This is a genomic window from Polynucleobacter kasalickyi, assembly GCF_900176405.1.
Taxonomy (GTDB): Bacteria; Pseudomonadota; Gammaproteobacteria; order Burkholderiales; family Burkholderiaceae; genus Polynucleobacter; species Polynucleobacter kasalickyi.
Genome location: NZ_FWXJ01000012.1, coordinates 1 through 57,671, shown reverse-complemented (window position 1 = coordinate 57,671; position 57,671 = coordinate 1). Strand labels below are relative to the sequence as shown.

The 57,671-nt window shown below is 40.4% G+C and carries 54 protein-coding genes and 1 pseudogene (1 of these 55 running past the window's edge); 39 read left to right on the top strand and 16 right to left on the bottom strand.

All coding sequences use genetic code 11. The annotated features are described in order from the left end of the window. The 3 genes from alc to uraH all read right to left on the bottom strand — a co-directional run. Positions 1-988: the 5' portion of an allantoicase gene (alc, locus tag B8983_RS11010; RefSeq protein WP_084284815.1), read on the bottom strand. The gene continues 17 nt to the left of window position 1, outside the view; 988 of the gene's 1,005 nt are visible here — the first part of the coding sequence; its start codon is at positions 986-988; its stop codon lies beyond the left edge, outside the window. An 18-nt stretch (positions 989-1,006) separates the two neighbouring features. Next, the gene (locus tag B8983_RS11005; protein WP_084284812.1) at positions 1,007-2,191 is read right to left on the bottom strand and encodes a urate hydroxylase PuuD; all 1,185 of its coding nucleotides are present in this window, start codon (positions 2,189-2,191) and stop codon (positions 1,007-1,009) included. A 116-nt stretch (positions 2,192-2,307) separates the two neighbouring features. After that, a complete protein-coding gene (gene uraH, locus B8983_RS11000; RefSeq protein WP_084284809.1) occupies positions 2,308-2,661 on the bottom strand; it encodes a hydroxyisourate hydrolase in 354 nt (117 codons plus the stop codon). 173 nt (positions 2,662-2,834) lie between these two features. Between uraH and puuE the strand changes: the two genes are divergently transcribed. From puuE to B8983_RS10970, 6 genes are all read left to right on the top strand, one after another. Next, positions 2,835-3,767, top strand: coding sequence for an allantoinase PuuE (gene puuE / locus B8983_RS10995; protein ID WP_084284806.1), 933 nt, complete (start codon positions 2,835-2,837; stop codon positions 3,765-3,767). Between the two features lie 34 nt (positions 3,768-3,801). Continuing rightward, positions 3,802-4,308, top strand: a complete 507-nt coding sequence (gene uraD / locus B8983_RS10990; RefSeq protein WP_084284803.1) for a 2-oxo-4-hydroxy-4-carboxy-5-ureidoimidazoline decarboxylase — start codon at positions 3,802-3,804, stop codon at positions 4,306-4,308. Between the two features lie 156 nt (positions 4,309-4,464). Then, positions 4,465-5,490, top strand: coding sequence for an ABC transporter substrate-binding protein (locus B8983_RS10985; RefSeq protein WP_084284799.1), 1,026 nt, complete (start codon positions 4,465-4,467; stop codon positions 5,488-5,490). Further along, positions 5,490-6,287 (top strand): ABC transporter ATP-binding protein, encoded by a 798-nt coding sequence (locus B8983_RS10980; protein ID WP_084284794.1) that lies wholly within the window; start codon positions 5,490-5,492, stop codon positions 6,285-6,287. Before B8983_RS10985 ends, B8983_RS10980 begins: the two co-directional genes overlap by 1 nt. After that, positions 6,284-7,042 carry an ABC transporter permease gene (locus B8983_RS10975; protein WP_084284788.1) on the top strand — a complete coding sequence of 253 codons (759 nt, stop codon included), beginning with the start codon at positions 6,284-6,286 and terminating at the stop codon, positions 7,040-7,042. Before B8983_RS10980 ends, B8983_RS10975 begins: the two co-directional genes overlap by 4 nt. A 62-nt stretch (positions 7,043-7,104) precedes the next feature. After that, positions 7,105-8,469, top strand: a complete 1,365-nt coding sequence (locus B8983_RS10970) for an 8-oxoguanine deaminase (protein WP_084284785.1) — start codon at positions 7,105-7,107, stop codon at positions 8,467-8,469. 5 nt (positions 8,470-8,474) lie between these two features. On the opposite strand, the gene gpt is transcribed toward B8983_RS10970, so the two are convergent. Beyond that, entirely contained in the window at positions 8,475-8,990 is a 516-nt protein-coding gene (gene gpt / locus B8983_RS10965) for a xanthine phosphoribosyltransferase (protein ID WP_084284783.1), read from the bottom strand. 27 nt (positions 8,991-9,017) lie between these two features. Beyond that, positions 9,018-10,064 (bottom strand): Rieske 2Fe-2S domain-containing protein, encoded by a 1,047-nt coding sequence (locus B8983_RS10960; protein ID WP_084284780.1) that lies wholly within the window; start codon positions 10,062-10,064, stop codon positions 9,018-9,020. Between the two features lie 235 nt (positions 10,065-10,299). Between B8983_RS10960 and B8983_RS10955 the strand changes: the two genes are divergently transcribed. The 5 genes from B8983_RS10955 (at position 10,300) to guaD (ending at position 17,631) form a co-directional block, all read left to right on the top strand. After that, positions 10,300-11,415, top strand: a complete 1,116-nt coding sequence (locus B8983_RS10955; RefSeq protein WP_084284777.1) for a porin — start codon at positions 10,300-10,302, stop codon at positions 11,413-11,415. A 96-nt stretch (positions 11,416-11,511) separates the two neighbouring features. Continuing rightward, entirely contained in the window at positions 11,512-13,002 is a 1,491-nt protein-coding gene (gene xdhA / locus B8983_RS10950) for a xanthine dehydrogenase small subunit (protein ID WP_084284774.1), read from the top strand. Next, positions 12,995-15,301, top strand: a complete 2,307-nt coding sequence (gene xdhB / locus B8983_RS10945; protein WP_084284915.1) for a xanthine dehydrogenase molybdopterin binding subunit — start codon at positions 12,995-12,997, stop codon at positions 15,299-15,301. The genes xdhA and xdhB overlap by 8 nt, the downstream gene beginning before the upstream one ends. Continuing rightward, positions 15,298-16,332, top strand: a complete 1,035-nt coding sequence (gene xdhC, locus B8983_RS10940; protein WP_084284767.1) for a xanthine dehydrogenase accessory protein XdhC — start codon at positions 15,298-15,300, stop codon at positions 16,330-16,332. The genes xdhB and xdhC overlap by 4 nt, the downstream gene beginning before the upstream one ends. A gap of 3 nt (positions 16,333-16,335) precedes the next feature. After that, positions 16,336-17,631 carry a guanine deaminase gene (gene guaD, locus B8983_RS10935; protein ID WP_084284761.1) on the top strand — a complete coding sequence of 432 codons (1,296 nt, stop codon included), beginning with the start codon at positions 16,336-16,338 and terminating at the stop codon, positions 17,629-17,631. Between the two features lie 120 nt (positions 17,632-17,751). Here guaD and B8983_RS10930 read toward each other — a convergent pair whose 3' ends face one another. From B8983_RS10930 to B8983_RS10920, 3 genes are read right to left on the bottom strand one after another with little or no spacing between them, the layout of a single operon-like run. Beyond that, the gene (locus tag B8983_RS10930; protein WP_200806900.1) at positions 17,752-18,831 is read right to left on the bottom strand and encodes a BMP family ABC transporter substrate-binding protein; all 1,080 of its coding nucleotides are present in this window, start codon (positions 18,829-18,831) and stop codon (positions 17,752-17,754) included. A 25-nt stretch (positions 18,832-18,856) separates the two neighbouring features. Next, positions 18,857-19,786 (bottom strand): ABC transporter permease, encoded by a 930-nt coding sequence (locus tag B8983_RS10925; protein ID WP_084284755.1) that lies wholly within the window; start codon positions 19,784-19,786, stop codon positions 18,857-18,859. Beyond that, on the bottom strand, positions 19,776-20,882 hold the full coding sequence (locus B8983_RS10920) for an ABC transporter permease (RefSeq protein WP_084284750.1): 1,107 nt from the start codon (positions 20,880-20,882) through the stop codon (positions 19,776-19,778). The genes B8983_RS10925 and B8983_RS10920 overlap by 11 nt, the downstream gene beginning before the upstream one ends. Positions 20,883-21,134: 252 nt before the next feature. On the opposite strand from B8983_RS10920, the gene B8983_RS10915 reads away from it, so the two are divergent. The 24 genes from B8983_RS10915 to B8983_RS10800 all read left to right on the top strand — a co-directional run bounded on the left by B8983_RS10915 (position 21,135) and on the right by B8983_RS10800 (position 47,090). Next, on the top strand, positions 21,135-22,667 hold the full coding sequence (locus B8983_RS10915) for an ABC transporter ATP-binding protein (protein WP_084284744.1): 1,533 nt from the start codon (positions 21,135-21,137) through the stop codon (positions 22,665-22,667). Between the two features lie 270 nt (positions 22,668-22,937). Continuing rightward, a complete protein-coding gene (gene urtA / locus B8983_RS10910; protein ID WP_084284739.1) occupies positions 22,938-24,197 on the top strand; it encodes an urea ABC transporter substrate-binding protein in 1,260 nt (419 codons plus the stop codon). Between the two features lie 48 nt (positions 24,198-24,245). Continuing rightward, positions 24,246-25,871: an urea ABC transporter permease subunit UrtB gene (urtB, locus tag B8983_RS10905; protein ID WP_084284736.1), complete on the top strand. Its 1,626-nt coding sequence runs from the start codon at positions 24,246-24,248 to the stop codon at positions 25,869-25,871. A 3-nt stretch (positions 25,872-25,874) separates the two neighbouring features. Further along, the gene (gene urtC, locus B8983_RS10900) at positions 25,875-26,984 is read left to right on the top strand and encodes an urea ABC transporter permease subunit UrtC (protein WP_084284734.1); all 1,110 of its coding nucleotides are present in this window, start codon (positions 25,875-25,877) and stop codon (positions 26,982-26,984) included. A gap of 1 nt (position 26,985) precedes the next feature. Further along, positions 26,986-27,855: an urea ABC transporter ATP-binding protein UrtD gene (urtD, locus tag B8983_RS10895; protein WP_084284731.1), complete on the top strand. Its 870-nt coding sequence runs from the start codon at positions 26,986-26,988 to the stop codon at positions 27,853-27,855. Positions 27,856-27,858: 3 nt separating this feature from the next. Then, entirely contained in the window at positions 27,859-28,551 is a 693-nt protein-coding gene (gene urtE, locus B8983_RS10890; protein WP_084284728.1) for an urea ABC transporter ATP-binding subunit UrtE, read from the top strand. A gap of 27 nt (positions 28,552-28,578) precedes the next feature. Continuing rightward, entirely contained in the window at positions 28,579-29,469 is an 891-nt protein-coding gene (locus B8983_RS10885; protein WP_084284725.1) for an urease accessory protein UreD, read from the top strand. Between the two features lie 14 nt (positions 29,470-29,483). After that, complete coding sequence (gene ureA / locus B8983_RS10880; protein WP_084284722.1) at positions 29,484-29,786, top strand: urease subunit gamma; 303 nt, start codon at positions 29,484-29,486, stop codon at positions 29,784-29,786. Positions 29,787-29,794: 8 nt separating this feature from the next. Next, complete coding sequence (locus tag B8983_RS10875) at positions 29,795-30,367, top strand: HupE/UreJ family protein (protein ID WP_084284720.1); 573 nt, start codon at positions 29,795-29,797, stop codon at positions 30,365-30,367. Positions 30,368-30,375: 8 nt separating this feature from the next. Beyond that, positions 30,376-30,681, top strand: a complete 306-nt coding sequence (locus tag B8983_RS10870) for an urease subunit beta (protein WP_084284717.1) — start codon at positions 30,376-30,378, stop codon at positions 30,679-30,681. Beyond that, the gene (gene ureC, locus B8983_RS10865; protein ID WP_200806899.1) at positions 30,681-32,378 is read left to right on the top strand and encodes an urease subunit alpha; all 1,698 of its coding nucleotides are present in this window, start codon (positions 30,681-30,683) and stop codon (positions 32,376-32,378) included. The genes B8983_RS10870 and ureC overlap by 1 nt, the downstream gene beginning before the upstream one ends. 13 nt (positions 32,379-32,391) lie before the next feature. After that, on the top strand, positions 32,392-32,964 hold the full coding sequence (gene ureE / locus B8983_RS10860; RefSeq protein ID WP_084284713.1) for an urease accessory protein UreE: 573 nt from the start codon (positions 32,392-32,394) through the stop codon (positions 32,962-32,964). An 18-nt stretch (positions 32,965-32,982) separates the two neighbouring features. Further along, positions 32,983-33,675 carry an urease accessory protein UreF gene (locus B8983_RS10855; protein ID WP_084284707.1) on the top strand — a complete coding sequence of 231 codons (693 nt, stop codon included), beginning with the start codon at positions 32,983-32,985 and terminating at the stop codon, positions 33,673-33,675. Between the two features lie 3 nt (positions 33,676-33,678). Next, entirely contained in the window at positions 33,679-34,308 is a 630-nt protein-coding gene (ureG, locus tag B8983_RS10850) for an urease accessory protein UreG (protein WP_143736167.1), read from the top strand. Between the two features lie 102 nt (positions 34,309-34,410). After that, on the top strand, positions 34,411-35,199 hold the full coding sequence (locus tag B8983_RS10845) for a substrate-binding domain-containing protein (protein WP_234987022.1): 789 nt from the start codon (positions 34,411-34,413) through the stop codon (positions 35,197-35,199). Positions 35,200-35,229: 30 nt separating this feature from the next. After that, positions 35,230-36,018 (top strand): HpcH/HpaI aldolase family protein, encoded by a 789-nt coding sequence (locus tag B8983_RS10840; RefSeq protein ID WP_084284699.1) that lies wholly within the window; start codon positions 35,230-35,232, stop codon positions 36,016-36,018. A 118-nt stretch (positions 36,019-36,136) separates the two neighbouring features. Continuing rightward, positions 36,137-36,748, top strand: a complete 612-nt coding sequence (locus B8983_RS10835) for a TetR/AcrR family transcriptional regulator (protein ID WP_084284691.1) — start codon at positions 36,137-36,139, stop codon at positions 36,746-36,748. A gap of 14 nt (positions 36,749-36,762) precedes the next feature. Then, positions 36,763-38,550 (top strand): acyl-CoA dehydrogenase C-terminal domain-containing protein, encoded by a 1,788-nt coding sequence (locus B8983_RS10830; protein WP_084284688.1) that lies wholly within the window; start codon positions 36,763-36,765, stop codon positions 38,548-38,550. Positions 38,551-38,568: 18 nt separating this feature from the next. Next, on the top strand, positions 38,569-41,004 hold the full coding sequence (locus B8983_RS10825) for a 3-hydroxyacyl-CoA dehydrogenase/enoyl-CoA hydratase family protein (protein ID WP_084284907.1): 2,436 nt from the start codon (positions 38,569-38,571) through the stop codon (positions 41,002-41,004). 26 nt (positions 41,005-41,030) lie between these two features. Next, positions 41,031-42,227: an acetyl-CoA C-acyltransferase gene (locus B8983_RS10820; protein ID WP_084284685.1), complete on the top strand. Its 1,197-nt coding sequence runs from the start codon at positions 41,031-41,033 to the stop codon at positions 42,225-42,227. Positions 42,228-42,357: 130 nt separating this feature from the next. After that, a complete protein-coding gene (locus tag B8983_RS10815; RefSeq protein ID WP_084284682.1) occupies positions 42,358-43,098 on the top strand; it encodes an OmpW/AlkL family protein in 741 nt (246 codons plus the stop codon). A 161-nt stretch (positions 43,099-43,259) separates the two neighbouring features. Beyond that, positions 43,260-44,936, top strand: a complete 1,677-nt coding sequence (locus B8983_RS10810) for a long-chain-fatty-acid--CoA ligase (RefSeq protein ID WP_084284679.1) — start codon at positions 43,260-43,262, stop codon at positions 44,934-44,936. 10 nt (positions 44,937-44,946) lie between these two features. Continuing rightward, complete coding sequence (locus B8983_RS10805; protein ID WP_084284676.1) at positions 44,947-45,921, top strand: NAD(P)H-dependent flavin oxidoreductase; 975 nt, start codon at positions 44,947-44,949, stop codon at positions 45,919-45,921. A gap of 26 nt (positions 45,922-45,947) precedes the next feature. Next, positions 45,948-47,090: a 50S ribosomal protein L11 methyltransferase gene (locus B8983_RS10800; protein WP_084284673.1), complete on the top strand. Its 1,143-nt coding sequence runs from the start codon at positions 45,948-45,950 to the stop codon at positions 47,088-47,090. Positions 47,091-47,101: 11 nt separating this feature from the next. Here the strand turns inward: B8983_RS10800 and B8983_RS10795 are convergent, their stop codons facing one another. From B8983_RS10795 to B8983_RS10780, 4 genes are all read right to left on the bottom strand, one after another. Further along, positions 47,102-49,162 carry a TonB-dependent receptor gene (locus B8983_RS10795; RefSeq protein ID WP_084284669.1) on the bottom strand — a complete coding sequence of 687 codons (2,061 nt, stop codon included), beginning with the start codon at positions 49,160-49,162 and terminating at the stop codon, positions 47,102-47,104. 107 nt (positions 49,163-49,269) lie between these two features. Then, on the bottom strand, positions 49,270-50,187 hold the full coding sequence (locus B8983_RS10790; protein ID WP_084284666.1) for a DMT family transporter: 918 nt from the start codon (positions 50,185-50,187) through the stop codon (positions 49,270-49,272). A gap of 2 nt (positions 50,188-50,189) precedes the next feature. After that, a complete protein-coding gene (locus tag B8983_RS10785) occupies positions 50,190-50,948 on the bottom strand; it encodes an SDR family NAD(P)-dependent oxidoreductase (protein ID WP_084284663.1) in 759 nt (252 codons plus the stop codon). 16 nt (positions 50,949-50,964) lie between these two features. Beyond that, positions 50,965-51,684 carry an alpha/beta hydrolase gene (locus B8983_RS10780; protein ID WP_084284657.1) on the bottom strand — a complete coding sequence of 240 codons (720 nt, stop codon included), beginning with the start codon at positions 51,682-51,684 and terminating at the stop codon, positions 50,965-50,967. A gap of 180 nt (positions 51,685-51,864) precedes the next feature. Between B8983_RS10780 and B8983_RS10775 the strand changes: the two genes are divergently transcribed. Genes B8983_RS10775 through B8983_RS10765 form a run of 3 tightly spaced genes read left to right on the top strand, consistent with a single transcriptional unit; the run spans position 51,865 to position 54,291 of the window. Beyond that, positions 51,865-52,356, top strand: coding sequence for a cupin domain-containing protein (locus B8983_RS10775; protein ID WP_084284654.1), 492 nt, complete (start codon positions 51,865-51,867; stop codon positions 52,354-52,356). A gap of 51 nt (positions 52,357-52,407) precedes the next feature. Next, positions 52,408-53,400, top strand: coding sequence for a Bug family tripartite tricarboxylate transporter substrate binding protein (locus B8983_RS10770; RefSeq protein ID WP_159460892.1), 993 nt, complete (start codon positions 52,408-52,410; stop codon positions 53,398-53,400). 54 nt (positions 53,401-53,454) lie between these two features. Continuing rightward, complete coding sequence (locus B8983_RS10765; RefSeq protein WP_084284641.1) at positions 53,455-54,291, top strand: metal-dependent hydrolase; 837 nt, start codon at positions 53,455-53,457, stop codon at positions 54,289-54,291. Positions 54,292-54,408: 117 nt separating this feature from the next. Here B8983_RS10765 and B8983_RS10760 read toward each other — a convergent pair whose 3' ends face one another. The 4 genes from B8983_RS10760 to B8983_RS10745 form a co-directional block, all read right to left on the bottom strand. Beyond that, positions 54,409-54,756 carry an FKBP-type peptidyl-prolyl cis-trans isomerase gene (locus B8983_RS10760; RefSeq protein WP_084284632.1) on the bottom strand — a complete coding sequence of 116 codons (348 nt, stop codon included), beginning with the start codon at positions 54,754-54,756 and terminating at the stop codon, positions 54,409-54,411. Between the two features lie 57 nt (positions 54,757-54,813). Next, positions 54,814-55,194, bottom strand: a complete 381-nt coding sequence (locus B8983_RS10755) for a hypothetical protein (protein ID WP_159460891.1) — start codon at positions 55,192-55,194, stop codon at positions 54,814-54,816. A gap of 4 nt (positions 55,195-55,198) precedes the next feature. Next, complete coding sequence (locus B8983_RS10750; protein WP_084284619.1) at positions 55,199-56,473, bottom strand: serine hydrolase domain-containing protein; 1,275 nt, start codon at positions 56,471-56,473, stop codon at positions 55,199-55,201. A 91-nt stretch (positions 56,474-56,564) separates the two neighbouring features. Continuing rightward, positions 56,565-56,867 carry a M23 family metallopeptidase gene (locus B8983_RS10745; protein WP_084284616.1) on the bottom strand — a complete coding sequence of 101 codons (303 nt, stop codon included), beginning with the start codon at positions 56,865-56,867 and terminating at the stop codon, positions 56,565-56,567. A gap of 183 nt (positions 56,868-57,050) precedes the next feature. Here B8983_RS10745 and B8983_RS14435 point away from each other — a divergent pair. Then, positions 57,051-57,671, top strand: a pseudogene (locus B8983_RS14435) (IS30 family transposase); the annotation flags it as partial.

Genomic DNA, 57,671 nt, shown 5'->3' with positions numbered 1-57,671 from the left:
ATAATCTGAGCCTAGAGACTCCGCCATCAGGGAAGATATTGAGTCTGACATGGCTAACTTTACCTAAGGGTAAAATCTCCGTTGCATAATAATGTTGTTTGTGCATTTCTAGTTTTTGCTCTTCAACAAGGGTTGGCCAAAACATACATTGAGTGATTAAGGATGTATCTGTTCCAACTTGGACAAAATTTGCCTGTAATGAAAAACGATCTGGATAGTTGCCCTTAAAATGGCAGGTATCTACTTCAATGCGATCGATGATTGCCGACTGGGCTAGTTGGATGACACACCAGTCATTCCCCGGTTCTCTCCTTCTTCTGGTTTCCCAACCATCACCCATATTTTGGCCTCTGCCGGGCATCAGTAGATTGCTGGCTAAGCCAAAGTGTTGATTGTTGACTGCGACAATCCTAGCACCATTTTCTGCCGCAGCGAAATCAATTTCTTCGCCGGGACTTACTTTTGACCAGTCAATTTCTGCCGTTCCGTACACCCTTAATCTTGCAATACCGCCATCTGGGAAGATCGTTACTTTCAGATGATTGACTTTAACAGTGGAAGAAATTTCAAAATAATGATGATTATTCGGGGACAAATTTTGTGGGGACAATAACTCTACCCATTCATTTTCAGCACTCATTGGATCATTGGTGTAACAAGCTTTGATCGAAACTGCTGGCGCATAGTTACCAGTAAAGTGGCTAGTATCCACATCAAAACCGACGATGGTGCAAGGTCTGGCGAGTTGAATAATTGACCAATCTTCGCCAACAGATCTCTTGCGCCTAGTTTCCCACCCATCCATCCATTTCCCATTATCGTCATACTTACCTGGTATGAAAACAGCCGGTTCGGGGTTGAGCATTCTTTCTAAGGGACCAAAAAATTGATCTGAACAAAAAATAGGTTTAGCGCCCAATCTTGCATCGGCAAGATTTAAATATTTTCGAGTGAACTCTGGTGCGTTTACGTCTTGTTGAATTGCCATAAATGTTCTTTCAATAAGTTATTTGGATTTTGACTGAAACCACAAATCAATCAAGTTTCTTTCTTCATCAGTAATATTGGTCGCATTGCCCATGGGCATAATCTTGGTTACTACTACTTGTTGATGAATCAACCCTGCCTGATCTTCTATTAATTGCCGCTCATTTAAGCGAATATTTTTATTAGCGATTTGATTATTATGACAAACCACGCAACGCTCTTGAATGATTGATTCGACTTTTTCGATGGTAGGAGGTTTTAATGCAACTGTTTCTACAGGTTTTGGAGGGGCAATTTTCCAAAAACAAAGAATTAGCAACAGGAGACCAATGCTCAGACTGACATAGCTTGGTTTGTTTTTATGTCTAGAAACGAAGAAATATCGAATTAAGGCACCACTCGTCATGATGAGCACTAGGACAAGCCAGTTATCTTTTGCCTGGTACGTCAAGCTGTAGTGATTAGAAATCATACAAAATAAGACCGGTAGGGTGAAGAAGGTATTGTGCACGCTACGTTGTTTACCAATCATGCCATGAATTGGATCTGGAGATTCCCCTGCTTTAATCGAGGCAATGACAGTTTTTTGTCCTGGAATAATCCAGAAAAAAACATTGGCTGCCATGATGGTGGCGATCATGGCTCCAGTCATTAAGAAAGCTGCCCGGCCAGAGAAAATGTGGCATGCAATCCAAGTAGCAATGATGATGTAAATGAAAATGGAGATGGCGACCTTTTTATCGGCTTTAGCTCCTACACCATAAAATTTACATAATTGGTTATAGATGAGCCATCCTACCGTTAAGTAAGCGAGTGCGGCGAGTATTGCTACATTGCCTGAAATATCCGCCACTCTAGCATCCACCAACATGACTTTGGCATTGGCTAGATAACTAACGGTAAAGAGCGCGATGCCACTTAACCAAGTTGAGTAGGCTTCCCAATAAAACCAATGAAGATTATTAGGAATCACTTTGGGTGCGACTGCGTATTTTTGTGGGTTATAGAAGCCCCCACCGTGAACAGCCCATAATTCACCGCTAACACCTAATTCCTTCAGATGGGAATCTTTTGGCGCATGCAGACTATTATCCAGCCAGACGAAGTAAAACGATGCTCCAATCCAAGCAATACCAACGATTAAATGAGTCCACCTCAGTAAGAGGTTTAAACAATCAATAAAAAAAGGAAATAAATATTCCATACGACATCCCTACCAAATCAAGTAATAACATCTGCCACGGCGGGACTGCAGATGCAAAAGGTCGTGCCAAAAATTGGGCTTTACCGCGACGACCGATAACTTAATTGATCAAATAATCATGAACCTCTATAGGTTGAGTAACTCCAAGGTGTTACAAGTAGGGGGACATGATAATGTGATTCCGAATTGGCTGCGTAAAACTGAATAAGGACATTATTGAGAAAATGTGGCTCGGTTAAATTCAGAGATGAGTTTTTGAAATAATTCCCAATTTCAAATTCTAGAAGATATTCTCCTGCAATAAACTTGTCGCCTTCTAGAAGCGGTGTGTCACACCGACCATCGTCATTGGTCACTTTGGAAGCAAGCAATACTTGTGAGGAATCACTCTTAAAGTATAAATTGACCTTAATGCCTTTGCCTGGTATTCCTTGCGCAGTGTCAAGTACGTGCGTGGTTAACCTGCCCATGATTGATACCCAATATATAAAAGATTAATCATATTATTACTCAAATTGAATAATGTTTATTTGAAACTTTAGCACCAAAATGGTGGAAAATTTTTGGACTTGCTTTGAAATACCTCAATTAATGGGTATTATTTTCCCATGACAACGTAAATGAGGTTTGAGTGTAAAAAAATATGAATAGTTCTTACCCCAGAGATTTAATTGGTTATGGCAACCAACCTATCCACCCTAAATGGCCCAACGGCGCCAGAATAGCGGTCCAATTTGTTTTAAATTATGAAGAAGGTGGAGAAAACTCTGTCTTACACGGCGATAAAGCATCTGAGCAATTCTTATCGGAAATTATCGGTGCAGCAGCATTTGAAGCCCGTCATTTGTCAATGGAATCGATTTATGAATACGGCTCTCGGGCAGGGGTTTGGCGGATCTTAAATGAGTTCAAGAAAAGAAATCTGAACTTCACTGTCTTTGGCATTGGTATGGCACTGGAGCGTCATCCAGAACTCGCAAAAACTTTTGTCGAGTTAGGTCATGAAATTGTGAGTCATGGTTGGCGTTGGATTCATTATCAAGATGTGGACATTGATACTGAGCGCGAGCATATGCGACTCGCAACCGAGAAAATAAAAGAGATTACGGGTGTAGCCCCTTTGGGTTGGTATACCGGCAGAGACTCTCCCAATACCAGAACCTTATTGCTTGAGCAAGGTGGATATTTGTATGATTCTGATTACTATGGTGATGATTTACCATTTTGGATAAAGCACCCGATGACCGATGGTTCTGAAAAGAATCATTTAATTATTCCTTATACCCTAGATTCGAATGACATGCGGTTTGCTTCACCACAAGGATTTAATACCTCTGAACATTTCTATCAATATTTAAAAGATAGTTTTGACGTGCTTTACGCTGAGGGCGATCCAAACGGCCAAAACCAACCTAAAATGTTATCCATTGGTATGCATTGTCGAATTCTTGGACGGCCAGGACGCTTTATTGCTCTGCAGAAATTTTTGGATTACATCGCCCAAAAAGAGGATGTTTGGGTTTGTCGTCGAGTGGATATAGCCAACCATTGGTATGAAAATCACCCAGCGGCATGAATGTAAGCCTTTTTAAAGATAACGACAAAATCTAATGAAAATAGACCAAATTAACCAGTTCAGTCAAAGTGAATTTATCGATACCTTTAGCGGTATTTTTGAGCACAGCCCTTGGGTAGCTGAGCAAGCATATGTGCACAAGCCATTTCATTCAATCGAAGATCTTCACCAAAAAATGGTGGAGGTAGTTCGCGGCTCCGGTCATGCACCTCAATTAAAGCTCATTTGTGCTCACCCAGAACTAGCGGGCAAAGCTGCTGTGAGGAAGGACTTGACGCACCATTCACTGAATGAACAGAGTGGCGCTGGATTAGACCAATGCTCTCCTGAAGAATTTGAGCTGTTACAGTCCTTGAACGCTCAATATCTCACCAAGTTCGGTTTTCCGTTTATTTTGGCGGTGAAAGGTCACAATCGGCAAAGTATCATTCAAAATTTTGCAAATCGCCTCAATCATGAAAAGACGGTGGAATTTCAAGAGTGTCTTGAGCAAATATATCGGATCGCCCAATTTCGACTAGAAACTTACGCAAATGCGTGAACTTTTTTATCGTTGAAGTTCGTGTTTTTTCCCGCACTAAATTGGTGACAATTCTTTTAAATTGACATTAATTATTGAAAATGAATGTGATTTTCATTTAAAGTGAAGAATAAATAAGTTCATTTTTTTATCAAAGTAAAACATTACAGGAAAACTATGTCGATTAACCTTCAAGTTTTAAAACGCTTATTTCTGATTATTGCAGTTGTTTCTTCAGGTAACTCCTTTGCACAAACCGCTATTAAATTCCAATTAGACTGGCGTTTTGAGGGGCCATCAGCTTTTTTCTTGGAGCCTGCAGCCAAAGGGTACTTTAAACAAGTTGGTTTAGATGTCAGTATTGATGCTGGAAATGGTTCAGGAAATGCGGTCAACCGGGTTGCTTCCGGTTCTTATGACATTGGTTTTGCCGACATGGCTGCATTAATGGAGTTTCATGGCAATAACCCAGATGCACCTAATAAGCCTGTTGCGGTCATGATGGTCTATAACAATACTCCCGCATCGGTGATTACGATTAAGGGCTCGAATGTAAAGAAAATTTCTGATTTAACTGGTAAAAAATTAGGTGCGCCAGTTTTTGATGCCGGCAGACGTTCCTTTCAGCTCTTTCAAGACGCTAATAAATTAGGTCCTGTTAATTGGATCAGTATGGATCCTGCTTTGAGAGAAACGATGTTGGTAAAGGGTGATCTCGATGCGATTACTGGTTTTGGGTTTACCTCTATTCTTAATTTAGAGGCTAGAGGAATTAAAGCTGAGGATATTATTGCATTTCCCTTTGCGCAAAATGGTGTGAAGCTTTACGGCAACGCCATTATTGTTTCTCCGAAGTTAATTAAGGAAAATCCTGCTGCAATTAAAGCATTCTTAGAGGCATTTACAAAAGGTGCAAAAGAAGTAATTGCCAATCCGGATGACTCCATTCAATATGTCAAACAAAAAGACGGAATTATCAATGTTGATTTAGAAAAACGCAGACTCAGACTAGCAATTAAGGATGCAGTAGTTACTCCAGACGCAAAAGCAGAAGGATTTGGAACATTGAGCTTGCCAAGACTTGCTTTGATGGCTTCCCAAGTCTCCGATATTTATAAAACAAAAACAAGAGTAAATCCTGATTTCGTTTGGGATGGATCCTTCCTTCCATTAGCAAGTCTTAAGACGGTTTTACCTAAATAATGTCTGATTCATTTATAAAATTTGATGATGTTTCTCATGGGTATGGTGATTTGCCTGCCCAAGGGAAGTTCGCAGTAGAGAATATTTCACTCGAAGTTCATACGGGGGGATTTATTGCAATCGTAGGCCCCTCAGGGTGCGGTAAGTCCACCTTTATGAAGTTGACCACGGGTTTACAGAAACCGAGTCGAGGTCGTATTACGGTTGGTGGCAATGAGGTCAATGGTCCTTTAAGTTTTAGTGGCATGGCTTTTCAAGCACCGACCTTGTTGCCATGGCGGACAACCCTGGAAAATATTCTATTACCTTTGGAAATCGTTGAGCCCTTTCGCTTTGATTTCCGTAAAAAGAAGGATGAGTATATTCAAAGAGCACTGAAACTTCTGGAGAGTGTTGGTTTGAAGGGCTACGCCGATAAATTTCCTTGGGAATTATCAGGTGGTATGCAGCAACGAGCAAGTATTTGTCGGGCGCTCATTCATCAACCGAAAATGTTATTGCTAGATGAACCATTTGGTGCTTTAGATGCCTTTACCCGCGAAGAACTTTGGAATATTCTGAAAGATTTATGGACTGAGCAACAATTTAACGTGATCTTAGTTACGCATGATTTGAGAGAAGCTGTTTATCTAGCCGACACGGTCTATGTGATGAGTAAAAGTCCAGGAAAAATTGTCTTTAAAAGAGAAATCGATTTACCACGCCCTAGGGATTTGGAAATTACTTATACAGAGGCATTTACGAATATTGTTCATGAACTCAGAGGACATATTGGTTCGATTAGGTCCGGCAAATGAAAAAGAAAAATTTTTTAGAAAAAAATGCGGCGATAGTGTTGTTCATTGCACTATTAGTGATTTGGCAACTCATCTGTACTGTATTTAAAGTTAGTGAATTTATTTTCCCTAGCCCCATTCAAATTGGTCAAAACCTCTTTGAGTTTAGAACAGAAATCCTTCGCCACTCTTGGGTGACTTTTTGGACCACGATGGTTGGTTTTGGAATATCAATCATGGTAGGCGTGATGTTAGGCTTCTTGATTGGCTCTTCTAAGATCGCATATGATGCGCTATATCCCATTATGACGGCCTTTAATGCGCTGCCTAAAGCAGCCTTTGTGCCCATTCTAGTGGTCTGGTTTGGAATTGGCGCAGGCCCAGCAATTTTGACAGCCTTTCTGATTAGTTTTTTCCCGATTATGGTTAATATTGCCACAGCGCTTGCCACAATAGAACCAGAGCTTGAGGATGTGTTGAGGGTTTTAGGTGCAAGTAAAAAGGATATTATCGTCAAAATTGGTATGCCAAGATGTCTGCCATTTTTCTTTGCCAGTTTAAAAGTTGCAATTACTCTCGCGTTTGTCGGAACTACGGTTTCTGAAATGAGCGCATCAAACGAAGGTATTGGTTATTTGTTGATTTCTGCAGGATCATCCATGAGATTACCACTGGCTTTTGCTGGACTCGTATCGATCGGTGTGATGGCCATGAGCATGTATGAGTTGTTTGCAGTGATTGAGCGTAAAAAGACTGCTTGGGCTCACCGTAGTTAATAATTTGAATAAAAGACTGCTTTGCCAACTAGCAGTCTTGTTTCTTGGGTATCCATCCTAATATGTCAAACATTAGTAATAAATTACTATTCAATATTGCGCACTTAGTGACGATGGATTCTCAGCACTCTGAATTACAAAATGCTGCGATTTATATTGAAAGCAATCAGATTCGTTGGATTGGTAAATCCTCAGAAATTCCCAAGCACTATCTTGAAAATACCCAGCAGATAGATATGCAAGGCCATATTGTTTTACCTGGCTTTATCAATACGCATCATCATATGTTCCAGACGCTCACGAAGACGGTGGCGCAGGATGCAGAATTGTTCGGCTGGCTCAAAACCTTATATCCCATTTGGTCAAAGATCACTCCTGAGATGATTCGGGTCTCAGCACTCACGGCGATGGCCGAATTAATGTTATCTGGCTGCACGACGACTAGCGACCATTTATATTTATTCCCCAATGGTGCAAGTCTAGAGGATGAAATTCAGGCGGCTCAGACCATTGGTATTCGTTTTCATGCCGCAAGGGGGGCGATGAGCGTCGGTGAAAGTTTAGGAGGACTTCCGCCAGATGCACTCGTGGAGGATGAAGTCCTCATCTTAAAAGATACTCAAGAAATGATCGAGAAATGGCATGACAATACAAAATATGCCATGTTGCATATCGTGGTTGCGCCTTGTTCCCCCTTTTCTGTTTCAGAAAATTTAATGCGCGAATCGGCTAAATTGGCAAGACAGTATGGAGTTCAACTCCATACGCATCTGGCCGAGAACATCAATGATGTTTTATATTCAAAGGAAAAATTTAATCAGACACCTGCCCAATATGCAGAAAGTCTAGGCTGGGTGGGAGATGATGTATGGCATGCACATTGTGTGCAACTTGACGCTGAGGGCATCAAAGTGTTTGCACGTACCAAGACCGGAGTTTGTCATTGTCCAAGCTCTAATATGCGATTAGCTTCCGGCATAGCTCCGATTCGGCAGATGCTGAATGCTGGGGTACCTGTTGGGTTAGGTGTGGATGGTTCTGCTTCCAATGACTCTGGTAATCTGATTCAAGAGGTAAGACAGGCCATGTTATTACAAAGGGTGGCCAATAATGATCCACAGGCCTTAAATGCAAGGCAAGCGCTACGGCTAGCGACAGTTGGCGGCGCAGAGGTTTTAGGTAGGCAAGACATTGGTTCCATTCAAGTAGGTATGGCGGCCGATATCATTGGCTTTAAACAACAGCAATTGAGCTTTGCCGGATGCTCTGATCCAGTTGCCGGAATTGTTTTTTCTCCGCCGTCGCAAGTAGACTTTAGTATGATCAACGGAAGGATCCGAGTGATGAATGCTGAGTTAGTAGACTTTGATCTAGAAAGACACGTTTCTACGCATTCACTACTCAGTCGAAAATTAATGGCACATTAATTTTTTTACTCCTTTGGTGCAATCTTTGCTCTGTGGTGGATAGGTACTGAGAATTGATATTCAATGTCCCAAGGGAAAAAGATCCATTCAGCTTGCTCGAATTCTTTGACATAAAGATCAACTAAGGGCTTACCTTCAGGCTTCGCATATAAAGTACAAAAATAGGCTTTGGGTAATTTTTCACGAATAAACTTTGCAGTTTTACCGGTATCCACTAGGTCGTCGATGAGTAAAAATCCATCACCATCGCCTTCTATCATTTTGATCACTTCTAGTTCTTTTTGATTTTGTGCTGCTCCATCAGAATTGCCGTCGTAACTTGAAATACAGACGGTATCAATCAACTTAATATTTAATTCTCTGGCAATCAGTGCTGCAGGAATAAGACCACCTTTAGTAATCGCAATAATGCCTTTCCACGGCCCCTTTGCTAACAGTAAATGAGATAAAAAACGCGCATCCCGATGAATTTCTGTCCATGAAATGATGACTTCATTTTGATAAGGGTTAGTGACTGACATAGTTTTAGATGGAATAAGTGGAGGGGGTTAAAGAGCTAAATGGTTTATTACACCATATTGTAAGTTATTCGTCTTTAGGTATTTGCGATAGGCAATCGATAGACGGTCACTCACTACTGAAACTTCGGCATCAGGATTGAGCGGCAGTAATTTGGGCTCTTGATGTTCTACGATCGATTTATCTTGTAAAAAGATTAAATCTTGAAATTCTCTTAATTCTTGTTCAGAGTGTTCGAAATCATTTAAGGCCATAATAATCCAAGCCCGAGTGATCGTCGGCTCTACTGGTTGGAGATGTAGGCTAATCGCATCGGCGAGTCCATCCGAGGTGGAACTTTGTCCGCTACTCTGTTTATTCAGAATAGCAGAGAAGGGGTGAACTACACGATATGCATATTCGACTAGTTCCGGTTGGTTGGATTTTTTACTCGCTTTAGGCTGCCAAGAAAAGCATTTGGTTGCTCTTATACCCTCGCCATAAATATCATCGGAGAACGCTTCTACCTGATAGTCCGGAATATCCATTTTGCTTTGGTCCCCTAAGATCCCTTCATGAACAAATGGAAAGTGAGACATATCTAAAAAGTTTTCAATAATCCGTGGTCCACTTGCAGCAAGATCATAGGGACCACAAAAGACAATTCGCCGACTTTTTTCATCAAACTCAGGGTATGGAAAGATGTCACCAACCGGCTCACCTAAACAGCCCCAAATTAAGCCATATTTCACTAGAAGTTTAAATTGCCGTACACATCCCTTTAAGTTATCTTCTAATAATTGTGGCAAAGATGGAATATAACTACATTTACCAGATGGCTTAAATCGCCAGCCATGATAAGGGCACACGAGTTGATTCTCTTGGATAGTGCCTAACGATAATTTCATTCCCCGATGTGGACACTGATCCAGCCACAAATGAAAATTATTATTGTCATCACACCACAAGACGAGTGATTGACCCAATAGAGTAATCGATTGCATCGTGCCAGGTAGCGTGACTGCAGCAATGGCGATAGGATGCCAATCATTTTGAAGTTGATTAAAAGACTTCTGGTTAGTGGTTTGAATAAACATGATTAAAAAATTGTAATTATTTATAAGAGTAGTAGAAAAATTTGCAATTAAAAAATAATAAGCAAAGCCTGTAATTTTTCTGTCATATTTTGGTGCATCTCCTTATGCCTTAGCACTTATTTGGAACAGTTGGTAATTAAAACGAAAGTTCATAGGTTCATTATTAAAACGTGCAGGTAATTACCATGCTCAAAATTTTAGGGTAGATATTTTTAATTTTTAAGGAGAATCTTGTATGCAACACAAATTTTTAGGGAAAAAAACAGCTTTAGTCTTGTCAATGTTAGCTGCTTTTGCAGCTTCTAGTGCCCATGCTGACGTAAAAGTCGTCGATGGCTTATCAGTCTTCGGTTTGGCCGATTTATCTTTGCAGTCAAGCAAAGCTCCTGGTGGCGATACTTCCAACTTGACCCCAACCAGTGGTGCGATGACTACATCGTATTTTGGCATTAAAGGTGAGCGTGCAGTTGGCGATACTGGCTTAACTGCTGGATTTAGTGCTTCGACTTTCTTGGATTTAACTCAGGGTAAAGTTATTGGACCAAATTTATTCACTCGAAATGCTAGCGGATCTTTAGCCGGTAGCTTTGGTAAAGTAACGATTGGTCGCGATATCGCTCCGCACTTCTTGCCAACTATTTTATTCAATGCGTACGGTGATTCCGGTGGATATGGCCCACTCTGGCATGCAATGTATTTCAACTTTAATACACCTTCACAATCAATCAGTAACAGTACTTCAAACGGTTTGTATGGTGATACAGCTTGGGATCGTCAAATTATTTATACATTGCCAAAATTTGGTAATGCAGAAATTAACTTGCACTATGCACCTAATGGCGGTAAGTCTAGCGGTAACAACTTCGGTGCGAACGTATTGTACTTTGATGGCCCTTTAGCATTAACAGCCTATTACTCTAATACCCAAGTAATGCCAATTGGTAACAGTGAAATTGGTATGGATGTTTTCACAACAGGTAATAATTCAGCTCAAGCCTACATGGGTGGTGCATCATATGACTTCGGCGTTGCTAAAGTATTTATGACTTACCAAGATGCTAAACAATCAAGTGCTGGTACAGAGTCAAAAACATTCCAAGTTAGTACGAAGATTCCTGCAGGTCCTGGAAAAATCTTAATTGAATATGCAAACACTAACTACACTTCTAGTTTAGTTGCGCTTAATACATCGTTAGGTGGCGTTTCTTCTACAGTAAACGAAACAGTCGTTGGCTATGACTATCCATTGGATGATAAGACTGATGCATATGTAAACTACGGTTATACAAGTGCTTCTAACACGTCAGGTACTGGATATGTTTATGGTGCTGGTATTAGAATGAAGTTCTAATCCTAGGAAGTTTTAAGTAATTTAATAGCAAAAAAAACCAACAAGTGAGAAGATCACTTGTTGGTTTTTCAGAGTGTGACATAAATCGGGGTATAAATGATTCCCAAGTCTAGTCAGACCATTCAATTCTATTTAGATGATGAATTGATTCAATTACCAGTTGAAAATCAACAAGAGACCTTGTTAGATTTTATTCGGTTACAAACTAATAATACGAGTGTTAAAGAAGGCTGCGGTGAGGGTGACTGTGGTGCTTGCATGGTACTTCAAGCGCAGACTGAACAAGGAAAATTAGTCTATAAAACCGTTAATTCGTGTATCAAATTTGTTCCAGGGCTTCATAAAAAATCAATTTATACCGCAAAGTATATTTCGCAATCTTTACAAGAGCTACACCCAGTGCAACAAGCAATGGTGACTTGTCATGGTTCTCAATGTGGGTTTTGTACGCCAGGCTTTGTGATTTCCTTATTAGCGCATTACTTAGATGGTGAATCGAAGCATGCGCATGAAGATGATGTAATTAATGCAATTTCAGGAAATCTGTGTCGATGTACGGGCTATCGGCCGATTATTGAAGCGGGCCTACAAATGCAAGAGCTGCCAGAGCCAATGCGTTTTAGTAGGGCTGATGCCTTTTCTGAGAAACGCTTACAACAACAAATCGATTTGGAACTACAGCCAGATTTAGTTTCAGATTTATTCATTGCCCCGAGTGATTTGGAAACATTTGCAAGCGTGTATGTCGCACATCCAGAGTATCAAATACTGGCAGGAGGCACCGATGTGGGCCTTTGGGTTACTCAACATTTAAAACAGTTAAAGCCAATACTTTTTATTGGTGAAGTCAAAGAACTTCAGCAGATCAAAGAACAGGATCAATCTATTTGGATTGGTGCTGGTGTAAATTTAGAAGATGCATTTAAGAGAATCGTCCATCATTTTCCTGATTTAGAAGAATTACACCAACGATTTGCCTCTCTACCGATTCGGAAGTCAGGTACTTTGTGCGGTAATGTGGCGAATGGGTCACCGATTGGCGATAGTATGCCAATATTGATCGCACTTAATACTCGTGTGGTTTTACGTCAAGGTCAAACTACCAGGGAGATGAACCTCGAAGATTTTTATTTGGGCTATCAGCAGAAAAATTTGCAGCCAGGAGAGTTTGTAGAAGCCGTAAAAATTCCTCTTCCAACTACGAATGAGCGTATCGCTAGCTATAAAGTTTCCAAAAGATTTGAACAAGATATTTCTGCCATCTGTTTTGGCGCAAAATTAGTGGTTGAGAATGGACTCATTCAATCCATTCGCGTTGCGTTTGGTGGAATGGCTGCCACGCCCAAAAGGGCAATTCTGCTAGAAAATTATTTAATCAACAAACCTTGGAGCCTCTCTGTCATTCAAGATGCTCAAGAGATCATCGAGCAAGATTTTGCACCCTTATCAGATTTAAGAGCAAGCGCAAATTATCGTACAACAGTTGCCAAAAATTTATTAGTTCGTTTTTATAATGAAGTGAATCAGTCTGGATTATCGTTACATGATTTTTCTCCCATCATTAGCGAGGCCCATGCTAATGAATAAGGAAGCCAAAACAGTGTCTACGATGGGTAAACAAATTGAGCATGAAAGTGCTCATTTGCATGTTTCAGGTAATGCTCAATATATTGATGATATGGCGTTGCCAGTGAATGCCTTACACGTGGCATTGGGTGTTAGTAGTGTGGCAAGAGGCAAAATACTTGAACTTGATTTATGTAAAGTGAAAGAATATCCTGGGGTCGTTACAGTCTTAACCAGCGCAGATATTCCAGGGGAAAATAATTTTGGTTGTGCCGTCAAAGATGATCCAATTTTTCCGGAATCCCAAATTGATTTTTATGGACAACCACTGTTTGCAGTTGTAGCATCATCGCATTTAATTGCTAAACAAGCGGCAAAGCTAGCTAGAGTTCAAGTTGAGGAAGAAATCCCTATCTTTGATATTCGAGAAGCTATTGAAAAAAGTAATTTTGTTTTACCACCAGTTGCGATGGAAAAAGGTAATGTTGAAGAGGGTTTTGCGTCAGCTACGCATCGACTCAAAAATTCTATCAAGTTAGGTGGGCAAGAACATTTTTATTTAGAAGGGAATATTGCATACGCTATTCCAATGGAAGATGGCGAATTAACCATCTATTCCTCCAGTCAACACCCTAGTGAAGTACAACACCTAGTGTCTCATGCCCTTAATCTTCCAGCAGCGATGATTCGGGTTGAATGTAAAAGACTGGGTGGCGGTTTTGGTGGTAAAGAAAGCCAGCCCGCTTGGTTTGCAATTATTGCAGCGCTTGCTGCCAAAAAGACGAAGTTTCCCGTGAAATTAAGAATTGATCGTGAAATGGATATGACGATTACGGGGAAGCGTCATGATTTTGAAATGGATTATGAAGTAGGCTTTGATGCCACTGGTAAGATTCTCTCGTTTGATGTGATGATGGCATCAAGATGTGGTTTCTCCGCCGATTTATCTGGGCCGGTCAATGATCGGGCATTATTTCATCTGGATAATTGCTATTTCATCCCAAATTTAAGAGCAATTTCGTATCGATGTAAAACGAACACCGTTTCTAATACTGCTTTTAGAGGTTTTGGTGGGCCACAAGGAATGTATTGCATTGAATATGCAATAGAGGACATCGCGGATTTCTTAAAAGTAGACCCGCTTGAGATTCGCAAAAAGAACTTTTACCAAAAAAATATGCTGACTCATTTTGATATGCCGGTCGAGGATATCATTATTGATGATTTAGTGAGTCAGTTAGTGGCGTCCTCCCAATATGTAGAGCGTCGTCAGAAAATTGAAAAGTTTAATCAACACAATAAGCATTTCAAAAGAGGCATTTCGCTCACTCCGGTAAAGTTTGGTATTTCTTTTACTGCTACTCATTTCAATCAAGCTGGTGCGCTAATACATATTTACACTGATGGTAGTATTTTGGTCAATCACGGTGGGTTAGAAATGGGACAAGGGTTAAATACTAAAATTCGTCAAATTGTGGCGAATGAATTTCAGGTAGATTTCTCTGTTGTGAAAATGTCTGCGACAGACACCAGTAAAATTCCAAATACCTCAGCAACAGCGGCGTCTTCTGGAACTGATTTGAATGGCATGGCCTCCCAAAATGCAGCCCAAATTCTAATCACTAGAATGAAAGAATTTTTAGCTAATAAATATCAATTATCAGTATCTGACATCGTGCTTAAAAACAATCAAGTGCATTTAGGAGATCAAACGATTTCTTTTGAAAAAGCAGTGCAAGAATGTTATGTTGGCCGAATATCTCTTTCTGCAACGGGCTTTTATGCTACTCCAAAAATCCATTACGATTCGAAAACACGTAAAGGTAGACCTTTCTTTTATTTCTCTTACGGGGCTGCTGTTTCTGAAGTGGTAGTTGATACACTAACGGGTGAAATGAAATTATTGCAAGTCGATATTTTGCACGATGTTGGACAATCCATTAATCCTGCTATTGATAAAGGTCAGATTGAAGGCGGTTTTTTGCAAGGACTTGGGTGGCTGACTTCCGAGGAGTTGTGGTGGAACCCGAAAGGTAAGCTGATGACGAATTCACCCTCGACTTATAAGATTCCCACGGCCTTTGATTGGCCTAAAGAAGGAAAAATAAATTTATACGCTTCGTCAGGAAATATTGAAAATACGATTTATAAATCCAAAGCAGTGGGTGAGCCCCCCTTAATGTTAGCTTTTTCTGCATTTCATGCGATTAAACATGCAATTCGTGGGCAGGTAGGGCAAGAGGGCATCCTTCATTTAGTCGCCCCAGCGACGCCTGAGTCTATTTTAAACGCCTTGAATACTCCTTTTGGTCTCGTATGATGAACTCGGAGTTTGAACGCATTAAACAATTAATTCTGACGAATCAGGCAGTAGTGAGGGTGGTAATCGCTGAGGCGAAGGGATCAACCCCTAGAGACCAGGGCACTAGTATGTTGGTTTGGTTAAATCGCTCCGGAAAGGTTGAAACCTTTGAATCAATTGGTGGTGGATATCTTGAAGAGAAAGCGATAGAAATTGCGCTTTTAAGCATCAATCAGCTTTATGCAAAAATCCATTTGCAGTCTTTTATTCTTGGTGTGGAGTTAGACCAGTGTTGCGGTGGAACTGTACAGTTAATTTGGGAAAGATATGAATCGATTGCAGATATTGATTGGTTATTTGAAGCAAATTCTGCAACAGGATCCTATCAAAAAATACTCAATTTAAAAACAGGAAAAAATCAACTCTCTTTACAAAGTACTAGTAAGGTTAAAAACGCTTTAGATGGATTAGTTGATTTACCCCATGCTACTTTTTTCTATGAAACTCTCCTTCAATCTAGTCCTGAGTTATGGTTGTTTGGTGCAGGGCATGTAGCAAAAAATTTATTAAAAAATTTACCTGATTTAAATTTTCGAGTTAAATGTTTAGATACTAGAGAGCTAATATTAGGTAAATCAGTCAATGACTACGAACTAGAATACCCACTTGTAGATTTTCATTTTCAATCGAATCTCTTGGAGTTAATTCCTACTGCGCCAATAGGGAGCTATTTCTTGGTAATGACTCATAGTCATCAATTAGATTTTTTGATTTGCCAAAAGATTCTCCAAAATGATTCTTTTGAATTTTTAGGATTAATTGGTTCCAAAACCAAATCAGCGCGATTCTCGAAAAGATTATTAGATACAGGTCTCGATAAAGAGCTAGTTCAACGTTTAAACTGCCCTATCGGCAAGAAATATGAATTCTCAAAAAGTCCTGCCATCATTGCTGTAGAAATCATGTCGAAGTTACTTGATGTGCAAGAAAATCAACGTAAGATGTTGAAACCAAAATCATTTGAATCTTATGATTCGGCAAGTGAGTAGAAAATGCCCAAAAAATTAATCAAAGCCAGAATTCTCCACTTTATTGATCAGAACGATACTCAGGCATCAAACTATGAATATTTTCCAGAGGGTGGGTTATTAATCGATGATGGCATCATTGAACAATGTGGGTCACTGAGTTCTATATTGCCGATGATGAGTGAAGAAGTTTCTATCATTGACTATAGTGATCAATTAATTATTCCTGGTTTTATCGATACCCATTTGCATTATCCCCAAATCGATGTGATAGCTTCACCTGGTAAAAATTTATTAGATTGGTTAGAGCGTTTTACTTTTCCGTCTGAAGCAAAGTATCAACATAGGGACTGGTCCCTCCAGTCGAGCGAATTCTTTTTAGAGGAATTGCTTCGTAACGGCACCACGTCCGCTTTAGTATTTGGCACCGTTCACTCGGAATCTGCTGACGCGCTTTTTACGACTGCTTTTGAGCGTAATTTTAGATTGCTAACTGGTAAAGTTGCGATGGATCGCAATTGCCCTGACTATTTACAAGACACTCCTGAGTCAAGTTATGAAGATGCTCTAGAGTTGATTAATAAGTGGCATTTAAAGGGGCGATTGCAGTATGCAATTACTCCTAGATTTGCTATTACTTCGAGTGAAGCGCAATTAGAAAAGATGGCCGAGTTAGCTCGGCTTTATCCTGAAATGGTGATTCAAACGCATCTGGCTGAAAATGTCGATGAAGTGGCCTGGATGAAAGAACTCTTTCCAAAACACCGAAGTTATTTGGATGTTTACGATCAATATGGCTTACTCAGGCCAAATTCAGTATATGCCCATTGTATTTATCTAGATGAATTGGATATTGCACGGCTTCAAACCACTAAAAGTTCAATCGCCTTTTGCCCTACATCTAACCTTTTTTTAGGTAGTGGCTTAATGAATTTGCAACATTACACATCACAGCAAATTCAGGTTGCTTTGGCGACTGATATTGGAGGGGGAACTAGCTTTAGTATGCTGAAAACGATGGGCCGAGCTTATGAAGTTGCCCACTTACGTGGCGATGTCCTGAGTGCTTTCGATTTATTTTATTTGGCCACCTTAGCGGGTGCTAAAGCCCTGGGTATAGACCGAAGCGTTGGTAATTTTATACCAGGGAAAGAGGCTGATTTTATCGTTTTAGATCTTAAAGCCACTCCTCTGATGGAAAGAAGGATTGGTATTTGTCAAAGCCTAGAAGAAGAATTGTTTGTCGCTTTAATCCTTGGGGATGACCGTAATATTCAAGCTACTTATTTAATGGGTGAGAAAAAGTATCAGCGGCAATAAGGTTTTATTTACACAAGCTTAGTTTTACAGCCTAGACTCTTCAGCACCTTGCTTCTTATATAAAATCAAATGATTAACTCCACCATATTGAGGGAGTTAATCATTCAGTACACAATCAACTTAGTTTGGTAATTGACCTTCTACACCTTCAACGTAGAATTTAATGCTATCAATTTCTTGGTCAGTGAAAGATTGACCTGCTGTCAACTTCATTGAACCATCTTGTAATTTCATTGGTCCTGAGAACACCTTGAATTTACCAGAAATGATATCGGCTTGTTTGGCTTCAACTTCTTTTTTGACTGATGCTGGGATGCTGCTGTTTAAAGAAACCAGTCCATCCATACCATCTTTCATACCGCCCCAGACGTTTTCTTTGAATGGCGTTCCAGAAACCGCAGCTTTTAAAGTTTTAACGTAATATGGGCCCCAGTTATGTGTTACTGAAGCAAGGTGAGCTTTCGGTGCAATGGCAGCCATATCTGAATTCCAACCAAAAGCATAAACACCTTTTTCAGCCGCTGTTTGCAGAGTTGCTGTTGAATCAGTATTTTGTAGCAACATATCAGCGCCCTGTCCAATTAAGGTTTCTGCAGCTTGACGCTCTTTAGCTGGGTCGTACCATGAACTAATCCAAATGACTTTTGTTTTTACTTTTGGATTGACGCTACGTGCACCCATCGTGTAGGAATTGATATTACGTACTACTTCTGGAATTGGGAATGAAGCAACAAAACCCAGCGTATTGGATTTAGTCATTCTTCCTGCAATCATTCCAGCTAAGTAAGCTGGTTCATAAATTCTTGAATTATAAGTATGAACGTTTTCAGAGGATTTAAATCCGGTATTGTGATAAAACTCAACTTTTGGAAATGATTTTCCAACCTTGAGTGTTTGTTCCATATAACCAAAAGAAGTGGTAAAGATATATTGGTTACCTTTTGCTGCCAAATCACGAATAACGCGTTCTGCATCAGCACTTTCTGGGACGTTTTCAACGATCGTTGTAGTAACTTGTGACCCTAACTCTTTTTTCACTAACTTCACACCAATGTCATGGGCATAAGTCCATCCTGCATCACCAGGAGTTCCAAAATATACAAATGCTGCTTTGACAGGCTCTGCTGCGATGGCGCTTTGGCTTAATCCCAAAGCGATGAATGATGCTGAAATTAACAACGTACGTTTTGAAATTTTCATTTACTTCTCCTTTTATTTAAAAATACTATCGATCATCAAAAAATGGTTTACCAAGCCATGCGGGTGCATGACGGCGGATTGTTTCTTTATCCATTGATAAATAAACTAAAATTAGAATCGTTGTGACGTAAGGGAAGCCCGCCAAAACAAAGGTCGATATCTTGATACCAACCACTTGAAAGTAAAGGCCAAGAACCGTCACGCTACCAAATAAAAGGGCACCTAATGCCACTTTAAAAGGTCGCCAAGTCCCAAAAACAACAAGTGCCAAAGCAATCCAGCCATTTCCTGAAGTTAGACCATCCTGCCAAATTTTAAATTGAGCTAAGGCATAATAAACTCCAGCTAGCCCAGCAAAGCCGCCGCCGAATAAGACTGCTAAATAACGGATTTTAGTTACCGGTAAGCCCAAAGATCTTGCTACGACAGGGGACTCGCCAACCGCTCTTAACGCGAAGCCAGCTTTGGTTTTAGTGAGGAACCAAGCGATCGCAATGACTGAAAAGATACAAAAATAAGCTACATAATCTAGGGAAAATAGGGAAGGACCCAATAGAGGAATATCTTTTAAAAATGGAATAGGCGTTGGGGTAAAACTTTTTGCAGCAGAAAACCCAACATAATTTTTACCAATAACGGCTGAAAGTCCTACACCCAGTATCGTGAGAGACAAACCAGTTGCCACCTGATTTGCTTGCAAGCTAATCGTAACAAAAGCAAACAATAAGGTAAACAAAACACTTACCGCCACACCAATCAGCAAAGCCAAAAACAATGGACTACCTTCTGTTACAGCTAAAAAACTGGCTAAAGCTCCCATTAAGATAGTACCTTCAAGACCTAAATTTAGGACGCCTGCTTTTTCAGCAATTAATTCACCCAAAGCCGCAAATAAAAGAGGAATAGCTGCACCAATGGCGCTTACTAATAAGGGAGTTATCGATTCAAGGAACATACTTCCCCCCGATTTTTCTGGACATCACAATTTCGTAATTGATTAAAACATCACAGGCAAGCAGGTATAAAAGGAGGAGCCCTTGGAAAACTTGGCTGACCGATTTGGGCAACTGCATGGTGACCTGTACGGATTCTCCGCCTAAATAAAGTAAGGCCATTAATAAAGATGCTAGGACAACCCCTGAAACTTTCAAGCGACCGAGGGTTGCAACGATGATTGCAGTAAAACCGTAGCCTGGAGTCCACTTATCGTTTAATTGACCAATTGGACCAGCTACTTCTGTAGTACCAGCAATACCTGAAATAAGCCCACTCAAAATTAAGACGATCCAAATAATCTTTTTTTCACTAAAACCAACATATTTGGCTGCTCCTGGAGCGATGCCTACGACCAAATTTTTAAATCCTGCAAATAGCTTTTCGTTATATAGCCAAACCAGTGGAATAAAAAAGAGGGTAATAAATACGGAAGTATTTAATCTTGTCCCATCCCAGAATGACCATCCCAATAATGCTAATGGGGTAAAAAGAGCCTCATCTGCAAAGGAGATAGTAATTGGGAAGTTATTACCCATTGGATCCTTCCAAGGGCCATAGACTAGAAATTTCACTAGAAGATCTGCCACATAAGTCAGCATCAAACTAACCAGAATTTCATTCGTGTTAAATTGCGCTCTACATAGCGCTGTAATGCTGGCCCAGATGGCTCCGCCTAATGCACTTGCTAAAATCATGACGACCAAGGTCCAGTTTCCCAGGCTGTTAGCGTAATGAATGGCGATGCCGGTAGCAAATATTCCGCCAAGATACATTTGGCCTTCTGCGCCAATATTCCAAATGTTTGCGCGGTAGCAAATTGTCAGCCCTAATGCAATCAAGCATAAAGGGGAAGCCTTTAGAAGTAATTCGCTAAAGCCGTTGATATCGCTAATTGGATCAAAGAAAAATGCTTTATAAGCAATGAGGGGGTTTTCACCTAATATTTGAAACAATATGAGGCCGGATAATAGTGTCAATGTAATAGCAATCAAGGGTGCATAAATCTGCATCGCTTGATTTGGCTCTTTACGGGTTTTCAATTGAAACTTAATCATTAATCTTTGTCTAACAGGAGTAATTTTTTTGTCATAAACATAAGTCTAACTATGCTCGGAATGTAAAACATGGTTTCATGAAAAGAATCCAAGATGGTACATTTTGAACTATGCATTGCACCAAAATGGAACTTTATCAGGCATTTTCGAAAATATTACTTAGATATCTAGATAAACTAAATCAATCAATTATCGGAAGCGTCAGGTATTCCTTTTTCTTTAATGAACAATTTATTCTCGGGTAACACGATTATGGAATTTGAACAAGAAAATAAAGAGCCATTCAGACTTGTTCTTGAAAACATCTCTAAATCTTATCCGCTCATTAAAGCGAATAATGCGATTTCATTGCAGGTAAAGCCTGGAGAGATCCATGCTATTCTCGGCGAAAATGGCGCTGGAAAAAGTACTCTCATGAAAATTCTTTATGGAGTGATTAAGCCAGATGAAGGAAGTATTTTATGGGAAGGTCAAAAGGTAGAAATTAATAATCCCGCTTTTGCTAGAAAGTTAGGGATTGGCATGATTTTTCAACATTTTGCATTATTTGAATCCTTAACGGTCCTTGAAAATATTTGGCTTTCAATGGATGAAAAGTATTCATTGAAACAACTAGAAGAAGAAGTCTTAAAAACTTCCGCATATTACGGATTACCCATTAATCCAAAAAGGATGCTACACAGTATGTCTGTTGGCGAGAGGCAGCGAGTGGAGATCGTGCGGTGTTTACTGCAAAAGCCAAAACTGTTAATTATGGACGAGCCCACGTCTGTTTTAACACCACAAGCAGTCCAAATATTGTTTAAAACGATTAGGCAGTTAGCCTCGGAAGGCTGTTCAATTTTATATATTAGCCATAAGCTCGACGAGATTCGCCAACTATGTGATTCCGCGACAGTTCTTCGATCTGGAAAAGTAACTGGCTATGCTAATCCTAAAAATGAGACCGCGAAAACTTTGGCTACATTGATGATTGGATCAGAGCTACCAATCATTCAGCAGCAACCAGCAGAAATTGGTAAGCCCATGTTAGAGGTTTTAGGCCTGAATTTAAAAACTAGCGATCCATTTGGGACGGAGTTAAAAGACATTTGCCTCAAAGTAAGAGCTGGTGAAATCGTTGGAATCGCAGGAATTTCTGGCAATGGTCAAAAAGAACTTATCCAGGCACTTTCAGGAGAGAGCTTAATTGCTGATACTCAAACTATTTATATGAATGATGCCCCAGTAGGAAAGTTATCTCCTGCAAAAAGAAGAGAGTTGGGACTATGCTTTGTGCCAGAAGATCGTTTGGGTAGAGGAGCAGTTCCCAATTTAAGCCTTGCTGAAAATGCTTTGTTAACTGGTTATAGCGAGGGAATGGTTCGAAATGGCTGGATACATCAACCAACGATTAACAAATTTGCTGAAAAGATAATTGAGCAATTTAATGTTATTTGTGGAGGGAAAAATGTATCAGCAAGTAGTTTATCTGGCGGAAATTTACAAAAATTTATTGTTGGTCGCGAAATCTCTTTAAAGCCAAAGATTATGTTAGTAGCTCAACCAACATGGGGCGTTGATGTTGGCGCAAGCATGGTAATTCGGCAGTCACTTTTAAATTTGCGACAACAAGGAGTTGCCATTTTGGTGATTTCTGAAGAGTTAGAAGAACTCATGATGATCTCCGATCAATTGACTGTAATCGCTAATGGGAAACTGTCCTCTTTGATACCTACCAATCAAACCAGCATTGAAGAGTTAGGCTTAATGATGTCTGGAGATGCCACCATTCAAGTTCCTTAACATTTCTAATCGTCTGTGTCGGTTCCAGATTTTTTCTCGAATAACTACAAAATAAATTAGCGAAGCACCATAAATGGGAAATTGAATTATTTGCACCATCTTGTTGAATAGTTCGTCATAAATAAAAAATCAAAAGAACAAAATGAAGTGGCAGGTAAAAAATTATTTATGTTTGAGGTACGGATTTTTATCGTGATGAATTTTTCTCTATTTATAGATTGAAATTTAATAATTACATTTTTTCTTATAACTTTTAAAAGGAATTATCAAATGAATCGTAGATCGTTAATTAAGTTAACAGCATTAGCTGCTGCCTTAACTAGTATTGGTTTTAGTCAATTATCTTTAGCACAATCTAAAGAGCCAATTAAAGTTGGTATTTTGCATTCCTTATCAGGAACAATGGCGATTTCAGAAACCGCTTTAAAAGACGTAGCCTTAATGCAAATTGAAGCCATCAATAAAGCTGGTGGTGTGTTGGGTCGTAAACTCGAGCCAGTAGTTGTGGATCCGGCTTCTAATTGGCCATTGTTTGCTGAAAAAACACGTCAATTATTGACGAAAGATAAAGTATCAGTAGTGTTTGGTTGCTGGACTTCCGTTTCCCGTAAATCAGCATTACCCGTTTTCGAAGAACTCAACGGATTGCTCTTCTACCCTGTGCAATACGAAGGTGAAGAAATGTCTAAGAACGTTTTCTACACTGGTGCAGCTCCAAATCAACAGGCTATTCCTGCAGTTGAATATTTGATGAGTAAAGAAGGTGGCGCAGCAAAACGCTTCGTATTATTAGGTACTGACTATGTTTACCCAAGAACAACGAACAAAATCTTGCGCGCATTCTTGAAGTCTAAAGGTGTTGATGAGAAAGATATTGACGAAAAATACACTCCATTCGGACACTCTGACTATCAAACAATCGTAGCTGATATCAAGAAATTCTCTCAAGGTGGAAAGACAGCCGTAATTTCAACGATTAACGGTGACTCAAACGTACCTTTCTATAAAGAATTAGGTAATGCTGGCTTAAAAGCTAAAGACGTGCCAGTCGTTGCTTTCTCAGTTGGTGAAGAAGAACTTCGCGGTGTAGATACGAAGCCATTAGTTGGTCACTTAGCAGCTTGGAACTACTTCATGTCTGTAAAGAATCCAGCCAATGATGCGTTCAAAAAAGAATGGGCTGATTACTCTAAGGCTAAATCATTACCAACAGCTGGTAAGCCACTTACAAACGATCCGATGGAAGCAACGGTTGTAGGTATGAAGATGTGGAAAGCTGCTGTTGAAAAAGCAGGAACAACAGATGTTGATGCTGTTCGTAAAGCGATGTACGGTCAAAAAGTTGTTGCTCCAAGTGGCTTTACTTTAGAAATGGGTAATAATCACCACCTCTATAAGCCAGTCATGATTGGCGAAGTGAAGGCTGATGGTCAGTTTAATGTCGTTTGGAAGACACCGACTACAATTAGAGCTAAACCATGGTCACCATTTATCGCTGGTAATGAAGGTAAAGCTGATATGGTGAAGTAAGTAATTGTATTGCTGGTTACCTTTGTTCAAAAGATGGATTAAAAAATAATGAAATTTCGAGTTTTAAATTGCCTTTTCACCTTGGTAACCAGTTTAGTTATAGGAAATACTTTTGCAGCAGATTTATCTCAAAAAGATCTAGTTCAAATTTTTGGAGAGGAGTTTGCTGCAAAACAATCTAGTATTAATAAAATTATTAAAGCTCCGCCAGAAGTTGCGGCTGAGGTTTTAGCGGCACTGCAGGACGAAAGTTTGTTAAGTGATGGAAAAGTTGTTGTCATCAAAACGAATGAAGGTTATCTAGATCCTATTAGTCATGTGATTGTTAAGATTGACGAGTCTAGTCTTGAAACGCCTAACCTTAACAATATTTTAAGATCTGATATTGAAACTGCTGCTAGTCAGTTTAAGCTTTTATCAAAAGATCCAGAGATCAGAGAGCAATCGCTCAATTCCTTAATGGCGGATATGTCTGGATTAAATGTCGCCATCGTTAAAAGCGCTAAAGAAAAAGAATCCAATGCTGGATTAATTACGAAGTTTAACGAGTTAATTGCAATGCTTGATTATCCATCAAGCAATGAAGAAGACAAAATTAAAGCTATCCAAACGATGGGAAACTCAAGCTCTGCTAAAGTGCAAGAGTTTTTGAAAGGTTTGCTCAAGAAGAATGATGCAGGGGAATTCATTGAGCCCAATAACACACTCAGAGTCGCCATTGAACTCGCTTTACGTGATTATCAATCCAGAAAGTCTCGAAGTGAAATAGTTTCGAATATATTCACTGGACTGAGCTTGGGTAGTGTTTTATTGCTTGCGGCTATGGGATTAGCTATTACTTATGGGCTGATTGGGGTGATCAATATGGCGCATGGTGAATTTTTAATGGTTGGTGCTTATGCGACCTTCATTATTCAAAGCATTTTTAGGGCTCATTTCCCAGGGGCGTTGGAATATTATTTGGTTTTTGCAGCACCATTTTCATTTATGGCCTCTGCCATGTTAGGGTTGGTGTTGGAGTATTTGGTGTTAAGACATCTTTATGGGCGACCACTTGAAACCCTACTAGCTACCTTTGGTGTGAGTCTATTAATGATGCAACTAGTTAGGGTCATATTCGGTGCGCAGAACGTTGAGGTAGCTAATCCATCTTGGATGAGTGGCTCATTTATGCCTTTCCAGAGTATTTTCCCGGGCTTATTAATTCCCTATAACCGCTTAATCATTTTCTTTTTCTCGATTTTTGTTGTTTTTATTACTTGGCTAGTTTTGAACAAAACTCGTATGGGATTGTTTGTGAGAGCCGTTACCCAGAATAGAACTATGGCAAGTTGTGTTGGTGTAAAAACACGTCAGATTGATAGTTATGCATTTGCCTTTGGTGCTGGTATCGCTGGTTTAGGTGGTTGTGCCTTATCTCAGATTGGTAATGTAGGACCGGATCTGGGGCAAACCTACATCATCGATTCCTTTATGGTGGTTGTCTTAGGCGGTGTTGGCCAATTAGCCGGAACTATTATCGGCGCATTTGGTTTAGGTATTTTAAGTAAATTTAGTGAGCCATTTATTGGTGCTGTTCTAACGAAAATTGGTGTTTTAGTAATGATTATTTTGTTTATACAAAAACGACCCCAAGGGATGTTTGCCCTCAAGGGTAGAAGTGCGGAGATGTAAATAATGAATCAATCATTTCATCTAAATATCCCCCAAAGAGAGCCTATCCTCACTACAAAATGGTGGATGGTATTACTTGCGCTTTCAATCTTGGTTTACGTTTTGGTGCCAATTTGTTCCTTATTGGTACCAGAGGGTAATGTATTTCATTTATCCGCCTATTCATTAACGTTGATAGGAAAAATGCTATGTTTTGCATTAGCGGCATTAGCCCTCGATTTAGTCTGGGGTTACTGTGGGATTTTGAGTTTAGGCCATGGTTTATTCTTCTCCTTAGGAGGTTACATTATGGGAATGTACCTCATGAGAATGATTGGGACTGATGGCGTCTATCACTCCGAATTACCTGACTTTATGGTGTTTCTTGATTGGAAAGAACTCCCATGGTTTTGGTATGGAACCAATCATTTCGTTTGGGTTGTTTTCTTGATTTTAGTGATCCCTGGACTGATTGCTTTTATCTTTGGATTTTTTGCATTTCGGTCCCGGATTAAAGGTGTCTATCTATCCATCATTACGCAAGCATTTACCTACGCTACGATGCTATTGTTTTTTCGTAATGAAACAGGCTTTGGTGGTAATAATGGGTTTACTGACTTTAAAAGGATTTTAGGTTATTCCATCTCTAATCCTGGTACTAGAGTGGTCTTATTTTTGATGAGTTTTACAATGTTAGTTGCAGGATTTATTGCTTGTAGAAGGATTGTGCAGTCAAAATTAGGTAGAGTAACTATGGCGATCCGTGATGCTGAGAGTCGAGTGATGTTTTCAGGTTATGACCCCTTAGGTTACAAATTATTTATTTGGACATTTTCTGCTTTTTTATGCGGTATTGCCGGCGCTTTGTATGTTCCCCAAGTTGGCATTATTAACCCTGGAGAAATGTCTCCAAGTAACTCGATTGAGTTGGCTGTTTGGGTTGCTGTTGGTGGGCGAGCTACTTTAATTGGTCCTATTATCGGTACTTTTATGGTGAATGGTGCTAAGACCGTCTTTACTGCTATAGCTCCTGAATATTGGTTATTTATTTTAGGAAGCCTCTTTGTTTTAGTCACCCTGTATATTCCAAATGGTGTCGTTGGCCTCATTAAAGAAAAAATACTAAAGAAATAAAATGCAAACATCTTCATCAACAATTCCAATAGAAACGACAGATTTTCAACCTGAATGGGAATCGAAGGGTAACTCGGGCCATTTTCTTGAAAAAGGCAAGATTGATTTATCGCATGGAGAAATTCTTTACATTGAAGATTTAGTCGTCTCATTTGATGGCTTTAAAGCCATTAAAGGTTTAACACTGGATATTTTAAGTGGTGAATTAAGATGTATTATTGGCCCGAATGGTGCTGGTAAAACGACCATGATGGACGTGATCACTGGTAAAACTGGTCCAAGAAATGCCCAAGTTTCGGGTCGAGTGTTTTTAGGTCAAACCATCGATTTGTTAAAGTTAAAAGAGCCACAAATTGCGCAAATTGGCATCGGCCGTAAATTTCAAAAACCAACTGTTTTTGAAAATCTTAAAGTTTGGGAAAATCTAGAATTAGCGAGAAAGTCTAATAAATCATGGCGTGTTGCACTCACTGCTAAAGTGAATCAGGATGCGATTGAAGATATGGAAAAGACCTTATTGCAAATTGGCCTAGAAAAAGAAGCTTATATTCCAGCAGGAGAACTCTCGCATGGACAAAAGCAACGTCTTGAAATTGGTATGCTATTAATGCAAAAACCGGAATTACTGCTATTGGATGAGCCAGCGGCTGGTATGACCGATGAAGAAACGATGCAATTAGCCGATTTATTAAATCAATTACGCGGTACTTGTTCAATTGTTGTGGTTGAGCATGACATGGAGTTTGTGAGTGCTTTATCCGGCGAGACTGGCATTGTCACAGTCCTTGCTGAAGGTGCTGTACTCGCACAAGGTACGATGGAACATGTGAAAAATGACCCAGCAGTTATTGAATCTTATTTAGGCAGGTAAGTGATGCTACAAGTACAAAAAATTAACCAATTTTATAGTGGTAGTCATATTCTGAGAGATGTGACATTTGAAGTGCCTAAAGGCTCTCTTACTGTGCTGATGGGCCGTAATGGGGTTGGTAAGACAACCATGACAAAAGCTATTATGGGGGTAGTACCCATTAAATCAGGGGATATTCTCCTGGAGGGAAAATCAATTATTAAAATGCCCTCATATGAGCGCGTAGCGAATGGCATCGCGTTTGTACCACAAGGTCGAGATATTTTTCCCCGGCTCACGGTTCATGAAAATTTGTTGGTTGGTGGGGCCAGCTTAAAAGCATCCAAAAAAATTCCTGAGATGATTTATGAGTTGTTCCCTATCTTGAAGGAAATGTCCCATCGCAATGGCGGTGATTTATCAGGCGGGCAGCAACAACAGCTAGCTATTGGCAGAGCTTTAATGAGTCAGCCAAAGTTAATCATATTAGATGAACCGACCGAGGGGATTCAGCCGAATATCATTACTCAGATCGGTGAGACTCTAGTGAAATTGGTAAAAGAACAAGGAATCACGATCTTATTAATTGAACAATATTTAGACTTTATTAAAAAAGTTGCTGATAAATATGTTGTAATGAGTCGAGGGGAAATAATTGCCCAAGGAAATGGTTCAGAGATTGACCAAGATGGTATTGGACAATTAGTTTCAGTTTAAATTCAACAAAGATTCTATCTTGGTCTCATGGAAAATGTTATTCAATCTGCGTCAATGCCTACTGCTTGGCATGCAAACCTGAGGCTGGATTTTTCCTTTGCTGATGAACAGCATAAAACTGTTTTATCGCACCGAGAACATCATGGACCCCTTTTAGTTCAAAAATCCTTATATCCTGAAGGTAAGGAGATTTGTCATGCAGTTATCTTGCATCCACCAGCAGGTATAGCAGGCGGAGATCATCTGGCAATTCAGTTAAATGTTGAAAAAAATGCCAAAGTGGTAGTGACAACACCAGGTGCTACGAAGTGGTATAAAGCAAACCAAAAAGATGCTTCCCAACGAATCATCATTCAAGTGGATCCACATGGGCACTTAGATTTTTTACCGCAGGAAAATATATTTTTTAATTCATCCAACGCCCACAATCAGATTGTGGTTCATCAAGACAAAACTTCGAGTTCTATTGGCTGGGATATCGCTCAATTAGGCAGAACTGCTCAGGGTGAGCACTGGGAAGATGCAAGGCTGAGAAATGAGATTGAATATTACTTTGATCATGAATTATGTTGGGTTGAGTCCATGTTACTTGAGTCCATGTTACTTGAGTCCCAAAAGAGTTTTTATAATGAAACCTGTGGCTTAGCAGAGTTTCCAGTATTTGGTACCATGTGGATGAGCTCTGTAAATGCAAGTGAAGATTTACTTGAAGAAATTACTGAACTAGTCAGATGGGATGATGCACTGCGTGTAGGTGTCACAAGAATTGCAATTGATGAGAATTTCGGACTGATACTAGTGCGTGGCTTGTCGGATGAAGTAGAGTATTTGAAAAATTGTTTTATTCAAATTTGGTTATTTGCCAGAGAACGGATTGCTGGAATTAAGCCACTACCTCTGCGTATTTGGAAAACTTAAAGGGAAACATAGTCATGGAATTAACGCCAAGAGAAAAAGATAAGTTATTAATATTTACAGCAGCTCTGTTAGCTGAACGACGTAAAGCTCGTGGTTTAAAGTTAAATTATCCCGAAGCGATTGCTTTTATTTCGGCAGCAATCATGGAGGGAGCTCGTGATGGCAAAACAGTTTCAGAGCTGATGTTTTATGGTACAACAATTTTAAAAGCGCAGGATGTGATGGATGGAATTCCTGAGATGATTCCAGAAATTCAAATTGAGGCAACCTTTCCCGATGGAACAAAACTAGTTACTGTTCACCAACCAATTCAATAGGAACTTATATGAAAAAAATCATTATTGCAGCTGGACTTTTATTTTCAGGTCTCTCATTCGCTCATCCGGGTCATGGTGAAAGTTTTGTCGGTGCTTTGATGCACCCTATCTTGGGCTGGGACCACTTATTAACGATGTTAGTGATTGGGATGATGGTGAATTCTTACACCTTCAAAAAGGGCATCTTATTACCAATTGCTTTTGTTGTGGGATTTACAATTGCTGCTGTTGTTGGTGCAAATTTAACCGACCTGAACAACTCTGTAAATTTAATTAATCAAGCAACATTAATGACCCTAGTCGTGTTGGCAGTACTTAATGGCTTGAATAAAACGGTATCCTTTCAGGTTCTCTTGGCAATTCTAGGTGGGTTTGGTTTGATTCACGGGTTGGCTCATGGTCTAGAACTCCCTAGCAATCAGCCGACAATCATTTCTGGGCTCATCATTTCTACAATCTTGATCCATTCAAGCGGTTTTGTATTATGTAAGTTCACGTCTAGGAAGTTTGGTCAATTTATGCGCTACTTTACGTTGATTTCAGGCTTCATTGGGGCTGTAGCCCTTATCCAAACGATTTGAGGTAAAAAATGATTCCAGGTGAAATTAGAGCGAATGGTGCTGACATTGAAATTAATGTTGGGCGAAAAGTACTTGATTTGGTTGTCGCTAATTCAGGCGATAGACCAATCCAAGTGGGTTCCCATTTTCACTTTTTTGAAGTGAATACAGCTTTGCAATTTGATCGAGATTTAGCACGGGGTTATCGTCTCAATATTGCCTCTGGGACTGCCATTCGTTTTGAACCCGGTCAAAAAAAATCGATTCAATTGGTTCAATTAGATGGAGATCAAATTGTCTATGGGTTTAACGGTTTAGTGATGGGAAAATTATAATGGTCAAAATATCCAGAAAAGCATATGCTGAAATGTACGGCCCAACGGTTGGTGACCATGTCAGGTTAGCAGATACAGATTTGTGGGTAGAGGTAGAAAAAGACTTTACTATTTATGGGGAAGAAGTAAAGTTTGGTGGCGGAAAAGTCATTCGAGATGGGATGGGTCAAAGCCAGCGTTTAACAAAAGACTGTGTCGATACCGTGATTACGAATGCATTGATTATTGATCATTGGGGTATCGTCAAAGCGGATATCGGCATTAAAAATGGTTTTATTAGTGGTATCGGTAAAGCCGGTAATCCTGACATCCAACCTGGTATTACGATTGTGGTTGGCCCGGGTACCGAAGTCATTGCTGGTGAGGGAATGATCGTTACTGCGGGTGGTATTGATTCCCACATTCACTTTATCTGCCCTCAACAAATTGATGAAGCCCTCATGAGTGGTGTCACCACGATGATTGGTGGCGGCACTGGACCTGCTACTGGTACCTTTGCTACGACTTGTACTCCTGGGCCTTGGCATATTCATGCGATGTTAAATTCCATTGAAGCATTCCCGATGAATATTGGACTCTTAGGCAAAGGCAATGCTAGTTTGCCCGGTCCTTTAAAAGAACAAGTTCATGCTGGCGTCATTGGCTTGAAGTTACATGAAGATTGGGGTACTACACCGGCTGCGATTGATTGTTGTCTAAGTGTTGCCGATGAGATGGATGTTCAGGTTGCAATTCATACGGACACACTCAATGAGTCAGGTTTTGTGGAAGCAACAATTGCTGCTTTTAAAGGACGTACGATTCATACCTTCCATACCGAAGGTGCCGGTGGAGGACATGCCCCAGATATTATTCGTGCTGCTGGCTTAGCCAATGTATTGCCTTCCTCGACCAACCCAACGATGCCTTACACAGTGAATACAATTGATGAGCATCTAGATATGTTAATGGTCTGTCATCACTTAGATCCTGCGATTGCCGAGGATATTGCGTTTGCCGAAAGTCGCATCCGTCGTGAAACGATCGCAGCTGAAGATATTCTCCATGATCTTGGCGCTTTTTCGATGATGAGCTCGGATAGTCAGGCGATGGGCAGAGTGGGTGAAGTCATTATGAGGACATGGCAAGCAGCTCATAAAATGAAAGTTCAAAGAGGTAGTTTATCGACTGACAATAGTGCTGATAATTTCAGAGTAAAGCGTTACATTGCAAAATACACGATTAACCCTGCGATTACACATGGTATTTCTCATATTGTCGGTTCTATTGAAAAGGGTAAGTTAGCTGATTTAGTGATTTGGAAACCTGCTTTCTTTGGCGTTAAGCCGAGTCTCATTCTCAAGGGCGGTATGATTGCTGCTGCTGCCATGGGCGATCCTAATGCATCGATTCCAACCCCACAACCGGTGCACTATCGCCCGATGTTTGGAGCCTTTGGTGGTGGCGTAAAGACTTCATTGACGTTTGTTTCCCAAAGTGCCATGGACAATCCGGAAGTGCATGCATTGGGTTTAAAGAAAACTCTGGAACCGGTGCGAGCTACCAGAAATATTACGAAGTCGAATATGGTTCACAATGATTGGCAACCGAATATTTCAGTCGATCCAGAAACGTATCAGGTCTTAGCGGATGGTCTAGATTTAGTCTGTGAACCAGCTAAAGTGCTTCCTTTAGCCCAACGTTATTTCCTGTTTTAAAATCGAAAGTAGTATGCAAGTCATTACTAAAAACCTAAAAAACATCAAGTTAGCAAAAGGCTTACTGTTAAATGCGCGCCAAGTGAACTTGCCCTATTTGGAGCGAAGTAAAAGTAGACAAGGTTATACCTTTGAAGATGGTGAACAGGTCTTGATTAATTTACCACGTGGTGGAATCATGCGGGGTGGCGATGTACTCGTTGATGAGGCTGGTAAATTCTATCTGGTTTGTGCTATGCCGGAACAAATTCTAAGAGTTACTTCTAATAACCAACTCTCATTAATGAGGGCTGCTTATCACTTAGGAAATCGTCACATTCCCATCGAATTAGGCCTTAATTATCTGCATTTAGAAACTGACCCTGTTTTAGCTGATATGTTAAAACAGTTGGGTGTTGATGTCTCAACTGAATCCATGCCATTTGAGCCTGAGCATGGTGCATATGGCGGTGGTCATAAGCATGGTCATGATGAGACGTTTGCAGAGGATTATGCGGTAGCGCAAAGTGTATTTGATAGTCGTCACCCACAGCACGACCACGACCACGACCACGACCATTGTCATAATCATGACCATTCGCACTGATTGATAACTCGATCGATCATGTTCAAGCCAAACATTCTTAATGCTATGTTGCAATTAGCTTCGCCAGCATTGCCGATTGGCGGCTTTAGCTATTCTCAGGGTTTGGAAGCGGTGGTGAATGTCGGTATCGTACATGATCAAGCATCTGCTCGGGATTGGATTCAAGCACATCTTCATGCCGTGGTGGCTAATGCGGAAGTGATTATTTGGGTCTATTTATATCGTGCCTGGTTGGCATCCGATGTAGAGAAAATTTTCTATTGGAACCAATGGTTTTGGGCCTCCAGAGAGACTAGCGAGTTTAGGGCGGAAACGATTCAAATGGGGTGGTCTTTAGCAAAATTAATGGAAGATTTAGAATGGGGAGCTGCCGATCAACGAAGTCTTCTGAAAGGGATCAAAAAATTAACGCTTCCTTGCGCACATAGCTATGCTTGCTCCTCTGCAGGAATGTCAGAACAAGAAGGAGTGCATACTTACTTATACTCTTGGTTAGAAAATCAGGTGATGGCTGCCATTAAATCTGTCCCTCTTGGGCAGGTTGCTGGTCAAAAAATTCTGATGGCTGTTTTGGAAACCTTGCCAAATTTGATCGAAGACGTATTTAATAAAATAGAGCATCAAGTAAACCCAATCAACACTTTTTCAATGCAACTGAGTATCTTGTCAGCTAGGCATGAAAGTCAATATTCCCGATTATTTAGGTCTTAAAAAATGATGAATAAAAGAACCAAAAAACTTCCTCCTCTGAGAATTGGCATTGGGGGTCCTGTCGGCTCTGGCAAAACCACTCTCCTCGAAATGCTTTGCAAAGCAATGTCAGAAGAATTTGATTTAGTGGCGATTACCAATGATATTTATACGAAAGAAGATCAGCGCTTACTAACGATTTCAGGGGCTCTGCCTGCGCAGAGAATCATGGGAGTAGAGACAGGTGGATGTCCACATACTGCGATCAGAGAAGATGCCTCAATTAATTTAGAAGCGGTAGACCGAATGTTGGAAAGATTCCCAGATGCGGATATCGTATTTATTGAATCGGGTGGCGATAATCTTGCCGCAACGTTTAGCCCAGAGTTATCTGATTTGACGATTTATGTAATTGATGTCGCAGGCGGCGAAAAAATTCCACGCAAAGGTGGCCCTGGAATCACAAAGTCAGACTTACTCGTAATCAATAAAATCGATTTAGCTCCTTATGTGGGAGCGGATTTACAAATCATGGAAGAGGATACGAAAAGAATGCGCCCGAATCGACCCTATACGATGACTGATTTAAAAAGAAAAACAGGCTTAAATGAAATTATTTCATTTATTAAAGAGAAAGGTTTATTAGTCGGTTGATTAAAAAAGGTAAACTATCTTGAATTGATCAAAGATGTAGTTAATCTGTTTTGGCTACATCTAATCGTTTAAATCAATCACCATAACTATTAGGAGATGAAATTGAAAATAAATCGTTGGCTTAGAAGTATTCTTTTGTTGTGTCTAACTATGAATGTTTATAGCCTTTCTTATGCAGCAGATATCAAGGTGCTTATTTCCTCTGGCTTTTTTGGGGTCTATCATGAACTAGGGCCAATCTTTGAAAAAAAGACGGGCCATAAATTAATCACTGTACGTGGACCTTCTATTGGGGATTCTCCTGAGGCAATTCCGACGAGACTTGCTCGTGGAGAAACTGCTGATTTAGTGATTTTAGATGGAGAGGCAGCGCATGAGTTGGCTCATAAAGGTTTTGTAAAAGAAGCCAGTGTTACCACCTTAGGGTTGTCACAAATTGGTATGGCCATCAAAGAAGGTGCTGTCAAGCCGGATATTAGTACCGTTGATGCTTTTCGTAAAACTTTACTAGCGGCAAAGTCCATTGGCTATTCTGATAGCGGTAGTGGCACTTATATCGCTGGCCAAATGTTCAAAAAACTTGGTGTTGAAGACCAAGTGATGGGCAAAAGTAAAAAGGTAAGAGGTCCACCGTCTGGCGAGCCAGTTGCAGCGACAGTGGCACGCGGTGAAAATGAAATTGGTTTTCAGCAAGTGAGCGAAATTTTACACGTGGCTGGAATTACTTATGTAGGCCCCATTCCTAAAGAAGTGCAACCGGGTTTTACTTTTGCAGGAGCTATCACTACTAACTCAAAGCAAGAGCAGTTAGCTCGAGAATTTATCCAATTTTTAAGAGCCCCTGAAGCAGAGGCAGTGATTGTGAAAGCCGGATTAGGATATCCACGCTAAATCAATCTACTAAAAAAAGGGAAATTTAGAATGAGACATAACACTTTACGTGAGATGTGGGCTAATCATCAGCCCATCGTGAACGGCTGGATTGCAACGGCAAATAGTTTTCATGCTGAAATCATGGCCAATCAAGGTTTTGATTCTGTGACCGTAGATATGCAGCATGGGGTGGTTGATTACCAAGCGATGGTGCAAATTCTGCAAGCAATCTCCACGACCAAAGCGGTGCCAATGGTTCGAGTTCCTTGGTTGGATGCTAGTCATATTATGAAAACATTAGATGCTGGTGCTTATGGCATTATTTGTCCAATGGTTAATACTGCCGATGAAGCAGCAAAGCTTGTTGAGTGGTCAAGTTACTCCCCAATGGGCTCTAGAAGCTTCGGTCCCATTAGAGCTTTTTTGTATGCTGGACAAGATTATCCAAAATATGCCAATCAAACCATCTTACGTCTGGCAATGATTGAAACGGCGAAGGCCATAGAAAATTTAGATGCCATTTTGCAAGTCGAAGGTTTAGATGGAATTTATATTGGACCAGCAGATTTATCTCTTTCCTTAGGATGCACGCCTAAATTAGATTATTTAGATGATAAGGCGGCAGAGGCAGTTGATTATATTTTATCGAGAGCAAAGGCCTATAATAAATTTGCCGGCATTCACAATGCTGAATCACCCCAAGCGATCGCCAGGGTTCAAAAAGGCTTTAATATGGTCACAGTCAGTTCTGACGTCCGCATGATTACAAGCGGCTCACAAGCAATTCTCAAAGAAATGAAATCTGGACTACAGTCCAACCAATCCTCCACGTATTGAAATTTAAAAGCAGTCGTCGCAATACCCCCAAATAAAACTGGGGGTATTGCTTTTATTAAAAACATTCTGTAATCTTAAATACGAACGGTCGTTTTATTTTTATAGGAATTTTTTAAGCATGACTATCGTAGAAAAAAATACATTCACTGACTATGCCAAGGGCGCCGTCACAAAGGCAACTATTTTGCAGTCGGCAATCGACATTGCAGGCAGGGATGGACTTGAGGGCATAACGATTGGTAATTTAGCGGAACGCGTCCAAATGAGTAAAAGTGGTGTGTTTGCGCACTTTGGATCTAGAGATGAATTATTGATTGAAGTGATTCGCGAGTACTACCGACGTTTTGAACGGGATGTATTTGAACCAGCCATATCCTTGTCCAAAGGATTACCCAGACTGCGAAAAATGATTCAAAACTGGATTGATGTTAGCAGTGATAAAAAAAGTGCTGGATGCTTTTTTATTTCAGGTGCCATTGAGTATGACGATCGGCCGAGTGAAATTCGAGATGAATTATTGAAAAGCGTTGAAGTATGGCGTAATGCCATACGTCGCGCCATCAAAGAGTCAATCGACGCAGGACACCTTCCAAAAAAAACCGACGTAGAGCAAATGTTATTCCAAATCTATAGTACGGTTTTAGGCGTTCATCACGATACCAGATTTTTAAAGAATCAAATCAGTAAATCAATTGCTAATAAGGTAATTGAGTCACTTTTTAAAAGTTAAATAGAGGAATCAATATGCCCAGCTACAATGCCCCCATTCGAGATATGCATTTTGTTTTGCATGAGATGTTGCATGTAACCGATGAGTTAAAAAAGTTTCAGGTTTATGAGGATGTTGATAAGGAAGTCATCAATCAAATTATTGAAGAAGCAAACAAGTTTGCCACCGAGATATTACAACCAACCAATCAAGTAGGGGATCAGGAAGGTTGTACAAGAAATTTGGATGGATCAGTCACAACTCCAAAGGGCTTTAAAGAAGCTTATTCAACTTATGTTGAGGCCGGTTGGCCTACTTTGTCATGTGATACTGCATATGGCGGGCAGGGCTTGCCACAAATTATCAATACGGTGTTGTTTGAAATGCTGAACTCGGCAAACCAAGCTTGGACCATGTACCCAGGGCTATCGCATGGTGCTTATGAGTGCTTGCATCAACACGGTACACCGGAACAGAAAAAGCTCTATTTAGAAAAGTTGGTGTCTGGTCAATGGACTGGCACGATGTGTCTGACAGAACCTCACTGTGGAACAGATTTAGGTTTACTGAAGACGAAAGCTGAACCTTTAGAAAACCAAGAGTATAAAATTACCGGTACGAAAATTTTCATATCGAGTGGCGAACATGATTTAGCGGAAAACATTATTCATTTAGTGTTGGCGCGATTGCCAGATGCCCCCTTAGGTACAAAAGGTGTTTCACTGTTTGTGGTGCCAAAATTTTTAACGAATAGTGATGGTGCCTTACTCACTAAAAATCAATTAGAGTGTGGATCGCTTGAGCATAAGATGGGTATCCATGGCAATGCTACCTGTGTAATGAATTTTGATGGGGCGGTTGGTACTCTCTTGGGAGAACCCAATAAAGGTCTTCAGGCTATGTTTATCATGATGAATGCAGCACGCTTAGGAGTGGGAATGCAAAGTCTTGGTTTAACTGAGGTTGCTTATCAAAACTCAGTGAAATATGCAAAAGATCGTTTGCAAATGAGAAGTATCAAAGGAACTCATTCACCAACGCTGAATGCAGATCCCATTATTGTTCACCCAGATGTTAGAAGAATGCTCTTAACGCAAAGAGCCTATGCAGAGGGTGCTAGAGCATTTACCTACTGGATTGCATTAATGATTGATCAACTTGCACAAGAAGAGGATCTCCAGCGCAAGGAAGAACTAGAGGGATTAATTGCTTTGCTAACGCCAATCATTAAGGCATTCATCACTGACAATGGATTTCTCGCCACCAACGAAGGCCTGCAAGTGTTTGGTGGTCATGGCTATATTGCAGAGTGGGGCATGGAGCAATTTGTGCGAGATGCACGAATTAATATGATTTATGAAGGAACCAATACTATTCAATCTTTAGATCTTCTTGGCAGAAAAGTTCTAGGCGATATGGGAGCTAAATTAAGGCAATTTGGCGATATCGTCAAAGATTTTATTGAGGCAGAAGGTGTCAAAAAAGAAATGAGTGAATTTATCGACCCACTCTCTGATATCGCCGTAAAGGTTGAAAAACTTACTATGGAACTAGGTATGAAAGGCATGATGGATCAAGAAGAAATTGGTGCCGCCGCCGTACCGTATCTCAGAGTTATAGGTCACTTAGTGTATTCCTATTTATTTGCAAGGATGGCTAGAGTTGCACTCAATAATCCAGCTAGCGATGATCGCTTCTATGAAGCGAAACTGTGTGTCGCACGATTTTACTTTGCCAAATTACTCCCTGAAACTGCCACTTTAATTAGAAGTGCTAGAGCCGGATCTAAAACACTCATGACGATGGATGAAGCGTTATTTTAATAAAGGGTTTTTAACATGATGCATGAACAAAAAATTAACAAAGTCGCGATACTTGGAGCAGGAGTCATGGGGGCGCAAATTGCCGCACATTGTATTAATTTGAAAGTGCCAGTGATATTGTTTGATCTTGCAAAAGTAAGTGAGAGTGGCAGATCAAATCCAAATGAAATTGTTGAAAAGTCTATTGCGCAATTAAAGAAAATAAAACCTGCACCCTTATGCTTGGAGGAATTTGCAAACTTCATTCAGGTGGCAAATTATGATCAACATTTAGAGTTATTAAAAGAGTGCGATTTAATCATTGAGGCGATTGCCGAGCGCTTAGATTGGAAGCACCAGTTATATGAAAAAATTGCTCCCTTCATTGCTAAAGACGCAATTTTTGCAACCAATACTTCTGGGATTTCTATCGCAGAATTGTCGCGTGGTTTTTCGGATGATTTGAAAGAACGTTTTTGTGGCGTTCATTTTTTTAATCCACCGCGTTACATGCATTTATTAGAATTGATACCTACAACCCATACGAAGCCAGATATTTTGAATCGCTTGGAATCTTTCATGACCTCTGTATTAGGTAAAGGGGTTATTCGAGCCAAAGACACACCCAATTTTGTGGGTAATCGGGTAGGAGTATTTTCTATCTTGGCGATATTTAAGGAGGCAGAAAAATATCAATTAAGCTTCGATGTGGTTGATGCGCTAACGGGTAGTCAATTGGGTCGAGCAAAGTCAGCTACTTTTAGAACGAGTGATGTGGTCGGTATCGATACCATGGCACATGTGATTAAAACGATGGAAACTGGCTTACCCAATGATCCTTTTAAGCACTTATTTAGCCTGCCACCAGTTGTCAATTACTTATTAGAGCAAGGAAGTTTAGGGCAAAAAACAGGTCGTGGCTTTTATCAAAAGTCAGGAAAGGAAATCCAGGTACTCGATTTTTCTACCAAAACCTATGTGCCTGCCAATGGAACCATTTCTCCATTGATTGAAAGAATACTGAAAAGACCCATCGGTGAACGCCTAGAGTTATTAAGAAGTACGGATGATCTGCAGGCAAAGTTTTTATGGGCAATTTATCGAGATATATTTCATTACATCGCTCTTCATTTAGCAGAAATTGCAGATAGTGCCCGTGAAATCGATTTTGCAATAAAGTGGGGCTATGGTTGGAAAACTGGTCCTTTCGAAGACTGGCAAGAGGCGGGGTGGTTGAAAATTGCCAATTGGATTCAAGAAGATATTGAACAAGGTCAAACGCTCTGCGATGCTCCTCTGCCAGCATGGGTTTTTGAGAGTGAAGTTGCTATTAGTGGCGAGATTCATCGTTCACAGGGTTCTTGGTCAGCGTCAAAACAAAGTTATGTCCCAAAATCCAATTTGCCGGTCTATCAACGCCAAGTCTTTCGGGATAGTTTATATGGGGAACAAGCTGTCGATCCTAAAACTGCTGGTACAACCATTTGGGAAAATAAGGAGGTTAGGGCTTGGCTTGATGACGCGAATTCTGAGGTGTTAATTTGCTCCTTTAAGTCGAAGATGAATACTATTAGTCCTGAGGTGTTGGCAGGTATTCAACAAGCGATTGACATCGCAGAGAATGAATTTCTAGGATTAGCCATTTGGCAAACAAGTTCTTTAAAGTTAGGTAATCCAGGTGGATCATTTTCCGCGGGAGCAAACCTAGAAGCTGCTTTACCGATGGTAATGAAGAGTGGTTCAAAGGGGATTGAGCCCTTTGTGAAAATGTTTCAGGATACGATGATGCGCGTTAAATATGCCCAAGTTCCTGTGGTAAGTGCTGTTTCTGGCATTGCTTTAGGTGGCGGTTGTGAGCTAGTGATGCAGTCAGCAAGACGGGTTGTTGCCATCGAGAGTTATATTGGTTTGGTGGAGGTTGGTGTTGGATTATTACCGGCAGGTGGCGGACTCAAAGAAGCGGCTATTCGCGCTCACCTAACGGTGCAAGCAAATGGAAATCAAAACTATCTAGATGCTTTGAAGTTTTCTTTTGAAAATGCCGCGATGGCGAAAGTGTCTGGTTCAGCCCATGAAGCTTTAAAAATGAATTACTTAAAGCCAGATGACATTATTGTGGCCAATGTATTTGAACTATTAACACAGGCCAAAAATCAAGTGAAAGCAATGGCATTAGCCGGGTATCGACCGCCCTTGCCACATCTTATCTCCGTTGGTGGACGTTCTGTTGCGGCAACGATCATGGGTCAGATTATTAATTTACGTGATGGGGGTTTTGCCTCAGAACACGATGCTTTGATTGCGAACAAAATTGCTCAAATAATTACTGGGGGTGATGTGGATATGGGAACTTTAGTCACCGAAGAATGGTTATTAAAACTAGAGCGACAAGCCTTCGTCGAACTCATGGCACATCCTAAAACGATGGAACGAATCATGAGTCTATTACAAACAGGCAAGGCACTCCGAAACTAACAACCTTCTCATTGATAGGAAAAACCATGACAAATATTCAGCAGGCTTATATCGTGAGTGCGATTAGAACTCCCATCGGTAAATCAGGACGAGGAAGTTTAAGTAAGATGCGTCCAGATGAATTACTAGCCCAAACTTTAAAGCAATTAATCGTGATGAATCCAACTTTAGATCCTCAAGCGATTGAAGATGTCATCGTTGGCTGTGCCATGCCTGAAGGCCCGCAAGGCTTAAATGTTGCTAGGATTAGCGCTCTATTAGCGGGCTTACCTCAAAGTGTGGGTGGAGTCACTGTCAATCGATTTTGCTCATCAGGACTCAATGCGATTGCGATGGCCGCAGATAGGATTCGAGTAGGTGAAGCAGATGTGATGATTGCAGCCGGTACAGAGTCCATGAGTATGGTGCCCATGACTGGAAACTCACCTTCTTTTTCTCCTGAGATTTTTATGTCCGATGAGAATATTGGCATTGCTTATGGGATGGGACTGACCGCAGAAAAAGTGGCACAGCAATGGAAAGTGAGTCGAACCGATCAGGATCAGTTTGCACTCCTCTCTCATCAAAAAGCACTGTTAGCGCAAGCCAATGGTGATTTTAAGGATGAAACTTTTGCGGTGAATATTACGCATCGAGCCATGAATCTTGACTCAGGAGTCGTTGACTTATCTTTTTCTCAATTAGCTAAAGATGATGGTCCAAGGATTGATACGACGATGGAGGGCCTCGCGAAATTAAAGCCTGTTTTTGCGATGAAAGGAAGTGTGACGGCTGGTAATAGTTCTCAAACCTCAGATGGTGCAGGTGCCTTATTAATCGTGAGTGAAAGGGCCTTGAAACAATTTAATTTAAAGCCCTTAGCAAGATTTGTTTCGTTCGCAGTAAAGGGAGTACCTCCTGAAATTATGGGGATTGGACCCAAGGAAGCAATTCCTGTTGCACTAAAATTAGCAGGTATTCGATTAGAAGATGTAGGCTGGATTGAGCTAAACGAGGCCTTTGCTGCGCAGTCTTTAGCCGTGATACGAGACCTAAATATGAACCCTGATCGAATTAATCCGTTAGGGGGAGCCATTGCCTTAGGTCATCCCTTGGGTGCGACAGGAGCCATTCGAAGTGCAACAGCGATTCACGGTATGCATCGAAAGCAGTTGAAGTATGCCATGGTAACGATGTGCGTTGGAACCGGTATGGGTGCTGCCGGTATTTTTGAGCGGTGTTAATGCTAAATGAACGGAACACTTTATTACTAATTAATTTTTTTATTAAGTGATTACCCCGATGTTCATTACATTATTGTTACCCTAGAATGAAAATCAGCATTTTTTTAGACCATTACTTAAGGACCTATTCATGACTTTATTCAGAAAATCAACGATTGCTGCAATCGCTGTGACAGCTTTAGGAGTATCTTCTCAAGCTTTTGCACAAAAAGCTGGTGATATAGTTGGTTATGTTGGTGGTGCACTCATCGTGCCAAAAGCTTCCCTTGGCCCTTTAACTACAACCTCTGCTTCAGTACCAGTTACTGCAGGTGTAACAGCTTCTTTAAGTGGAGCTACTGCCGCCATAGATCCTTCAAGTACCATTACTCTAGGTGCTTTATATATGTGGACAGATAACATTGCAACAGAGTTGACAATTGGTATACCTCCAAAAATGACGGTTGACGTTGGAACCCCAGCTCCGACAGCAACAGCTCCAACTCACCCTGCAGCAGCTACTGCAAAAGTGATGAATCCATCATTAGTTGCCAAGTATTTATTCAACGCACCAAAGGACACACTTCGTCCTTATGTAGGCCTAGGTGTAACTTATACATCTTTTAGTAGCGTAACTCCAAATACTTCAGATGCAACAGTGAACGTACTTGCAGGAACTTCTGCATCGATGTCCGCTTCTTGGGCACCGATATTTAACGTTGGCGCTATTTACAACATTGATGAAAAATGGTCGGTCAATGCTTCTGTTTCCTATGTCCCTTTAAAAACAGATGTAACTTTTGTGGGTAATGCTGGTGTTCCAATTACAACTACTGGCACCCTTACTTTAAATCCTTGGGATTTTGTTGTTCGTCTCGGTTATAAGTTTTAATTGTTAATCTAAAAATGATGGAGAGAGTAAATATCTCCCCATCATTTTTTTGTTTTGACTTCAAATAATAGATTTTCATAATCATTGGTTTTACTGAAGGATCAACTCAAAAGGTGAATCTGGTTAGTAAACTGATTCTTGAAATACCCCAATAGGATTTTATGAATACCTCAAAACCCTGGCTAGAGCAATACTCTCACGGCATTCCTGCCGATATTGATCCATCTACTTATAGTTCTTTAAATACGATGTTTGACGATATCGTTGCTAATTATGCGACGCGAAATGTCGTTGAATATATGGGCAAAATGATGAGCTATCGTGCGCTTGATCAAATGTCCAACCAAATCTGTAATTTTATTCAATCGCTTGGTCTTCAAAAAGGTGATCGGGTAGCCATTATGTTACCCAACGTTTTTCAGTATCAAATTGCCATGGTGGGTATCTTGAAAGCTGGTTGCGTAGTCGTTAACGTGAACCCCCAATATACAGCCCGCGAATTAGAGTATCAGTTAAATGATAGTGGTGCGAGCGCATTAATTATTTTAGAAAATTTTGCGCATGTATATGCCTCTATTCAAGCAAAAACACAGATTAAGCAAGTTGTCGTCACTAGCCTAGGTGAACTCATTGGTCTCAAAGGGATCGTCGTAGATTTTGTTGTTCGTCACGTGAAAAAGATGGTTCCTACCTGGAATATTGCCAATAGTATTAACTTTAAAAAAGCTCTCACAATTGGAAGTAAAAAAATGTTTCATCCGACTAGCGTTGAACCAACTGATATTGCTTTTTTACAATATACGGGCGGGACAACCGGCGTTTCTAAAGGTGCTGTGTTAACCCACAAAAACATTATTGCCAATGTGTTGCAAATTGAAGCTTGGTTAGAACCAGTTCTGAAAGAAAATAAGTTTGGACAACAACTTTCGTTCTTATGTGCATTACCCTTGTACCATATTTTTGCACTCACAGCTTGTGGGTTTTTATGTATGCGTAAGGGAGGCATAGCGCTCTTTGTACCTAATCCGAAAGATATTCCGGGGTTCATTCAGTTTTTAAAGAAACATCCAAAGATTCATATTTTCCCTGCGGTAAATACACTATTTAATGCCTTAATGAATCATCCACAATTTTCACAAGTAAAGTTGCCTGAGTTATTAGCAACGGTTGGTGGAGGAATGGCTGTGCAGAAGGTAGTAGCAGAAAAATGGAAAAATTTAATGGGTAAACCCATTATTGAGGGTTATGGCTTAACTGAAACTTCGCCAGTTGCTTGCATTAACTTAGCCCTCAATCAAGACTATACTGGCAATGTCGGATTACCTGTTTCAAGTACGGAAGTTGTGATTCTAGATGATGATGGCTTAGAAGTCCCATATGGATCTCCTGGTGAAATATGTATTCGTGGCCCTCAAGTGATGGCAGGCTATTGGAATAAGCCAGAAGAAACTGTTAAGACGATGACCAGTGATGGTTACTTTAAATCTGGTGATATTGGCATAATGGATGAACACGGTTTTACCAAAATCATTGATAGAAAAAAAGATATGATTCTTGTTTCTGGATTTAATGTTTATCCGAATGAGCTTGAAGATGTGATTGCTAATCATCCAGGTGTGTTGGAATGTGCGGTCATTGGTGTACCTGATGATAATTCTGGCGAGGTTGTCAAAGTTTTCATTGTGAAAAAAGATCCTTTGTTAACTGAAGCGATGGTTAATCAATTTTGTAAAGAAAACTTTACGAATTACAAAAGACCTAAATATATTGAATTTAGGAGTGAGCTCCCCAAGTCTAATGTTGGAAAAATCTTACGTAGACAATTAAGACCTCATTAAGGAGATCATTTTGCAGATCCCAAAAGTTCTAACGGGCTTACGTTTGCCCATTATTGCTGCACCCATGTTTACTGTAAGTTATCCAGAGTTAGTGATTGCTCAATGTTGTGCAGGTATTGTTGGTTCGTTTCCAGCATTAAATGCCAGACCTCCCGAACTGCTAGATGAGTGGTTAACCGACATTCAATCTACTATCACAACATTTAAAGCAGCCAATCCCAAAAAGAAAGTAGGGCCGATTGCAGTTAACCAAATTATTCATCAATCAAATCAGCGTCTAGAGCAAGATGTCAGAGTCTGCGTAAAACATCAAGTCCCAATTTTTATTACTAGTTTACGTGCTCCGGTAAAGGAAATCATTGATGAAGTGCATCGTTATGGTGGCATTGTGTTACATGATGTGATTAATTTACGCCATGCTGAGAAAGCCTTAGAAGCGGGTGTTGATGGTTTGATTTTGGTAGCCGCAGGTGCTGGTGGTCATGCTGGTACCACGTCTCCATTTGCCTTAGTCAACGAAATCCGACAAATATTTAAAGGCCCCCTCGCACTCTCCGGGTCCATTTCTACTGGAGCCGATGTTTTGGCGGCAAAAGTAATGGGGGTTGATTTCGCCTATATGGGAACTCGGTTTATTGCTAGTCAAGAAGCCCATGCAGCCATGTCTTATAAAGACGCAATTGTTAGGGCTAAAAGTGCAGATATTGTCTATACCGATTACTTTACCGGTGTCTCGGGTAATTATTTGCAAGAAAGTATTCTTGAGGCAGGACTTGATCCTAAAAAACTCCCCAACAGAGAGTCCAAAACAATTGCTGAATCTTTGGAGCAGAAGTCCGATCAAAGTGCTAAGGCTTGGAAAGATATTTGGGGAGCTGGGCAGGGGGTAGGTTCGATTATGGATGTGCCTTCTACAGAGATGATTGTGGCTCGTTTAGAACAAGAGTATCAAAAAGCAATTCATTCGATCTGTCAAACAATTTAAATGACTCATGAGATTTATAATGGGTCATGAAAATTAAATTAAGCCAAAGATTAGATTGGGAACATCAACAAGTTCCCAATTCTAGCTTGTGGTACTCGGAAGCTGGCATTGCCCCTAACCAGCAAGTATTGGTCGCAGATGATAGCTTTTCAGCAAATACTTTGTACCAGTTGGCGAAAGATGGCCACGCGATTTTATGGCAAGGAGACTATCAAAATGCAAGACAAGCTCTTACTGCTGTGGCCCGTCGTGTGGATCGACCTCAACGGGTTGGTTCTGTTAAAAAACCAACTACTCCAGCTGAGATATTTCATCAGCACCGAGAGGAGCAAAGAAAAAGGGCAACCATTCTTGGGCAGATATTGATTCCTATCTCAAGTACATTCGAGATCAAGTTAAGACGTGGACAAGATGTTAAAGAAGCCTTAGCTCTAGTCTTAGAGACGCCTTCGGAAGATTTTGTGATGTCATTACGTGGGTTGCTTGCAATCAATAGTGCTTATGAGTGGCAGAAAAAAGGGATTTTGATTCCTTTTCTTCAGCAAAAAATTATTCCTTGTTTTGGCGTATTTTCTCCTGCTAGGTCGGAGTATATTGATTTAGTGGCTCAGCAACCACTCCCGTCCCCATGCAATCTTGCTTTTGACATTGGCGTTGGTTCTGGAGTATTAAGTGCCATCTTAGCCAAAAGAGGCATCAAAAATATCATATCGACAGATATTGATCCTCGAGCCATCGATTGCGCCACAAAAAATATTCACCACTTAGGTTACGCGGCACAAGTTGAAGTGATTCAACAGCCCCTATTTCCGGCAATGCAAGCGAATTTAATTGTCTGTAACCCACCATGGGTTCCTGCCTTACCTAGTTCGCCGATTGAAAATGCCGTATTTGATCCAGACTCATCATTCTTAAAGAGCTTTTTACTAGAAGTTGTAGATCATCTAACAGAGCAAGGTAGAGCTTGGCTCATTCTTTCTGACTTAGCAGAGCACTTAGGCCTTCGTTCAAGAGATCAGTTACTGAATTGGATTCAAGAAGGTGGTTTGCAAGTAGTCAATAAAGTAGATGTCTCCCCTAAACATCCAAAAACAAGAAATAATGACGATCCCTTGTTTTTTGCAAGGTCCAAGGAAGTGACATCACTTTGGGAGTTCGCCAAAGTTTAGTAGTCGTGTCTCTAAAACTTATAACTCAATGAAACGCGAAATGTTCTAGGTTCTGAAGGATGAATGACTAAGCCATCACTCGGTAATGCACTTGGCGAAACTTTATATTGATAATAATAAGCAATGTCATCCATTTGGCGATTGAGGAGATTAAAAACATCTAATTTAAGATCTGTCTGGCGGTTGATTTGATATTTGATTCTGCCATTGATAAGACTAGATGGTGAGGAGTAAATGCTTCCATCCTCAGTTAATGGCATCGAGCCAACATATCGCCATTGCATTCCGCCTGACCACAGCCCTTCTCTGAGAGTGACTGAAAACATACCAACTTTTTCAACAGAGCCAGGAATGAAATTTCCTGCGGCATCATCATGAGCATATCTCGCTTTACTCAAACTAATATCAGCTTGTAAGGATAGCCAGTCACTTGGCTCATATCGATTGGTCCATTCAATCCCTTGCCGATGACTCGCTCTAGAAGCCTCAGTAATTCCAGCATTGCCTAAAAAAATCAGCTCAGAATCAACCGCTAAGGTCCATAGGGAAAGGGTGGATTTTAATTTAGGGATGAGTTCAGTACGAATACCTAATTCATAACCCGTCGTTTTAACGATACCTGGCACGGGTTCAACTTTATTAGTAAGGTTACTTGGATCGACACTCATCACTGTACCCCTTGCGTCATTCGTATGAAACCCTTGTCCCCAATTCAGAAAAAATTCCGTTTTCGCAAAGGGACCGAAGATGAACGATAGCTTGGGCGAAAAAAGACCTACATGATTGGTTCCTGAGTTTTGAGAAATGTCACTCGTTACATCAAAGTAGTATTGATCCCAGCGACCACCAAGGTTGGTTCTAAACCAAGGTAACCATTTAATGACATTTTCTCCATAAAGACTCACATTACTTTGTAAGACTTGATCATCTCGAATAGTATTCAAGGTATTTCTATTTTGAGTATTGCTCAGTCCAACGTGGATACGGTCTTGACGAAATTGAACACCTAATTCATTACTAGTATTAAAGCCCATTGCCTCACCCAACCATACTCTTTTGATTTGACCGCCAAATACATTACGGTCATCATCTTGTTTAAATTGATCCCCATTAATCGGATTATTCAAAAAATAAGTGAAATTGGAATACAGTTGTAGTTGATACCGAATGAGATATAAGGATGCATCAAAATAACCATCAGAGAGAGATCTGCGCCAATTACCCGAAAGACTTGATCGATTCGTATGTCCGCCATCAGACGGATCCATACTGCCGTAGCGATTGATCAGACCATTATCAATAAGGCTTTTCGGAATTTGATCTGTTGCATTCCAAGAGTTGGTATAACTCATTGCTGTGATAGAAAAACGATCATTATCAATTTGCTGACTATATCTGATGAGACCATTGAATTTGCGTAGACCTTCACCGTAAAGCCAAGGACCATCATTGGTCATGAATTCACCCGCTAGTAAGAGGTTTGCCCCGTTTTTTAATTGATTGGAATAGGCTGAAATGAGTCGTTGGTAGTTATTGGAACCTAGAGTTAATTCAGAAAAATTATCGATCAGTGAGTTTTTTAAACTGATTCGGGCAGAACCTGCAGAAGAAAAATCCCCGTTTTCTGCATAATAAGGCCCTTTGCGATATTCGAGACTTTCAACTAACTCGGGGATTAAAAAATTTAAATCGGTATAGCCTTGCCCATGAGCATGAGTGGGCATATTGATAGGCATGCCATCTAAGTAGGTGGCAAAGTCAGTGCCATGATCTAAATTAAAGCCACGTAGAAAGTATTGATTGGCCTTTCCATCACCAGAGTGTTGAGCAGCGACAAATCCAGGCACCATCTCCAAAACCTCAGCAGGTCTCAGTAGTATTTTGTCTTCAATTGCTTCCTGATAAATGATGCCACCGGAGGCTGCATCTAATGAACCAATCGCATTCGAGTGATGACCCGTCACTACCATCTCCGTCAACTCTGAATCCACTTCAGGATGCGCTAACGCAAACTGATTATTTAGGGAAATCAGAAAGATAAAAAGAAATAGGCGTAAATTAAAAACTGACATGCGAACTATTTTAATGATGAAAATTTCGAGGGTGGATGAAAAATATTCATTTTTAGTGCATAACCAATTATTCTCTAAAATTTAAAATAAGTTAGTACCAATAAAGTTTATTTTTTAGCGCTGAATTGAGGTCCAATCATCGTAACGACGAGTGCAATAAAACAAAAACCAATACCAGCCCATTGCCATGGAGAGATTGATTCACCCAAAATAATCATCCCGCTGAGAAGTCCAACCATTGGGACTCCTAAACTAAAAGGCGAGATGCGGTTAGCACTATAACTTTGAATTAAACGCGTCCAAAGGGCGTAGGCCACTAAATAAGAAAAGATCGCTAAGTAAATAATTGCCAGCCAAGTGGAGTGATTCCGACCAAACCAACTTGAAATATCTTTTTCCGGAAAGAAAATCCAGTTGAGAGCAATAAAAGGAATGATTGGGAAAAAGCTACTCCAAACAATAAAATTAATCGCATCAAATCGATTATATTTTTGATGAATTTTCCGAATGGTAATGTTTGATCCACCCCACATCATGGCACCACAAAGGCAAAGTAAAATTCCCAATAGGGGAACTTGTAAATCTTTTGGACTATTTGGAAAAACATAATTCAGTCCAAAACAGATCAGTCCTATTGCGGCAAATACCAGACCAACTAAAAAAGATTTACTAGGTTTTTCACTCAAAATCAAAAAGCTAAAAAGTGCGGTAAAAAATACTTGAGTTTGTAAGAGCACTGAGGCTAATGCTGCGCTGAGTCCAATGTGTAGTGCAACGAACAGAAAGCCAAATTGCCCTACCCCTTGTAAAAAACCATTGAGCATTAACCAGCGCCAAGCAATCTTAGGTGGTTTGAAAAAGAAAATAAACGGCACCAGACTGAATACAAAGCGCCAAGCCCCCAGTTGAAAGGGTGTTAGTTCTTCCAATGCATATTTCATCGCCACAAAATTTGTTCCCCAAATAAATACAATTAGAAAAATTGCAAAATAGTCTTTTGGAAGAATTTGATGGTTATTTGGCATTATTAATAGACGGTTAATCCGCCGTCTAGGGTTAGAGTTTGACCTGTCATAAAACTAGCTAAGTCACTCGCTAAATAAGTTACTGCACCAGCTATTTCATCACTCTGTGCAAAGCGTCCTAAGGGAACACGATTTAACATCTCAGCTTTTCTGACGGGATCTTCTAAACTCGGTGCCCTTGATTCTGTGAAAGTGGTGCCCGGAGCAATTGAATTGACCCGAATTTGATGAGGCGCGAGTTCAATCGCAAGCATTTTACTTAAATGAATAATTCCAGCTTTGCTGATGCCATAGGTGCTAGCTCCTTGGAAGCCAACCAAACCATGCGTGGAAGCCAACTGAATAATACTTCCTTGCATCTGATTTTTAATCAGATGCTTTGCAAAGGAGGTACTCATGAAAAAGGTACCTGTTAAATTGGTATTGATGATGTTCTCCCACTCTAAGCGAGTGGTATCAATGGCTAATTTTCGTAAAGACGGTAAGCCGGCATTATTGACTAATGTATTTAAATACGGAAACGCCTCGAATGCTTTCGAAAGCGCCTGGTCAATGCTGTCTTGAAGCGTAATATTTAAGGATAGTGGTAGCACCTTTACGCCACATGCTTTAACTTTTTCAAGGGTTTGATTCAGTGAGTCTGTATTGAGATCCGTGATAATAATGTCAAAGCCTGCTTGAGCTAAAGCAATAGCGCTTGCCTGACCGATACCATAGGATGCGCCGGTGATGAGAGCCGCTTGGTTTTTTAATGAAGACATAAGTACTTTTTATTTCTTACTGTTTTAATTGTGAGGTTAAAAACGCAACAATATCTTCGAGTTGAGTTGTCTTAGGATCAGTATGACCTCCAGGATATGACCTTAATTCTTTTTGTTCACTAGCAATGAAATTAAACAATTCTTGTTGCCCCTCTTTAGTGAATATTTCATCATCCAATTTTGTTTGGAATAAAACGGGGGTATTCATTTTTTTTGCATCCTGAATCAAGCGTTCGTTAGGGGTACGACAGGTTCCCCACATACCCAAAGCAGAAGCTTTGATCCTTGCATCTGCTGCGACTAAGGGCAAGCCATAGGCAGTACCCATCGATATGCCGTACCAAGCAATCTTAGAAGAGTCAATATTCGGCTGTTTTAGCAAGTGATCAATGGCTGCCTGCCAATCTTCAAGCATCGTATCAATACTCGTGCCTGATTGCCAAAGATCCCTGAATTCTTGACGCACAATCGGACCATCATTAAAAACCTCTCGACGATCCCCATGCACCGGGCCATCGATAGCTGCAACAGCAATCTGATATTGACCAACTAAAATTTGGGCGATATCTAGAACGAGTTGTGATTTTTTATGGCCACTGCCACCATGCCCAACTAAAACTAGGGGAACTAGTGCGTTTGAGTCCTTCAATGACTTCTCTGGCATCCATAAGCTAAAGGGTACTTTCCGGTGATTTACTTCTAATTGGAAATCAATGGGGGTGGGTAGTGGTTGCATAGTTGTGAATAATTTTTATTGGAACGAGAGGAATATTTAAATTTGGATTATGGTTTACCCTAATGGGTTGAATCAATGCGAAACTTGTCGTCTAGTATAAATATAATTTCTTTTAATTAGACCATAACATGTTTAGCTAATCATGTTTGGTAAAAGAATTGAATCTAAATGGAGACCCAAATGAGTACAGAAAAAGTGTATGAAATGCCAATCATTGATGTTACACCTGAGCAAATGTCAAAGAGAGTTGCTAGACACGCTGAATTAAAATATCCACCAGATCGTTATCCTGATAGCTTGATTCCTGGCCATGTTAGAAAAAATTACTTAGTGGTGGGCACAGGTCTAATTGTAGATGGTGGCAAAGAGCCCATGTCTGCTATTCCAATTTCTGAGGGTTTCCAAATGTCCTATGTGACTGCAACGCCAGGAAATGGACCCATGCTACATAATCACGACACGAATGAAACGTTTGTAGCGATTAAAGGTCAGTGGCGCGTCATTTGGGGCTTAGGAGATAAGTATCATGTGGATTTGAACGAGTTAGATGTTTGTTCTGTTCCTCCCTTTGTCCCGAGAAGATTTATTAATTTAACGACTGGGGAAGGTCGTGAAGAAGGTTTGTTATTGACAGTGCAACCCGGCAATGTTGCCAAAGTTGAGTTTGTGTAAATCGCCAATCATTAAAAATGATTGATTAAAAAATTAATGGACACTTTGAACATGAAATTACAACTTTTGAAAAAGCACTTTTTACGACATCTACTTACTCTCGGTTTGGGACTGGGTGTCTTGACTTCAGTGAGTGCACAAAATACAGATTGGCCAAACGGTTCGATTCGATTAGTGATTCCTTTTGCCCCAGGTGGTGGGGTTGATGGGATTGGCCGTATTATTGCTCATGCTTTGGAAGAGCGTTTAAAGGTATCTGTATTTGTAGATAATAAAGCGGGTGCTAACGGTACAATCGCGATGAGTTTCCTGAAACAAGCAAAACCAGATGGTTATACCTTATCCATGGTTTCAACCGGAGCTTTAGATGTGAATGCGGCTTTAATGAACTTGCCGTATGACCCCGTCAAGGATTTTACTTATATCGCCCCGATTGTAAAATTCCCGTTCTACTTAGTCGTTAATCCTCAATCTGGCATTAAGTCACTTGACGATTTAATTGCAAAAGCGAAAGCAGATCCTGGCAAAATATCCTATAGTTCACCTGGGGTTGGTAACGGCACTCATTTAGCTGGTGCTTTGCTTAGCAAAATGACAGGTGCTCAAATGACCCATGTTCCTTATAAAGGTGCAGGGCCTGCGGCAGTGGCAGTATTGGCGGGAGAAGTTGATTTCACACTAGGTTCTGGTCCCTCCATCTTTGGTTTTGTAGAGCAAGGTAAGTTGAATGCTTATGCTACAACGAGTCTAACTCGCGTACCCAATCGCAGCATGTATCCTACTTTAAATGAATTAGGTCTCAAGGGATATGATGCTAGTTCACTCTCTGGCATCGTTGGACCAGCTGGAATGCCTCCCGCTGTAACTGCTAAACTTCAAAAAACAATTGATGAGATTTTGTCAAACAAAGAAATTCAAGATAAGATTTTGCAAGCAGGTATGGTGATCTGGAGTGGCTCTGGAAAAATGTTTGAAGAAGCGATTTCAAGTGACCGCAAAAAATGGGGTGATTTAGTGACATCTTCAAATATGAAATTAAATTAAATGCAATAATTATCTTTGTATGAAAACTTAGATAATTTTTTTAAGGATAAAAAAATGCAAAAAATCGGATTCAAAAAATTGACCTTGACCCTCATCGGCCTGATGGGTTTACAAGCATTACCTAGTTTGGCTGATAATCAGCCTGAGTTACTCTGGTTAGGACAAGCTGGTTATCGCATTAAAACGACTACGAATCAAAACATTATTATTGATCCGTGGATTTTAGGTGGACCGAAAGCGCCAGCTGAATTTAAAAAAGATTTATCTGCTTTGGGAAAAATTGATTTGGTTTTAGTAACGCATGCACACGTCGATCACCTAGGCGATTCTGTTGCGATTGCAAAATTAAATAATGTCAAGATGTATGGTCCAGCTGACATGATTACTCCTTTAGTCACCTTGGGCGAAATTCCGGCTGAGCTGACGCATCGCTTTAATAAAAGTGGTACACAAAGTCCTATCCCTGGCATTAAAGTGACGCCAGTAAAAGCGGAGCATTCCTCACTGATCGTTTGGAAAAACCCAACCACGAATAAATTGGAGTCTCATCCAGCAGGTGAACCGGTTGGTTACATCATTGAATTAGAAAATGGTTTCAAAATTTGGCATATGGGTGATACTGGATTGTTTGGCGATATGAAGTTTATTGGCGAATACTATAAACCCGACTTGGTCATGATTCCAATTGGTGGAAACTTTACAACAGGTCCAGTAGACGCTGCGTTTGCAATCAAAAATTGGATCAAGCCGAAAATGGTTTTACCAATGCATTACAACTCTAATCCAATGGCTAAAGGCACTTTTGCAGAATTTGCAGAAGCGATGAAGGGTAGTTCAGTCAAAGTGTTACAAATGACTGAAGGTCAAATAATGGCGATTCCGAAGGAATAATCACTGAAATCAGCTTTCTGCCAAAAGTAGTTGTGCTGATGCATAAAAAAACCCAAGAAAAAAATTCTTGGGTTTTTTGTCTTATGCAGATCTACTCACTGAATAGAACCAACTTTTTTATCTAACGTCGTGCAGTTCCACATCAAATACGAGCGTTGCATTCGGAGGAATCACTCCACCAGCACCACGAGCACCATAGCCAAGTTCAGAAGGAATAATTAAGGTTCTTTTACCGCCGATTTTCATACCAGCTACACCTTGATCCCAACCACGAATCACTTGTCCGGCACCAAGAGCAAAACTAAATAGTTCCCTACGATCGACGGAGCTATCAAATTTAGAACCCTTTTGATTTTCAGCAGATGCGTCAAAGAGCCATCCAGTGTAATGAACCCATACCTGAGTACCAGCAACAGCTTCCGTACCTTCCCCTACAACTTGCTCAATGATTTCTAAATTTGACATATATTTCCCCGAAAAAGTACTATTAAATCACAAAAAATTAGAGATCTGTTTTGGGACCTATTCCTCTAATACGATTAAATCTGGATTGACAAGTCGAATGCGTTGATCAACGTAATATCCCCCAAACTCTGTGTAAGTTAAATAAACCTTTTGGCAATGGGCACAACGTAAGACATCGGCACGATTGTATGGGTAGTGTTTGAGAGCAATGGGAGCCTTATTTGACCAAATGGTCGTTTGTTGCGGATGATACTCATCCCAAATATTTTCTGAACCATCGAACTGACAAGTACCAAGGATTTCATAGTTCTTTGCCATAAAGTTGCTTGGTCTTGTTTCCCAACTTGCGCATTCGACGCTCTCACAAACTTCACATTCTGTTTGGCTGCAAGCAGAACTGAGTTCGTACAGTAATTTTGAGGAAACGTGGTTGGTCATATATTTAATTTGCTATCGCACCATAAACTACGGCGCTTACTTTTTCACGATAGATCTTGCGTAGTTCTCCAGGTGCAGCTGCCATCATTACAACAACCAGCTTCTCAACCGGATCAACCCAAAAGAGGGTACCATTGGCACCGTTCCAAGTAAAGTCACCGATATTGCCATTCGTGGCAGCAACACCGCGTACTTTTCTAACAGCGACCCCTAAGCCAAATCCATAACCAGCTCGACCAGGTTCAGTTCCTACTAACAAGTTTTTAATATTATCGCCGAGATGATCGGATGTCATGAGCTTGACAGTGTTTGGGCTTAATACTCTAGCGCCATTTAACTCACCTTGATTCAGAAGCATTTGACCGAAACGTAAATAATCTGCAGCGGTACTAAATGCACAAGATCCACCACAATTAAACTGCGTGGGTGTATCTAATACTTCAATTTTTTGTAGTTTACCAGTCAGAGGGTCTAGAGCAAAAGGCTTTGCCAAACGACTGCGATCTTTGATGTTAAAACTCGTATCAACCATCTTTAACTTTTGCCAAATACGTTGATCTAGTACTTTATCTAAAGGTTGTCCGTCAATTTTTTCTTCAATTAAACCCAACACGTCTATACCAAAACTGTAATCCCATGCGGTACCGGGTTCGTAGAGTAATGGCGTGTTCGCTAACTGAGAAATAAATTGATTACCGTCATAACGAATTGCAGCAGTTGCAGAACTGGGCATTGATAATTTATGGATTGGCGTATTCGCCCGGGCTCCATAGGTGAGTCCATTGGTATGACGCATCAAGTCTTGTATCGTGATCATTTTTTTAACTGCTTGGGTAGAAATTGATCCATCTGGATTGACTTGCCCCACCTTTACGTCCTTAAATTGCTCAAACCAATTGGTTACAGGATCATTTAACGTGAATTTACCTTCTTCATACATGGTGAGCGCGCCCACTGTCGCCATCACTTTTGTCATCGAGGCTAAGTTAAAAATTGCATTTTTAGGCATCGGTTGTTTGGTGGTTGCATCCTGATAACCATAGGACTTATAAATCGCCAGCTTGCCATTCTTTGCAACTGCGAGCACTGCTCCAGGTAATCTTTTGTCGTTAATTTCAGTAGCAAAAAACTGATCAATTCGCTGCAGACCTTCTTGAGTAAAACCTGCTTTGAGGGGGTCAACCGTAGGCAGGGGACTTTGTGCATAGGTCAAGTGACTAACAAATAAAAATCCTAATAAGGTCGGGAAAAAAATGAAACGTTGAATAGATCGTTGCATGCTTGGCTCCTCTGTAATGATTAGAATCCCTTCGTTTTAAAACGAATCGAGATGTAATGATGTTAACAAATCCGCACAGACAAAATGAAATTTATCTTAACAGGCGGATTGGATCAATGGGCTTATTACCAATGAGTACTTCATAGTGTAAATGCGCACCAGTACTTCGACCAGAATTGCCAACATAGGCAATCAATTGACCTTGTTTGACTTGCTCTCCGAGTTGTACCTGAATCAAACTGGTATGAGCATATTTAGATTTAAAACCATTCGCATGTTGAATTTCTAAGAGGAGACCGTAACTATCCGCATGACCGGCTCTAACAATCACCCCATCAGCCGTAGCAACAATTGGTGTACCAATAGGAGCTAAAAAATCAACACCTTGGTGCATGGAGGGTAAGTGATGAATAGGATCTAAACGATAACCAAAATGACTTGAAATGGGATATTCTAGTTGCGAGTTATCAATGAAGGGAGGAAGGTGAATTCTAATACGAAGTGCAACTTTGAAAAATGAAAGGAGGCTAAGGATGATTTAGTATCTTAGCTTCTCGACCTCCAAGTCAAAGTAGCCATGAACTATAAACACCTTAGCCAAGAAGAACGATATCAGATTTATATATTAATGTCAGCCGGAAAAAACAAACAACAGATTGCCGAGTTGCTGGGTCGACACAAATCGACCATTAGTCGAGAGATTGCTCGCAATACGGGTGGTCGAGGTTATCGACCTCGACAAGCCTGTTTGTTAGCCCAAGAGCGCTCTTTGGGCTCTCGTAATGCTTCTCAAATTACCGCTTAGCAATGGTCTCAGACGGTAGACTGTCTCAATAATAAGTGGAGCCCTGAACAAACCGCAGACGAAGTAGGAATTAGTCATGAGACCATTTACCGCCATGTATACGAGGACAAAGCTGCAGGTGGACTCCTTTGGAAACAACTGCGCTGCCAAAAGAAACGCAAGAAACGATATGCTAGCGGTCAAGAACGTCGCGGACAAATTATCGCTAGGAGGCCTATCAGTGAACGCCCTGCTTATATTGAGGAGAGAGCACAGGTTGGTCATTGGGAGGGTGATACCGTCATTGGCGCTAACCACCAGCAAGCTATTGTTACCCTCGTTGAGCGGAAAAGCGGTTATGCCTTAATTAGAAAGGTAATGAACAAAACTTCCGAGCTAGTAGGCAATGCCATC

Excerpts from the sequence above, each read along its gene's own strand:
- B8983_RS11005 (WP_084284812.1), bottom strand. The coding sequence starts at position 2,191 with ATGGAATATTTATTTCCTTTTTTTATTGATTGTTTAAACCTCTTACTG.
- uraH (WP_084284809.1), bottom strand. The coding sequence starts at position 2,661 with ATGGGCAGGTTAACCACGCACGTACTTGACACTGCGCAAGGAATACCA.
- puuE (WP_084284806.1), top strand. The coding sequence starts at position 2,835 with ATGAATAGTTCTTACCCCAGAGATTTAATTGGTTATGGCAACCAACCT.
- uraD (WP_084284803.1), top strand. The coding sequence starts at position 3,802 with ATGAAAATAGACCAAATTAACCAGTTCAGTCAAAGTGAATTTATCGAT.
- B8983_RS10985 (WP_084284799.1), top strand. The coding sequence starts at position 4,465 with ATGTCGATTAACCTTCAAGTTTTAAAACGCTTATTTCTGATTATTGCA.
- B8983_RS10980 (WP_084284794.1), top strand. The coding sequence starts at position 5,490 with ATGTCTGATTCATTTATAAAATTTGATGATGTTTCTCATGGGTATGGT.
- B8983_RS10975 (WP_084284788.1), top strand. The coding sequence starts at position 6,284 with ATGAAAAAGAAAAATTTTTTAGAAAAAAATGCGGCGATAGTGTTGTTC.
- B8983_RS10970 (WP_084284785.1), top strand. The coding sequence starts at position 7,105 with ATGTCAAACATTAGTAATAAATTACTATTCAATATTGCGCACTTAGTG.
- gpt (WP_084284783.1), bottom strand. The coding sequence starts at position 8,990 with ATGTCAGTCACTAACCCTTATCAAAATGAAGTCATCATTTCATGGACA.
- B8983_RS10960 (WP_084284780.1), bottom strand. The coding sequence starts at position 10,064 with ATGTTTATTCAAACCACTAACCAGAAGTCTTTTAATCAACTTCAAAAT.
- B8983_RS10955 (WP_084284777.1), top strand. The coding sequence starts at position 10,300 with ATGCAACACAAATTTTTAGGGAAAAAAACAGCTTTAGTCTTGTCAATG.
- xdhA (WP_084284774.1), top strand. The coding sequence starts at position 11,512 with ATGATTCCCAAGTCTAGTCAGACCATTCAATTCTATTTAGATGATGAA.
- xdhB (WP_084284915.1), top strand. The coding sequence starts at position 12,995 with ATGAATAAGGAAGCCAAAACAGTGTCTACGATGGGTAAACAAATTGAG.
- xdhC (WP_084284767.1), top strand. The coding sequence starts at position 15,298 with ATGATGAACTCGGAGTTTGAACGCATTAAACAATTAATTCTGACGAAT.
- guaD (WP_084284761.1), top strand. The coding sequence starts at position 16,336 with ATGCCCAAAAAATTAATCAAAGCCAGAATTCTCCACTTTATTGATCAG.
- B8983_RS10930 (WP_200806900.1), bottom strand. The coding sequence starts at position 18,831 with ATGAAAATTTCAAAACGTACGTTGTTAATTTCAGCATCATTCATCGCT.
- B8983_RS10925 (WP_084284755.1), bottom strand. The coding sequence starts at position 19,786 with ATGTTCCTTGAATCGATAACTCCCTTATTAGTAAGCGCCATTGGTGCA.
- B8983_RS10920 (WP_084284750.1), bottom strand. The coding sequence starts at position 20,882 with ATGATTAAGTTTCAATTGAAAACCCGTAAAGAGCCAAATCAAGCGATG.
- B8983_RS10915 (WP_084284744.1), top strand. The coding sequence starts at position 21,135 with ATGGAATTTGAACAAGAAAATAAAGAGCCATTCAGACTTGTTCTTGAA.
- urtA (WP_084284739.1), top strand. The coding sequence starts at position 22,938 with ATGAATCGTAGATCGTTAATTAAGTTAACAGCATTAGCTGCTGCCTTA.
- urtB (WP_084284736.1), top strand. The coding sequence starts at position 24,246 with ATGAAATTTCGAGTTTTAAATTGCCTTTTCACCTTGGTAACCAGTTTA.
- urtC (WP_084284734.1), top strand. The coding sequence starts at position 25,875 with ATGAATCAATCATTTCATCTAAATATCCCCCAAAGAGAGCCTATCCTC.
- urtD (WP_084284731.1), top strand. The coding sequence starts at position 26,986 with ATGCAAACATCTTCATCAACAATTCCAATAGAAACGACAGATTTTCAA.
- urtE (WP_084284728.1), top strand. The coding sequence starts at position 27,859 with ATGCTACAAGTACAAAAAATTAACCAATTTTATAGTGGTAGTCATATT.
- B8983_RS10885 (WP_084284725.1), top strand. The coding sequence starts at position 28,579 with ATGGAAAATGTTATTCAATCTGCGTCAATGCCTACTGCTTGGCATGCA.
- ureA (WP_084284722.1), top strand. The coding sequence starts at position 29,484 with ATGGAATTAACGCCAAGAGAAAAAGATAAGTTATTAATATTTACAGCA.
- B8983_RS10875 (WP_084284720.1), top strand. The coding sequence starts at position 29,795 with ATGAAAAAAATCATTATTGCAGCTGGACTTTTATTTTCAGGTCTCTCA.
- B8983_RS10870 (WP_084284717.1), top strand. The coding sequence starts at position 30,376 with ATGATTCCAGGTGAAATTAGAGCGAATGGTGCTGACATTGAAATTAAT.
- ureC (WP_200806899.1), top strand. The coding sequence starts at position 30,681 with ATGGTCAAAATATCCAGAAAAGCATATGCTGAAATGTACGGCCCAACG.
- ureE (WP_084284713.1), top strand. The coding sequence starts at position 32,392 with ATGCAAGTCATTACTAAAAACCTAAAAAACATCAAGTTAGCAAAAGGC.
- B8983_RS10855 (WP_084284707.1), top strand. The coding sequence starts at position 32,983 with ATGTTCAAGCCAAACATTCTTAATGCTATGTTGCAATTAGCTTCGCCA.
- ureG (WP_143736167.1), top strand. The coding sequence starts at position 33,679 with ATGATGAATAAAAGAACCAAAAAACTTCCTCCTCTGAGAATTGGCATT.
- B8983_RS10840 (WP_084284699.1), top strand. The coding sequence starts at position 35,230 with ATGAGACATAACACTTTACGTGAGATGTGGGCTAATCATCAGCCCATC.
- B8983_RS10835 (WP_084284691.1), top strand. The coding sequence starts at position 36,137 with ATGACTATCGTAGAAAAAAATACATTCACTGACTATGCCAAGGGCGCC.
- B8983_RS10830 (WP_084284688.1), top strand. The coding sequence starts at position 36,763 with ATGCCCAGCTACAATGCCCCCATTCGAGATATGCATTTTGTTTTGCAT.
- B8983_RS10825 (WP_084284907.1), top strand. The coding sequence starts at position 38,569 with ATGCATGAACAAAAAATTAACAAAGTCGCGATACTTGGAGCAGGAGTC.
- B8983_RS10820 (WP_084284685.1), top strand. The coding sequence starts at position 41,031 with ATGACAAATATTCAGCAGGCTTATATCGTGAGTGCGATTAGAACTCCC.
- B8983_RS10815 (WP_084284682.1), top strand. The coding sequence starts at position 42,358 with ATGACTTTATTCAGAAAATCAACGATTGCTGCAATCGCTGTGACAGCT.
- B8983_RS10810 (WP_084284679.1), top strand. The coding sequence starts at position 43,260 with ATGAATACCTCAAAACCCTGGCTAGAGCAATACTCTCACGGCATTCCT.
- B8983_RS10800 (WP_084284673.1), top strand. The coding sequence starts at position 45,948 with ATGAAAATTAAATTAAGCCAAAGATTAGATTGGGAACATCAACAAGTT.
- B8983_RS10795 (WP_084284669.1), bottom strand. The coding sequence starts at position 49,162 with ATGTCAGTTTTTAATTTACGCCTATTTCTTTTTATCTTTCTGATTTCC.
- B8983_RS10790 (WP_084284666.1), bottom strand. The coding sequence starts at position 50,187 with ATGCCAAATAACCATCAAATTCTTCCAAAAGACTATTTTGCAATTTTT.
- B8983_RS10785 (WP_084284663.1), bottom strand. The coding sequence starts at position 50,948 with ATGTCTTCATTAAAAAACCAAGCGGCTCTCATCACCGGCGCATCCTAT.
- B8983_RS10780 (WP_084284657.1), bottom strand. The coding sequence starts at position 51,684 with ATGCAACCACTACCCACCCCCATTGATTTCCAATTAGAAGTAAATCAC.
- B8983_RS10775 (WP_084284654.1), top strand. The coding sequence starts at position 51,865 with ATGAGTACAGAAAAAGTGTATGAAATGCCAATCATTGATGTTACACCT.
- B8983_RS10770 (WP_159460892.1), top strand. The coding sequence starts at position 52,408 with ATGAAATTACAACTTTTGAAAAAGCACTTTTTACGACATCTACTTACT.
- B8983_RS10765 (WP_084284641.1), top strand. The coding sequence starts at position 53,455 with ATGCAAAAAATCGGATTCAAAAAATTGACCTTGACCCTCATCGGCCTG.
- B8983_RS10760 (WP_084284632.1), bottom strand. The coding sequence starts at position 54,756 with ATGTCAAATTTAGAAATCATTGAGCAAGTTGTAGGGGAAGGTACGGAA.
- B8983_RS10755 (WP_159460891.1), bottom strand. The coding sequence starts at position 55,194 with ATGACCAACCACGTTTCCTCAAAATTACTGTACGAACTCAGTTCTGCT.
- B8983_RS10750 (WP_084284619.1), bottom strand. The coding sequence starts at position 56,473 with ATGCAACGATCTATTCAACGTTTCATTTTTTTCCCGACCTTATTAGGA.
- B8983_RS10745 (WP_084284616.1), bottom strand. The coding sequence starts at position 56,867 with ATGCACCAAGGTGTTGATTTTTTAGCTCCTATTGGTACACCAATTGTT.